We start from the raw sequence: 56,727 nt of genomic DNA, 5'->3' as shown, positions 1-56,727 counted from the left end.
TGCACAAGTTGCTCGCTCGTGAAGGGTTGCAGGGTTTTCTCACGCGTCTTGGTATTGCTGAATAACAGGCATAAAAAAACGGCAGGTTACCCTGCCGTTTTTTGTATTACACGAGCATTACTGCTGGCTTTCGCGCTCAGCAATAAAGTCCAGCGCTTTGTTGATACGCGCAACGCTACGTGATTTGCCGATGGCATGAACGGTCACGTCCAGCGCCGGAGACTGGCCTGCCCCCGTCACCGCAACGCGCAGCGGCATACCGACTTTACCCATGCCAATTTCCAGCTCATCAGCGGTAGCCTGAATCGCGTGGTGAACATTTTCCGCAGTCCATTCGGTAATGGCTTCGAGTTTGTCACGCACCACTTCCAGCGGCTGACGCGCAACCGGACGCAGGTGTTTCTTGGCCGCGTCGGCGTCGAACGCGTCAAACTCTTCATAGAAGTAACGGCAGCTTTCAGCAATTTCTTTCAGCGTTTTGCAACGCTCGCCAAGCAGCTTCACCAGATCCGCCAGTTCAGGGCCCGTACGGGTATCGATGTTTGCCTGTTCAATGTGCCATTGCAGATAAGTCGCTACATATTCTGGCTGCATGGTATTGATGTAGTGATGGTTCAGCCACAGCAGTTTGTCAGTGTTGAACGCGCTGGCTGATTTGCTGACCGAGTTCAGAGAGAACAGCTCGATCATCTCTTCGCGGCTGAAGATCTCCTGGTCACCATGAGCCCAGCCCAGACGCACCAGGTAGTTCAGCAGCGCTTCCGGCAGATAGCCGTCATCACGGTACTGCATCACACTCACCGCGCCATGACGTTTGGACAGCTTTTTACCGTCGTCACCGTTGATCATTGATACGTGCGCATATACCGGTACAGGTGCGTTCAGCGCTTTCAGAATGTTGATCTGACGCGGGGTGTTATTGATATGGTCTTCACCACGGATCACGTGAGTGATTTCCATATCCCAGTCGTCCACAACTACGCAGAAGTTATAGGTTGGCGATCCGTCAGTACGACGAATGATGAGGTCATCCAGCTCCTGGTTGCTGAATTCGATCGGACCACGGATCTGGTCATCAAAGATAACAGAGCCATCCTGCGGGTTAGCAAAACGCACTACGCAAGGCTCGTCAGCAGCATGCTCGCTGTGGTCATGGCGGCAACGACCGTCATAACGCGGTTTTTCGCCTTTTGCCATTTGCTCTTCGCGCAGCGCATCCAGACGCTCCCTGGAGCAGTAACACTTATAGGCCGTGCCTGCCACCAGCATCTCGTCAATTACGGCGTTATAGCGGTCAAAACGTTTGGTCTGGAAGTATGGGCCTTCGTCCCACGCCAGATTCAGCCAGTTCATCCCATCCATAATGGCTTCAATTGCTTCCGGCGTTGAGCGCTCCAGATCGGTGTCTTCAATACGCAGCACAAACTCACCGTTGTTGTGACGTGCGAAAAGCCAGGAGTAGAGAGCGGTACGTGCACCACCGACATGCAGATAGCCTGTCGGGCTCGGCGCGAAGCGAGTTTTGATTTTCATGAAATGGCCTTACGTTATAAAGATGCCGGTAATCGGCAAATTCCGGGAAGAAAACAATGGGCAATATTCTATCACTGTGGGCCGATTCCTCAATGTCGATCACTTTATCCGGTTCGAGATTGCTGTTTTTGTTTATAAATCATGCGCCACAGTCCGTTTTGCGATCGTTTTGACTAATTTTACGACGAACGAATAAAAACTTTAGAAAATGCGTTGACTCATTTTCAACTCTCCCTATAATGCGACTCCACACAGCGGGGGTGATTAGCTCAGTTGGTAGAGCATCTCCTTTACACGGAGGGGGTCGGCGGTTCGAGCCCGTCATCACCCACCATCTACTTAGGTAGACTCGCAGTGTAGATAAGAATTGAGATTGGGCGATTAGCTCAGTTGGTAGAGCATCTCCTTTACACGGAGGGGGTCGGCGGTTCGAGCCCGTCATCGCCCACCATTCTCACCTTATCGCAGCAGTTCCGAAATGGGCGATTAGCTCAGTTGGTAGAGCATCTCCTTTACACGGAGGGGGTCGGCGGTTCGAGCCCGTCATCGCCCACCATTTCGGGTCGTTAGCTCAGTTGGTAGAGCAGTTGACTTTTAATCAATTGGTCGCAGGTTCGAATCCTGCACGACCCACCAATGTAAAAAAGCGCCCTAAAGGCGCTTTTTTGCTATCTGCGACATAGCACATCCCCATTGCAGCCAGACCGCTTGTTTTACTCAAGCTCACGCCTTCTTTGCCGATACCTCTATTTTATGGCGAAAAGGATCTCAATATGACAACTCTTAAGCCCGTTTCTCTGTCGGCGATGGAAATCGGCAGCGTAGATAACAGCTCCGGCGGAAACGACATTGCTTCTCAAATCACCCGTCTGACCAAACAGATAACGAAAGTCACTCAGCAGCTCAAAGAAGTGGCCATGGGTGATGCCACAGCAGAAGAAAAGCAAAAGCAGCAAGAATTACTCGAATCTCAGCTGGCTATGTTGCAGGCACAGCTGGCGCAATTGCAGCGTCAGCAGGCCGAAGAGGCGATGCCAAAGCAGGAAAAAGGTGAGGCAGTCGCGGAAGGCATCAATAAGCCCTCCGCAGAACATCAGATTAATATCTACGTCTGATTATTGGTTTCGTTAAAAAGCGGATCACGTGTGCGGGCCTCCATCAAACGTTCGGCCTGCATACGCACCACATCCCAGCAGGCATGCGCCGCGCCGGAAAGAGACCTGTTTTTACGGCGTACCAGCATCAGCTGGCGTTCGACACAGGGTACGAAACGCTTCACCGTTAAACGACTCCCCTGCGGCAGTGGCAGCGCCAGCGCCGGCAGAACGCTGATGCCAATCCCCGCTTCGACCATGGGGAACAGCGTGGCAGGATGCCCGATCTCCTGCACAATGGTTGCCTTAACACCCTGCGCGGTCAGTGCGGCATCTATCAGCGGGCGGCTGCCTGATGCATAATCCTGTAACACCAGGTTTGCCCCCTGCAAGGCCTGCCAGGCCACCTGCGGCAGCGATGCCAGAGGATCATCATCGCGGCAGAGCAATAAAAAGGGCTCCGAGAGTACCACTTCACATTCCAGGTCGCTTACCGCTCCGGGATCAATAACGATGCCAAAATCCACATCCCCCTGACGGATACTCTCAAGTACCCACTGCTGCGGCCTGTCATGCAAAACAAAATCAATATCCGGATAGCGGTGATTACTTTCAGCGATGCACTGGGGAATAAGATGCGCCGAAATCGTCTGGCTCGCCGCCACTCTCACGGTGCCGGAAAGCTGTTGTCCGAGCCGGCCGACATCCCTGAGCGTACTGTTCAGTTCATCCAGCAGCCTCTCCAGACGCATTGCCAGCTGCTGTCCCGCTTCGGTGAGCACCACTTCTCGCGTCGTGCGGTCGAGCAGCTTCACGCCCGTTTGCGTTTCAAGCTCCTTAACGCTATGGCTCACCGCCGACTGGCTGAGGCCAATGATCTCCCCTGCCCGGCTAAAGCTGCGGGCCTGCGCGACGGTGACGAAAACGCGAAGCTGACGTAACGAATAATTCATCTGTTTAATTCATGAATGGATGCAATAAATCAATTTTATTTCTCAAAGGGAAGAAAGCACAATAGCGGCATCTGTTTTCAGGAGTGATTATGAAACTTTTTCGTATCCTTGATCCGTTTACGCTGACCCTGATTGGTGTCGTCTTGCTGGCCTCGTTCTTCCCGGCGCGGGGCAGTTTCGTTCCGGTTATTGAAGGACTGACCACGGCAGCTATTGCCCTGCTGTTCTTTATGCATGGCGCCAAACTCTCCCGGGAAGCCATTATTGCAGGCGGTAGCCACTGGCGACTGCATCTGTGGGTAATGTGCAGCACTTTTATCCTCTTCCCGGTTCTGGGCGTTCTGTTCGCCTGGTGGGCGCCGGTGAATGTCGATCCGGCGCTGTATACCGGTTTCCTTTATCTGTGCATTTTGCCGGCCACCGTGCAGTCTGCAATTGCCTTTACCTCGCTGGCGGGCGGTAACGTCGCGGCGGCGGTTTGTTCTGCTTCCGCTTCCAGCCTGCTCGGGATCTTTGTTTCACCGCTGCTGGTCGGTCTGCTGATGAACATGCACGGGGCGGAAGGCAATCTGGAGCAGGTGGGTAAAATTTGTCTGCAACTGCTGCTGCCGTTTGTGCTCGGACACTTATCCCGTCCCTGGATTGGGGAGTTTGTGGCGAAACATAAAAAATGGATCGGGAAAACGGACCAAAGCTCCATTCTGCTGGTGGTTTACACGGCCTTCAGCGAAGCCGTGGTGAACGGCATCTGGCACAGGGTGGGTGCTGGATCGCTGCTGTTTATTGTGGTGGTAAGCATCGTTCTGCTGGCCATTGTCATCGCGGTTAACGTCTTTGTGGCCCGCAAATGCGGCTTCAACAAGGCCGATGAAATCACCATTGTATTTTGCGGATCGAAAAAGAGCCTCGCCAACGGGATCCCGATGGCCAATATCCTGTTCCCGACGTCCGTCATTGGGATGATGGTGTTGCCGCTGATGATTTTCCATCAGATCCAGCTGATGGTGTGTGCGGTACTGGCGCGGCGTTACAAGGCGCAGACTGAAAAGCTGGCGCAGGAAGAGACCCACGCCGCGAAAGTTTAAGGACGTTTCAGGGGCTGAACCAGCTGGGTCAGCCCCTCTGTTTTGATCAGTAACGTGATAGCCATCAGCTCGCCCAGACGCCCGGCGGGGAACTCATCCTTACGGGCAAACCACAGCAGATACTCTTCCGGTAAATCAATCAGCCTGCGACCCTTATATTTACCGAACGGCATCTCTGTATTGGCGATCTCAACGAGCTGCTCTTTTTCCACGTCACTCTCCTAACAGGCGCATCATTTCCGCTTCGTCGATTACCTCGATGCCAAGCTCCTGCGCTTTTGCCAGCTTCGAACCGGCCGCTTCCCCGGCAATCACCAGGTCGGTTTTCTTCGATACGCTGCCCGCCACTTTTGCCCCCAGCGCCACCAGGCGCGCTTTCGCGTCATCGCGTGAAAGCTGACTTAGGCTGCCGGTCAGCACCACCGTTTTACCGGCAAACGGACTGTCGATCTCTTCGGCATTAACCACTACCGGTGCGGGCCAGTGAATGCCCTGTTCCAGTAATTTACCGATCACTTCACGGTTGCTCTCTTCGGCGAAGAAGTTGAAAACGTGGGTGGCGACCACAATGCCGACATCAGGGACTTTCTGTAGCTCGTCGATGGTGGCTTTCTCCAGCGCGTCCAGCGTGCCGAAATACGCCGCCAGCCCTGCCGCCGTCGCCTCTCCGACTTCACGAATGCCGAGCGCGTAAAGGAAACGGGCAAAGGTGGTGTTTTTGGCCGCCTCGAGCGCGTTAACAATGTTCTGGGCAGATTTCGGTCCCATACGATCAAGACCGGTCAGCTTACCTGCCGTCAGGGTAAAGAGGTCCGCAGGCGTATGGACGTACTCTTTCTCAACTAACTGGTCGATAATCTTGTCACCCATTCCGTCCACGTCCATCGCCCGGCGGGAGACGAAGTGCTTCAGGGACTCTTTACGCTGCGCGCCGCAGATTAACCCGCCCGTACAGCGCGTTACCGCTTCACCTTCCACGCGCTCAACGTCAGAACCACATACCGGACAGTGGGCTGGAAACTCTATGGCACGGGTGTCGGCAGGACGTTCAGACTCCACAACGTTAACCACCTGTGGGATCACATCACCCGCGCGGCGAATCACCACTTTGTCACCAATTCGCAGCCCCAGACGCGCAATTTCATCGGCGTTATGCAGCGTGGCGTTACTTACCAGCACGCCAGCCACCTGCACAGGCTCCAGACGCGCCACAGGCGTAATGGCCCCCGTACGTCCGACCTGAAACTCCACGTCGCGAACGAAGGTCATCTGCTCTTGCGCCGGAAACTTAAAGGCCACCGCCCAGCGTGGCGCACGGGCCACAAATCCCAACTGTTCCTGCAACACCAGCGAATTAACCTTGATCACCACGCCGTCAATATCAAACCCGAGCGTGGGACGAGCTTCTTCAACCTTGTGATAGAACGCCAGCACCGCCTCCGGAGAGTCGCAGAGCTGCACGCGGTTGCTTACCGGTAATCCCCACTCTTTGAACTGCATTAAACGACCCAGGTGGGTATCTGACAGGTCACCGCCTTCCAGGATCCCGACGCCGTAGCAGAAGAAAGTAAGCGGTCGCTTCGCGGTGATACGCGGATCGAGCTGACGCAGCGAACCTGCCGCCGCGTTACGCGGGTTAGCAAACACTTTCCCGCCGGTACGACGCGCTTCTTCGTTGATCTTCTCGAAGCCCGCCTGCGGAAGGAACACTTCCCCGCGCACTTCCAGCCGGGCGGGAATGTTATCGCCACGCAGTTTCAGCGGGATCGCACGAATAGTGCGCACATTGGTGGTGATGTCTTCCCCGGTAGTGCCGTCGCCGCGCGTTGCGGCACGCACCATCACGCCGTTCTCATAAAGAATACTGACGGCCAGACCATCCAGCTTTAGCTCGCAGCACCAGCTCAGATTGTCGACGCTCTTCAGGCGATCCTGCACGCGCTTGTTGAAAGCCAGAAAACTCTCTTCATCAAACACGTTATCCAGCGACAGCATCGGCACTTCGTGGCGCACCTGGCTGAAAGCGCCCAGCGGTTCCGCACCGACGCGCTGCGTTGGAGAATCGGGCGTAATCAGTTCGGGGTGCTGCGCTTCCAGCTCGCGCAGTTCACGCATCAGGCGGTCATACTCCGCATCCGGCACTTCCGGTGCGTCCATAACATGATAGAGATATTCATGATGGCGAAGCGTGGTTCGCAGTTCAGTAAGTTGTTGTTCGATTGAGTCCATATCGCACCATCAATGAGAAAAACCCCCGACAGGCGGGGGTTGAGGAGGAGTTGAAGTTAACGCGACGATTACGCGTTCGCTTCCTTAACTTCGCGGATGCGGTCCTGATACTCGCGCAGTTTCTGCGGCGTCATCATTCGACGCTGATCGTCGAGCACCACACCGCCCACTTCGTCGGCGATGTGCTGAGCGGACTGTAGCATCAGCTTAAAGTTTTGCAGCTCGTCACCGTAGGACGGCACCTGCATAAAGATCGTAACGCCTGGCGTGACGAAATCACCGGTCATTTCCGGGTCAAACGTGCCTGGATTGACCATATTGGCCAGGCTGAACAGCGCCGGACCGCTGCCGTCAGGACTCAGGTGGCGATGGAAAATATTCATGTCGCCGAACTTGAAGCCTGCCTGTTGGATGCTGTTAAGCAGCACATCACCGTTCAGATGGGTGCCATGATGAGCAGCCACGTTCATAATGATCACCGCTTCTTTACGCTGCGGCTTTTCAACAACCGGTTCTGGCTCTGCAACCGGCTCTGGCTCAGCGCGCGGGGCGGGCTGTGGCGCAGGCGGTTCAGGCTGCGGCTGCGGTTGTTGTACCGGCTGCGGCTGCTGAACAGGCTGTGGCTGATGCACTGGCTGTGGCTGATGCACTGGCTGTGCAGGCTGTTGGACAGGTTGCGGCTGTACAGGCTGTGGCGCAACGGGCTGCTGTTGCACAGGCTGGTGCGGCGGATGACGAACAGGTTCTTCCACTGGCGGCGGCGCTGGCTGGCGCGGCTGGGCAGAGGCATACGGTGGTTGATACTGGTGCTGCGGAGCGCGGGGGGCTTCATGCTCTCCATGCGCTGCGCCGGGCGCAGTATTGACCCGATGAACACGAACTTCACCCACGCCGTCGTCGTCAAGACCGTCGATGTCGTCTTCAACGTCATCGTCGTCACGACTGGACTTCATGCGCTTCAGTGGACGATCGCGAAACATAGAGGAACGCTCTTTACGGCTGGTCCAGAAACCATGTACCAGTAAAGCGATTATGGCGATCGCGCCAACAATGATTAATATCAGACGCAAATCCTGCATCATTATATTCTCTGTTGTTCTAACACCTTGCCACCACGGCAAACATTTACTCACTAAGAGTATTTGCCGTTTACGTCAAGTGCAAGTGTATGCAGAGCATTCACAGCATAAAGATGAACTAAATCGTGCTTTTTGCTGGTTTTTCGAACATTTCCGAACTGGTCATTGGCCCGTAACTGGATAATATAGGCGGGCAATTCCACTGGTTGTGTAAAAAGGAGTACAGCCTGGTATGGTTTCAACATCTTCTTCTGCCCCACGCAGCGGGGTCTGGTACTTTTCTCAGGGCTGGAAACTGGTCTCCCTGCCGGGCATTCGACGCTTCGTTATTTTGCCGTTACTGATCAACATTATTCTGATGGGCGGGGCCTTCTGGTGGCTGTTCACCAGACTGGAAACGTGGATCCCTTCCCTGATGAGCTATGTGCCGGACTGGTTACAGTGGCTAGACTACCTGCTCTGGCCGATTGCGGTTATCTCCGTGCTGCTGGTTTTCGGCTATTTCTTTTCGACGATAGCAAACTGGATAGCCGCGCCGTTCAACGGTCTGCTGGCCGAACAGCTTGAAGCGCGCCTGACCGGTGCGACGCCACCTGACACGGGCGTATTGGGGCTCGTGAAAGATCTCCCCCGCATCATGAAGCGTGAATGGCAGAAGTTCGCCTGGTACCTGCCGCGGGCGATTGTGCTGCTTATCCTTTATTTTGTACCCGGGATTGGCCAGACGGTCGCGCCCGTGCTGTGGTTCCTGTTCAGCGCCTGGATGCTCGCTATCCAGTACTGTGATTATCCGTTCGATAACCACAAAGTGCCGTTTAAAGAGATGCGCACTGCCCTGCGCACTCAGAAGGTTGCCAATATGCAGTTTGGCGCGCTGACCAGCCTGTTCACCATGATCCCTTTCCTGAATTTGTTCATCATGCCCGTTGCCGTATGCGGCGCGACGGCGATGTGGGTGGACTGCTACCGCGCTAAGAACGCGTTATGGAAGTAATGCAAAAATGTGTAAAAGAGGGGTGGCTTATGCCGCCCCTTATTCCATACTGATCCCCATTATTTCCTTGCAGCATATAGATATGCGATTTCCTTACTTCCCCATACCTGTTCAACAGGTATGCTGGGTCGGTATCCCAATTTCATACAGTTAAGGACAGGCCATGAGTAAGATTTATGAAGACAACTCGCTGACTATCGGTCATACGCCCCTGGTTCGACTGAACCGTATCGGTAATGGACGCATTCTGGCGAAGGTCGAATCTCGTAACCCAAGCTTCAGCGTTAAATGCCGTATCGGTGCGAATATGATTTGGGATGCTGAAAAGCGTGGCGTGCTGAAACCTGGCGTTGAGCTGGTTGAACCCACCAGCGGCAATACCGGTATCGCTCTGGCCTATGTTGCGGCGGCGCGTGGCTATAAGCTGACGCTGACTATGCCTGAAACCATGAGCATTGAGCGTCGTAAGCTGCTGAAAGCGCTGGGTGCGAACCTGGTCCTGACCGAAGGCGCGAAAGGCATGAAGGGCGCGATTCAGAAGGCCGAAGAAATCGTCGCCAGCGATCCTGCAAAATATCTGCTGCTCCAGCAGTTCAGCAACCCGGCCAACCCGGAAATTCATGAGAAAACCACCGGCCCGGAAATCTGGGAAGATACCGACGGTCAGGTTGATGTGTTTATCTCCGGCGTAGGCACCGGCGGTACGCTGACCGGGGTGTCTCGCTATATTAAAGGCACGAAAGGTAAAAAAGATCTGATTACCGTTGCCGTTGAGCCAACCGACTCGCCGGTTATCGCTCAGGCGCTGGCAGGCGAAGAGATCAAACCAGGTCCGCACAAAATCCAGGGTATCGGGGCTGGCTTTATTCCAGGCAACCTCGATCTGAAGCTGATCGATAAAGTGGTCGCCATTACCAATGAAGAAGCCATCTCTACGGCGCGTCGCCTGATGGACGAGGAAGGCATTCTGGCGGGTATCTCTTCCGGTGCGGCGGTTGCGGCAGCGCTCAAACTGCTGGAAGACGAAACCTTTACCAATAAGAACATTGTGGTTATCCTACCGTCTTCGGGTGAGCGTTACTTAAGCACAGCACTGTTTGCCGATCTCTTCACAGAGAAAGAACTGCAACAGTGATGCCAGCATGTTAAAAACGCATAAAAAAGCACCTTTTCAGGTGCTTTTTTGTGGCCTGCTTCAAAGTTTTACCCCTCCTGGCATTGCTTCACCCCGTTGGGTCTGGTATTTAAACCAGCAATTATTTTGATGCGCGAAATTAATCGGTGAACGAAATAGCGCTGCTGAATCGATTTTATGATTTGGTTCAAGTCTTGCTTTCACTGCATAATGTTTAATGACGATTGAAACGTCAGCGCTAACTATACAGGCTAAAGTTAAGTCGCCAGGCTAGACTTTAGTTCCACAACACTAAACCTATAAGTTGGGGAAATACAATGTTCCAGCAAGAAGTTACCATTACCGCTCCGAACGGTCTGCACACCCGCCCTGCTGCTCAGTTTGTTAAAGAAGCGAAAGGCTTCACTTCTGAAATCACTGTGACTTCCAACGGCAAAAGCGCTAGCGCAAAAAGCCTGTTCAAGCTGCAAACTCTGGGCCTGACTCAGGGTACCGTTGTTACCATCTCCGCTGAAGGTGAAGACGAGCAGAAAGCAGTTGAGCATCTGGTTAAGCTGATGGCTGAACTCGAGTAAGTTTACCGGGGTTCTTTTCAATATCAGTCACAAGTAAGGTAGGGTTATGATTTCAGGCATTTTAGCATCCCCGGGTATCGCTTTCGGCAAAGCATTGCTGCTGAAAGAAGACGAAATCGTCATTGACCGGAAAAAAATTTCTGCCGACAAGGTTGATCAGGAAGTTGAACGTTTTCTGAGCGGTCGTGCCAAGGCATCTGCGCAACTGGAAGCGATTAAAACTAAAGCTGGCGAAACTTTCGGTGAAGAAAAAGAAGCCATCTTCGAAGGGCACATTATGCTGCTCGAAGATGAGGAGCTGGAGCAGGAAATCATAGCCCTGATTAAAGATAAAGGCATGACAGCCGACGCGGCTGCGCATGAAGTTATCGAAGGTCAGGCATCTGCCCTGGAAGAGCTGGACGATGAATACCTGAAAGAACGTGCGGCTGACGTACGTGACATCGGTAAGCGCCTGCTGCGCAATATCCTGGGTCTGGCCATCATCGATCTGAGCGCGATTCAGGACGAAGTGATCCTGGTTGCCGCTGACCTGACCCCGTCTGAAACCGCACAGCTGAACCTGAACAAGGTGCTGGGTTTCATTACTGATGCAGGTGGACGTACTTCCCACACCTCTATCATGGCGCGTTCACTGGAGCTGCCAGCCATTGTGGGTACCGGTAGCGTTACCTCTCAGGTTAAAAACGACGACTATCTGATTCTGGATGCCGTAAACAATGTGGTTTACGTCAACCCAACTAACGATGTGATCGAGCAACTGCGCGCCGTTCAGGAGCAGGTTGCTACCGAGAAAGCGGAACTCGCTAAACTGAAAGATCTGCCAGCCATCACGCTGGACGGCCATCAGGTTGAAGTGTGCGCTAACATCGGTACCGTACGTGACGTTGACGGCGCTGAGCGCAACGGCGCGGAAGGTGTGGGTCTGTATCGTACTGAATTCCTGTTCATGGATCGCGACGCTCTGCCAACGGAAGAAGAGCAGTTTGCAGCGTACAAAGCGGTTGCGGAAGCGTGCGGCTCGCAGGCGGTTATCGTCCGTACCATGGACATCGGTGGCGACAAAGAGCTGCCGTACATGAACTTCCCGAAAGAAGAGAACCCGTTCCTGGGCTGGCGTGCCGTGCGTATCGCCATGGATCGCAAAGAGATCCTGCGTGACCAGGTTCGCGCTATTCTGCGTGCCTCCGCTTTCGGTAAACTGCGCATCATGTTCCCGATGATCATCTCTGTTGAAGAAGTGCGTGCACTGAAGAAAGAGATCGAAATCTACAAACAGGAACTGCGCGACGAAGGTAAAGCATTTGACGAAACCATTGAGATCGGCGTGATGGTGGAAACACCGGCAGCCGCGACCATTGCGCGTCATTTAGCCAAAGAAGTTGATTTCTTTAGTATCGGTACCAATGATTTAACGCAGTACACCCTGGCAGTTGACCGTGGTAATGATATGATTTCACATCTCTACCAGCCAATGTCACCGTCCGTACTGAATTTGATCAAGCAAGTTATTGATGCTTCTCATGCAGAAGGTAAATGGACTGGCATGTGTGGTGAGCTTGCAGGCGACGAACGTGCTACACTTCTGTTGCTGGGTATGGGTCTGGACGAATTCTCTATGAGCGCCATTTCCATCCCGCGCATTAAGAAGATTATCCGTAACACGAACTTCGAAGATGCGAAGGTGTTAGCAGAGCAGGCTCTTGCTCAACCGACAACGGACGAGTTAATGACGCTGGTTAACAAGTTCATTGAAGAAAAAACAATCTGCTAATCCACGAGATGCGGCCCAATTTACTGCTTAGGAGAAGATCATGGGTTTGTTCGATAAACTGAAATCTCTGGTTTCTGATGACAAGAAAGACTCCGGAACTATTGAGATTGTTGCTCCGCTCTCCGGCGAGATCGTCAACATCGAAGACGTGCCGGATGTAGTGTTTGCTGAGAAAATCGTTGGTGATGGCATTGCTATCAAACCAACTGGCAACAAAATGGTTGCTCCAGTTGACGGCACCATCGGTAAAATTTTTGAAACCAACCATGCGTTCTCTATCGAATCCGATAGCGGTATCGAACTGTTCGTTCACTTCGGTATCGACACCGTTGAACTGAAAGGCGAAGGCTTTAAACGTATCGCGGAAGAAGGCCAGCGTGTTAAAGTTGGCGACCCGGTAATTGAATTCGATCTGCCACTGCTGGAAGAAAAAGCGAAGTCTACCCTGACTCCGGTTGTTATCTCCAACATGGACGAAATCAAAGAACTGATCAAACTGTCTGGCAGCGTTACCGTGGGTGAAACCCCGGTTATCCGCATCAAGAAGTAATTCTTGCCGCACGGTAAAATGGCGCCTTCGGGCGCCATTTTTGTTTATGCAGGCAGGATAAGCTCGTCATAGCCTTTCGACTGCGTATAGATCATCACGTCAGTCACCCTGTCGCCCGCCATGCGAATGGCGTCGGCCACGGTTTTACCCCCGACGATACCGCTCACCAGCTCCGAACAGAACAGATCCCCCGTCCCTTTCAGGTCCGTCTCAACGCGCGGGTGTGCGCTTACGGTAACGCCCTCCTCGCTTACCAGCACGACGTGGATATTTTGCGGATCGTCAGCCACTGGCGCACTAGTGATAGCCACCCATTTCAGCGAGTTGGACAGCAGCCCCTGCGCGGCGGCAATGGCGCTCTCCGGCGTACGGCACGGTTTGCCGCTCAGCACTTCCAGTTCATACACGTTGGGCGTAATGCCCTGGGCCAGCGGGAGCAGATGCTCACGGTAAGCTTCAGGAATATCCGGCTTCACGTACATCCCGCTGTCGATATCCCCGATTACCGGGTCAACCAGCACCAGCAGATCGGGATGTTGCACTTTGATCGCCTTCAGCCACTGCGCCAGCAGCACGATCTGGCTGGCACTGCCCATATACCCTGTTGTCACCGCTTTTAACTCGCGTAAAATCTCACGCTCTTCCAGCGCCTTCAGGTAGCCGCTGAACCACTCGTCCGGGATCACCCCGCCGTAGAAGGTGTCGTAGTGTGGCGTATTGCTGAACAGCACCGTCGGCACGGCGGTAACGTTCAGCCGGTGGGTGCGAATATTCGGCACCGCGATGCTGTTTCCCACGCTGCCGTACACCACCTGCGACTGTACGGCGACAATATCGGTTTGCTGCGCCCGGGTGTTATCCCGGAATAAAATCATCTCCATGACGCTTAAATCCCCGCCCCCTGCGAATAACTCTCTTCACCAAAGACGCCGGTAGACAGGTAACGGTCGCCGCGATCGCAAATAATCGCTACGACCACCGCTCCCGGCGTGGACTCAGCCACCCGGATCGCGCCCGCTACGGCACCGCCAGAGCTGACGCCGCAGAAGATGCCTTCACGTACGGCCAGCTCACGCATGGTATTTTCCGCCTCGCGCTGATGAATATCCAGCACCTGGTCCACAAGCTGCACATTAAAGATGCCCGGCATATACTCCGCCGGCCAGCGGCGGATGCCCGGAATACTGCTCCCCTCTTCCGGTTGCAGGCCGACAATCGTCACTGGCTTATCCTGTTCACGCAGAAAGCGTGACACACCGGTGATCGTGCCCGTGGTCCCCATGCTGGAGACAAAGTGGGTGATGCGCCCGGCGGTTTGCTGCCAGATTTCCGGGCCGGTGGTGGTGTAGTGCGCGTACGGGTTGTCCGGGTTATTAAACTGGTCGAGCAGCTTGCCTTCCCCGCGCTCCGCCATCGCTAACGCTAAATCTCGCGCCCCTTCCATCCCCTGCTCTTTGCTCACCAGAATCAGCTCGGCCCCGTAGGCACGCATGGCGGCACGGCGCTCCTGGCTCATGTTATCCGGCATCAGCAGCTTCATACGATAGCCTTTCAGGGCGGCTATCATCGCCAGTGCGATACCGGTGTTACCGCTGGTGGCTTCGATCAGCACATCGCCGGGCTTTATCTCGCCGCGCTTTTCGGCCTGAACAATCATCGACAGCGCCGCCCGGTCTTTCACCGACCCCGCCGGGTTATTGCCTTCAAGTTTGACCCAGATTTCGCTGCCGTTGTCACACCCCATGCGCTGAAGTTTGACCAGAGGGGTGTTGCCGATGGTGTGTTCGAGTGTATTCACGATTTTTACTCAATAAAAAGCCCGGTAAGCATCACGCCACCGGGCGAAAAACATACTCAATAACCTATCAGGCTGACTCCGCCAGAGCAATATCCTCGCGCGTCTCGATGCGCTCGTTGCCGTGATAAATGCGCGCGTGTTGCAGCCCCACAAACAGGCGTTCCCCCCGGTGCGGCGGCTCGTCGTCACGCATAACCACGGTCAGCGGCTCGGTGTACCAGCCCAGGGGCTGTACCACTAATTGGGTGTAGTGACCTTTAGGGCTAGCTTCCAGCACCTGCACCGGAAGCGGTGAATCCAGGCTGGTACGGCGGCTGACGTCCACTTCCCACGGACGCAGGAATAGATCCACCGGCCCCTGATGCGCGGAGGTATACCCCAGCGGCCAGCGGTGCGCGCCAACGTGGAACTGACCGCCGCGAATGGTGCCCTGAAGGCGGTTTACTTCTCCCATAAACTCCAGCACAAAGCGGGTCGCCGGTTCACGCCAGAGCTGCTCTGGCTCGTCAACCTGCTCAATGTTGCCCTGACTCATTACCACCACGCGGTCGGCCACTTCCATCGCCTCTTCCTGATCGTGGGTCACGAAAACGCTGGTGAACTGGAGTTCCTCATGCAGCTGACGCAGCCAACGACGCAGCTCTTTTCGCACCTGCGCATCCAGCGCGCCAAACGGTTCGTCCAGTAGCAGGATTTGCGGTTCAACGGCTAACGCACGCGCCAGCGCCACGCGCTGCTTCTGCCCGCCGGAAAGCTGAGCCGGGAAGCGGTCCGCCAGATGTGCAAGCTGCACCATCTCCAGCAGTTTGGTCACTTTCGCTTTGATGGCGGCGGCATCTGGACGTTCACGACGCGGCAGCACGGTCAGGCCAAACGCAATGTTGTCGAATACCGTCATGTGGCGGAACAGCGCGTAATGCTGGAATACAAAGCCCACTTTACGGTCGCGGGCATGCAGGCGGCTCACGTCCGTACCGTGGAAGCGGATATGTCCGCTGGTCTGGTGCTCAAGCCCGGCGATAATACGCAGCAGCGTGGTTTTACCGGAGCCAGACGGCCCCAGCAGCGCCACCATTTGTCCGGAAGGGATATCCAGCGAGATATCATTCAGCACCTGGGTGCGACCAAAAGACTTCTTAATATTGGCAATCTCAATGCTCATGATTTCCCTCCTGATGCTGACGTTTTTCCTGATTCTCTAAACGCCACTGCACCACACTCTTCAAAAACAGGGTCAAAATGGCCATCAGCGTCAGCAACGCTGCGGCAGTAAAGGAACCGACAGTGTTGTAGTCCTGTTCCAGTAATTCAATCTGTAACGGCAGCGACAGGGTTTCGCCGCGAATCGAGCCGGATACTACCGACACCGCGCCAAACTCACCGATCGCACGGGCGTTGGTCAGCACCACGCCGTAAAGCAGTGCCCAGCGGATATTCGGCAGCGTGACGCGGCGGAACATCTGCCAGCCGGAAGCGCCGAGCAGCACCGCGGCTTCATCTTCATGGCTGCCCTGGCTGAGCATCACTGGCACCAGCTCGCGCACCACGAACGGACAGGTGACAAAGACGGTCACCAGCACCATCCCCGGCCAGGCGAACATGATTTGCAGGTCGTGTTCATCCAGCCAGCCGCCCAGCGGGCCATTGGAGCCGTAGAAGAGCAGATAAACCAGACCCGCCACCACAGGAGACACCGCAAACGGGATATCCAGCAGGGTCAGCAGCAGCTGACGCCCCGGGAAGTTAAAGCGCGTTACCAGCCAGGCCAGCAATACGCCAAACAAAAGATTCACCGGGACAGTGATCAGGGCAATCATCACCGTCAGCCAGATGGCGTGGAGCATGTCCGGATCGGCCAGATTTTGCAGCGCGGGCATAATCCCTTTGCTGAAGGCCTGTACGAAGATGTACACCATCGGCACGACGAGAATGAATGCGGAGACCAGCACGCCGGTACCAATCAGAAACCATTTGCCCCAGTTGATGCGGGGCGCGTCATAGCGCTTCAATTGCGTAACTTCCGCCATCAGTGACCTACCACACGTCGACCAAAGCGACTTTGCAGAGTGTTAATCGAAAACAGTAGCAGCAGCGACGCGGCAAGGATCACCGAGGCAATCGCGCTCGCGGCCGGATAATCAAACTCCTGCAAACGGACAAAAATCATCAGCGAGGTCACTTCGGTTTTCCACGCGATGTTCCCGGCGATAAAAATGACCGCGCCAAATTCACCGAGGCTGCGGGTAAAGGAGAGCGCCACCCCCGCCAGCAAGGCCGGAGAAAGTTCCGGCAGAACAACCTTACGGAAACTCTGCCAGCGCGTGGCGCCCAGGGTTTCCGCGGCCTCTTCGTATTCAGGTCCTAACTCTTCCAGCACCGGCTGCACGGTACGCACCACAAACGGGATGCTGGTAAAGGCCATCGCCACCGCGATACCGAGCCAGGTATAGGTCACTTTGATATCAAACTTCGCCAGCCACTCACCGTAAAAGCCGTTCACGGAAAACAGCGACGCCAGCGTCAAACCGGCCACTGCCGTCGGCAGGGCAAAGGGCAGATCCATCAACGCGTCGAGCAGCGTGCGGCCCGGGAAGCGATAGCGGGTTAAGATCCACGCCATCAGCAGGCCAAACACGCCGTTAAAAATCGAGGCCACGAACGCAGACAGCAGCGTGACCTTATAGGCCGCCACCACCTGAGGATTGGTGACCACTTCCCAGTACTGGGACCAGCTCATCTCAGAGAGCTGCATCACCAGAGCGCTGAGCGGTAACAATAAAATCAGACAGACGAACAGCAGGCTGGTCCCGAGGCTTAAGGTAAAACCCGGCAGCACACGTCTTGTTGATCCTGCAAACATTACTTACGCCCCGCCGCCAGCAATTTGTCTAACTCACCGCCGCTGGCAAAATGCGTTTTCATCACCTCAGGCCAGGCACCGAAATGGTCTTCCACGCGGAACAGCTCGGTCTGCGGGAATTTGTCTTTCAGCTTGTTCATCACGTCCGGATTATTAACGCGGTAGTAATAGTCAGTAATCACCGTCTGCGCCTGCGGGCTGTACAGATAGTTGAGATAGGCTTTTGCCGCTTTATCAGTGCCGTTGGCTTTGACGTTTTTATCCACCCACGCCACCGGGAACTCGGCCAGAATGTTGGTTTTCGGGATAACCACTTCGAAGCCCTGCGCTTCGTACTGTTTACGAATATTGTTCACTTCGGATTCAAAGCTGATCAGCACGTCGCCCAGCCCGCGCTCGGCGAAAGTGGTGGTTGCGCCCCGGCCGCCGGTATCAAACACCTCGACGTTTTTCAGGAACTGGGTCATAAACTGTTCGGTTTTCGCTTTATCGTTACCGTCAGCTTTGTCCGCCGCGCCCCACGCCGCCAGATAGGTGTAACGTGCGTTGCCGGAGGTTTTCGGATTCGGGAAGATCAGCTTGACGTCAGAACGCACCAGGTCGTTCCAGTCGTGTATGTTTTTCGGGTTGCCCTTGCGCACCAGGAAGCCCATGGTGGAGTAGAACGGCGAACTGTTGTTCGGCAGGCGGCTTTGCCAGTCCGCCGGGATCAGCTTGCCTTTGTCGTGCAGGATCTGCACATCCGTGACCTGGTTGTAGGTCACCACATCGGCTTTCAGCCCCTGCAAAATGGCCAGCGCCTGCTTGGATGAGCCAGCGTGCGACTGTTTGATGGTCAGCTTGTCGCCGTTGTTCTCTTTCGCCCACTGCTGTTCAAATGCGGGATTAAGGGCGGCAAACAGCTCGCGCGAAACATCATAAGAACTGTTCAGCAACTCGGTTGCCTGCGCCTGCGCCACCAGCAGTAAACCTGCCAGTGCCAGCGATCCTTTTTTCAGTACAGTAACGGCCATTGCGCACCCTTATAAATGTGATGACTATCTTATAGTCATAATATTTATAACGGAGTCTAAAGGAGTAACGGTTTTATATACCGTTTGGTGATTTAGAAGCAGAAAAGGGAATAAGGGTGCGAGAGAAATTGCCGGGTGGCGCTAACGCTTACCCGGCCTACGAATGGAGAGCGATTTACAGCGCCAGCAGGCGCTCAACGGACGGCGCAAAGTAGTAGCCGCCAGTCACCGGACGGGTGAAGCGCAGCATGGCGTCACGCTTGCCGTCGGTATCGCCAAACATGCTCAGCAGCTGCTGTTCAATGTTGTAGAGGCGCGCGCAGTAAGCGCAGAAGTAAAGGCCGTGCGTACCGCTCGCGGTGCCGTACGGCAGGCTCTGGCGAACAATCTTCAGCCCCTTACCGTCTTCTTTAAGGTCAACGCGGGACAGGTGGGACGTGACCGGACGCGCATCGCCGTCAATCTCTTCATTGGCATCTTTGGTACGGCCAATCATCATCTCCTGGTCATGCACGCTCATGCGGTTGAGCTGCCTGAGGTTATGCTCCCAGCGCTGGACGAACACGTAGCTGCCGCCCGCGTCAACGCCATCCTTGATTACAGCCACCTCGCGGCGCGTCTCTTCCCCGGCCGGGTTTTCGGTGCCGTCGACGAAGCCGCTCAAATCGCGCTCTTCCACCCAGCGGAAACCGTGGATCTCTTCCTGCACGTCGATGCTGTCACCAAAGGCCTCAATCGCTGCCTGAGCGATGGAGAAGTTCACGTCGTGGCGCAGGGAGAGGATATGGATCAGGACGTCATACTGGGTGGCAGGCGCAAGACCTTTGCCATAAGGAATAAAATCTTTCAGCTCTTCTGCGCCTTCGCCGCCGCTCAGCTGACGCCAGACGGTATTGCCAAAGGCAACCACCGCGCCCAGATGGGCTTCGGGGAATTTGGCCTGGAAGGTGGCCAGTTTATCAAGGAAAACTTTGCTGGCCGCGCGCAGGGCATCCACATCCCCTTTGACGTTGGCTTCAATCCAAATCGCCGCGCGGCAATGTTCTGGCAAAATGCCACTCTGAACCTGAGACATCGCTCCTCCTGAAAAAAAGATGCCACGACTGCGTGGCATTGATGGCGGCTATTATACCTGGATTTCAGCGAGGCGGCTTGCTCAGGCGCAAATTACTGCTTCCAGATAATTTTGCTCACTTTCCACTTTTTCAGGGTGTCGTCAGACGGCATTAACCCTTCCGGACCGTTCCAGGTGCCGCTGAATACATAGCTAATGTGCTGGCTGCCGTCGGCCTTACACTCGACCGCCACGCTCTCCTCCGACGGCACACTGGCGCAGTGGCCAAACGCTTTCTGGTAGAGCTCGCCAAACGGCGTACCTACCTTCACGCCACCTGAGGTCGGGATCTCTTCATCCATCACCGCAATGCGGTTGACCGTAGCTTTATCGCCGTTGATGACCATCGCCACATTGTCGTCTTTCAACGCTTCGAAATAGCGCACGATGTTGCCGTTCTCGGTTTTCATGCCGCTGCGCAGGCGATAATCACTGCCGATGGCATCCTGAATGGCATCCTGATCCAGCGCCGTCGAGGCGGTAATTTTGCCCACGCCCTGCTCGGTCACTTCCGTTGAGGATCCAAACCAGTTCCACGGATAGGCCGCAGACCAGTTGATGGATGAGAGCGTGGAACAGCCGGTTAACGCCAGCGGGAGAGCGCATAAAAGTAAACGCAGCGATTTCATTGAGACGTCCTTACGTAGTAAATCAACGCTTGTTGGAGTGCAGTATCGGCAAAAAGTGCCGTTTTAATCTGGCTCTTGCGTAAAACAGGCGCGTAAACGGGGATTCGTGACCAGCCACAGCAGCGCGACAATATCCGCCACCACCAGCGCAATCCCGATACCTGATAGCGGCTCGCCGTACAGCCAGAGCACGGGCTGCCAGACCAGGAGCACAACCTGCGCCAGAATCAATAGCCAGCGAAGTGCGCGCCAGAAGCGCGGGAGGAACTGCCGCCGTCCGCTGCACAGGAACGCCAGCACCGCCGGTACACCGGGCAGTAACCCCAGCCAGAACGCATCGTGATCGGGATAAAAGAGATTCAGTAGCGTATCGCCCTGCCCGCGCGACGCGCCAGCCATCACGAACAGCACCCAGGTGCGGGCCTGCAACAGCAGAACGCACCAGAACAAAAAAGGCAGACGCAGACGACCGTGAACATCATAGTCGCCAGGGTGGAACTCAGTACTCTTCATCTTCGATCAGGCGCTTACCCAGCGTCAGTACATCCGCATGCTCGTAGCCCAGACGTTCATACATGCCCAGCACCACGTCGTTATCTTCCCGGACCATAATCTGGATTTTCGGGCAGCCACGGGCGATCAGCTTCTTTTCCAGACGGTTAAGCAGCGCGTTGGCGATGCCGCGCGCGCGGTATTCCGGGTGCACGCCCAGATAGTAGGCCGAGCCGCGGTGGCCGTCGTACCCGCCCATCACCGTCCCGACTACTTCGCCGTTGACCTCAGCGACCAGAAACAGACTGACGTCGTGATTCACCTTCCGTTCGATGTCCATCTCCGGATCGTTCCACGGACGCAGCAGATCGCAGCGCTCCCAAAGGGTGATCACCTCTTCGAAATCTTCCTGGCGAAAAACGCGTATCTCCATGGTATTAACCGCCTTTTCGGGTTTAAAAACAGTGATTATGGCGTGAACAAGGCATTTAGCCAATAACCGGGGAAAAACTCGCCAAAATTTGGCATAATGTCACTTTGTCACGTATTGAAATGAAAAGTAAAACAATTCTCAATAAGGAATGTCGTCACGCAAAACGCGATACGATATAACACCAGGACCCCAATTTTTACAATTCAGGCCGCATGAGCACATTCAAACCATTAAAAGCACTCACATCGCGTCGTCAGGTTCTCAAAGCGGGGCTGGCGGCCTTAACGTTATCGGGTATCGCAAAGCAGGCTCAGGCAAAAGAAGAGAGCACGCTTAAAACCAGTAACGGACACAGCAAGCCGAAAACCAAAAAAGCCGGCGCAAAGCGTCTGGTCATGCTCGATCCAGGCCACGGCGGGATCGACACCGGCGCCATTGGCCGAAACGGTTCGAAAGAAAAACACGTCGTGCTGGCAATTGCAAAAAATGTGCGCGCAATTTTACGCAGCAACGGTATTGACGCCCGCCTGACGCGCACGGGCGACACGTTTATCCCGCTGTACGATCGCGTGGAGATTGCCCACAAGCACGGCGCAGACCTGTTTATGTCCATTCACGCGGATGGCTTCACAAACCCTTCCGCCGCAGGCGCCTCGGTGTTCGCTCTCTCCAACCGTGGCGCCAGTAGCGCCATGGCGAAATACCTCTCCGATCGTGAAAACCGGGCGGATGAAGTGGCCGGGAAAAAAGCTACCGACAAAGACCATCTGTTACAGCAGGTTCTGTTTGATCTCGTGCAGACCGATACCATCAAAAACAGCCTGACGCTCGGCTCGCATATCCTTAAACGGATTAAGCCCGTGCACCGTCTGCACAGCAAAAGCACCGAGCAGGCCGCGTTTGTGGTGCTGAAGTCCCCGTCCATACCGTCCGTGCTGGTGGAAACCTCGTTCATTACCAACCCGGAAGAAGAGCGTTTACTCGGCACTAAGGCGTTTCGTCAGAAGATCGCGAACGCCATCGCCTCCGGGGTCATCAGTTATTTCAACTGGTTCGATAATCAAAAAGCGCACTCCAGGAAACGTTGATGAAACCGAATGCACAGCTGGTCAAAACTTTCCTGATGCAGCTACAGGACGCGATTTGCCAGAAACTTTCCGCCGCAGACGGCGGTGAATTTCAGGAAGACGCCTGGCAGCGCGAAGCGGGCGGCGGCGGGCGCAGCCGCGTGCTGCGTAACGGCGGTATTTTTGAACAGGCCGGGGTCAACTTCTCCCACGTCCACGGTGATGCAATGCCAGCGTCCGCCACGGCGCATCGGCCTGAACTGGCGGGCCGCAGCTTCGAGGCGATGGGCGTCTCGCTGGTGGTGCATCCGCATAACCCGTTTGTGCCAACCAGCCACGCCAACGTGCGCTTTTTCATCGCGGAAAAACCGGGGGCCGATCCGGTCTGGTGGTTTGGTGGCGGTTTCGACTTAACGCCTTACTATGGCTTCGAAGAGGACGCCGTGCACTGGCACACCACCGCGCGCGACCTCTGCCTGCCGTTTGGCGAAGACGTTTACCCGAAATACAAAAAGTGGTGCGATGACTATTTCTATCTGAAGCACCGCGACGAGCAGCGCGGCATCGGCGGACTGTTCTTTGACGATCTCAACACCCCGGATTTTGATACCGCATTCAGCTTTATGCGCGCGGTGGGTGAAGGCTTTACCGATGCCTATCTGCCGATTGTCGAACGCCGCAAAAACACCGACTACGGCGTGCGCGAGCGTGAGTTCCAGCTTTACCGCCGCGGGCGCTACGTGGAGTTTAACCTGGTATGGGATCGCGGGACGCTGTTTGGCCTGCAAACCGGTGGGCGCACGGAGTCCATTCTGATGTCGATGCCGCCGCTGGTGCGCTGGGAATACAGCTACGCGCCAAAAGAAGGCAGCCCGGAGGCTGCCTTAAGTGAGTTTATTCGGGTTCGGGACTGGGTGTAACCCTTACCCCTCACCCCGGCCCTCTCCCCAAAGGGGCGAGGGTGAAAAGACGGCTCGGAGCTGTCCCCTCTCCCCTCAGGGGAGAGGGTTAGGGTGAGGGGTGGGGTTAATTACAGCGGCTGCGTCTGTGCCTCAACCACCGCCAGCGCCACCATGTTGACGATACGACGCACGGAGGCAATCGGCGTTAACACATGCACCGGTTTTGACACCCCCATCAGCACTGGCCCTACGGTCACCCCTTCAGAACTCGACACACGCAGCAGGTTATAGCTGATACGCGCCGCTTCTACGTTCGGCATAATCAGCACGTTCGCCGAGCCTTTCAGCGGGCTGTCCGGCATGCGTTCATTACGGATGCTCTCCACCAGCGCGGCGTCGCCGTGCATCTCGCCGTCGATCATCAGCTCCGGCGCACGCTCGCGCACCAGGTCCAGCGTCTGGCGCATTTTGCACGCCGCCGCGGATTTGGATGACCCGAAGTTAGAGTGCGACAGCAGCGCCACTTTCGGCTCGATACCAAAGCGGCGCACGGTTTCCGCCGCCATCACGGTGATTTCCGCCAGTTCCTCCGGGGAAGGATCGTCGTTGACGTAGGTATCGGCGATAAAGGTGTTACCGCTTGGCAGCAGCAGCGCGTTCATTGCGCCGGCAGTATGGGCGCCCTCGCGATAGCCGAAGATCTCCTGCACCACGCTGAAATGCTCATGGTACTCGCCGATGGTGCCGCAGATCAGCGCATCCGCCTCACCGCGATGAACCATGATCGCGCCGATCACCGTGGTATTGCTGATCACCGCCCGCTGCGCCTGCTCCTGGGTGATCCCGCGACGCTTCATGATCGAATAGTATTCGTTCCAGTACTCTTTGAAGCGCGGATCGGATTCGTTATTGACGATCTCAAAGTCGACGCCCGGCTTAATTTGCAGGCCCAGCTTCTGAATACGCATCTCGATCACGCTCGGACGACCAATCAGGATCGGTTTCGCCAGCCCTAAGGTGATCAGCTCCTGCGTGGCATGCAGCACGCGCGCCTCTTCCCCTTCCGCCAGCACCACGCGCTTCGCGTCAGCGCGCGCCTGGGAGAAGATCGGCTTCATAAACAGGTTGGTTTTGTAAACGAACTCGGTGAGTTTATCGACGTAGGCATCGAAATCTTCAATCGGCCGCGTCGCCACGCCGGAGTCCATCGCCGCTTTAGCCACCGCTGGCGCGATCTTCACGATCAGACGCGGGTCAAATGGTTTAGGGATAATGTAGTCGGGGCCGAAGCTCAGATCCTGATCGCCGTAGGCGGAGGCCACCACTTCGCTCTGCTCGGCGTGCGCCAGCTCTGCGATAGCATGAACGGCGGCGAGCTTCATCTCTTCGTTGATTGCCGTAGCGCCGACGTCCAGCGCACCGCGGAAGATGAACGGGAAGCAGAGCACGTTGTTCACCTGGTTCGGGTAGTCCGAACGTCCGGTGCAGATGATCGCGTCTTCACGCACCGCCTTCGCCAGCGGCGGCAGAATTTCAGGCTCCGGGTTCGCCAGGGCCAGGATCATTGGCGCGCGCGCCATCTTCTGCACCATCTCCTGGGTCAGCACTTTCGGGCCTGAACAGCCGAGGAAAATGTCGGCACCTTCAATGACGTCTTCTAGCGTGCGCTTGCCGTCGTCTTCCACCGCATAGGCCGCCTTGGTTTCCGCCATGTCTGGCTCGCGGTCTTTGTAGATCACGCCCTTGGAGTCGCAGACCACAATATTGTGCTTCTGCATGCCCAGCGCCACCAACAGGTTCATACAGGCGATGGCCGCGGCGCCTGCGCCGGAGACCACCATGCGCACGTCGGAGAGATTTTTCTCTACCACGCGCAGGCCGTTCAGAATGGCGGCGGTACTGATAATCGCCGTGCCGTGCTGGTCGTCATGGAACACGGGAATATTCATACGCTCGCGCAGCTTCTGCTCGATATAGAAACATTCCGGCGCTTTGATGTCTTCCAGGTTGATGCCGCCGAAGGTCGGCTCCAGCGCCGCCACCACGTTGATGAATTTATCCGGATCCAGTTCGTCCACTTCGATATCGAAGACGTCGATACCGGCAAATTTCTTAAACAGAACGCCCTTCCCTTCCATCACCGGCTTACCGGCCAGCGCACCGATGTTCCCTAACCCCAGCACCGCCGTACCGTTAGAGATAACGGCCACCAGGTTGCCACGGGCGGTGTATTTGTACGCTGCCAGCGGATCTTTTTCGATTTCCAGGCACGGAGCAGCCACGCCTGGCGAGTAGGCCAGCGCCAGATCGCGCTGGGTCGCCAGCGGTTTGGTCGGGGATACCTGGATTTTACCCGGAACAGGAAACTCGTGAAAATCGAGAGCGCTTTGTTTTAACTGATCATCCATCTTGTTATTCCTTTCACGTTTCGGTCAAAAAGGGTGATGTTGACGTTCCTATGCACACCCTGGTGTGCCGCATAGTATCGCCGCAGGCAGGCTCCTAAACTTTGAAGGCTGCCAAACTCTCACCATTGCAGAATAAAAATTGTTATCAATTTATAACAACCATGTTACCCGTCTCAGACAGCAATGCCTCCCCCGTCTGCTATGCTTTTTTGTTAAGTCCATCATGATTTTCTCAGAAGTGTGAACTAACGCACTCGACTAACTCTTTTATTTCCAAGGAGTAATTATGAACCAGCTAGACGGCATCAAACAATTTACCACCGTGGTTGCAGACAGCGGCGACATCGAGTCGATTCGTCACTACCAGCCGGAAGACGCGACCACCAACCCCTCGCTGCTGCTCAAGGCGGCCGGTCTTGCGCACTTTAGTCATCTGATTGATGACGCCCTTACCTATGGCAAACAGCGCGGGCAAACGCAGGAGCAGCAGGTCGCCGAGGCCAGCGACAAGCTGGCGGTCAATATCGGTGCGGAAATTCTTAAAAGCATACCGGGACGCGTCTCCACCGAAGTGGACGCCCGCCTCTCGTTTGACCAGGAAAAGAGCATCAACAAGGCTCGCCGCCTGGTGGAACTCTACCAGGAGCAGGGGATCGATAAGTCACGCATCCTGATCAAGCTTGCGTCTACCTGGGAAGGCATCCGCGCGGCGGAAGTGCTGGAGAAAGAGGGGATCCACTGCAACCTGACGCTGCTGTTCTCCTTCGCCCAGGCGCGTGCCTGCGCCGAAGCGGGCGTGTTCCTGATTTCACCGTTTGTCGGACGTATCTACGACTGGTATCAGGCGAAACAGCCAATGGATCCGTACGTGGTGGAAGAAGATCCTGGCGTAAAATCGGTGCGTAATATCTACGATTATTACAAGCAGCACCGCTACGAAACCATCGTGATGGGGGCCAGCTTCCGCCGCACCGAGCAGATCCTGGCGCTCGCGGGCTGCGACCGGCTGACCATCTCCCCTGACCTGCTGAAAAAGCTTCAGGAGAGTGAAGAGACGGTGATCCGCAAGCTTGTGCCGACCTCTACCGTTCTGCCAAAACCAAAACCCATGACCGAAGCGGAATTCCGCTGGGAGCACAATCAGGACCCAATGGCCGTGGAAAAACTGGCGGACGGCATCCGTCAGTTCGCCGTCGACCAGCGCAAACTCGAAGATCTTCTCGCTGCCAAACTTTAACCTTGCCACGGAGTGAACTATGTCCCGTAAAGAGCTCGCCAACGCCATTCGCGCCCTCAGCATGGATGCCGTACAAAAAGCCAATTCCGGCCACCCTGGCGCCCCCATGGGTATGGCTGATATTGCCGAAGTGCTGTGGAACGACTTCCTCAAGCACAACCCGACCGATCCGACCTGGTACGATCGCGACCGTTTTATTCTCTCCAACGGTCACGCCTCGATGCTGCTCTACAGCCTGCTGCACCTCTCCGGCTACGACCTGCCGCTTGAGGAGTTAAAAAACTTCCGCCAGCTGCACTCCAAAACGCCGGGCCACCCGGAGATCGGCTATACGCCGGGTGTTGAAACCACTACCGGCCCGCTGGGCCAGGGGCTGGCGAATGCCGTCGGCCTGGCGATTGCAGAGCGTACGCTGGCCGCGCAGTTCAACCAGCCCGACCACGAGATTGTCGATCACTACACCTATGTCTTTATGGGTGATGGCTGCCTGATGGAGGGGATCTCCCACGAGGTCTGCTCGCTGGCGGGCACCCTGGGCCTGGGCAAGCTGATTGGCTTCTACGATCACAACGGTATCTCCATTGACGGGGAAACCGAGGGCTGGTTTACCGACGACACGGCAAAACGCTTTGAAGCCTATCACTGGCACGTGGTGCACGAGATCGACGGTCACGATCCTGAGGCGGTGAAAAAAGCGATTCAGGAAGCGCAGAGCGTGAAGGACAAACCGTCCCTGATCATCTGCCGCACCACCATCGGCTTCGGCTCGCCGAACAAAGCGGGCAAAGAAGAGGCGCACGGTGCGGCGCTGGGTGAAGAGGAAGTGGCGCTGACCCGCCAGAAACTGGGCTGGAAACACCCGGCCTTTGAGATCCCAAAAGAGATCTACAAGGCCTGGGATGCTCGCGAAACAGGTGAAAAAGCGCAGCAGGCCTGGAACGAGAAGTTTGCCGCTTACAAAAAAGCGTATCCGGATCTGGCGGCTGAGTTTACCCGCCGCATGAGCGGCGGCCTGCCGGAAGACTGGGAAGAGAAAACCCAGGCGCTGATTGAAAACCTGCAATCCAACCCGGCGAAAATTGCCACCCGTAAGGCATCACAAAACACCCTGAACGGAATTGGCCCAATCCTGCCCGAACTGCTGGGCGGATCGGCGGATCTGGCGCCAAGTAACCTTACCATCTGGTCCGGCTCTAAATCTCTGAAGGAGGACATTGCCGGGAACTACATCCACTACGGCGTGCGCGAGTTCGGGATGACCGCCATTGCCAACGGCATCGCCCACCATGGCGGCTTCGTGCCGTACACCGCTACCTTCCTGATGTTTGTCGAATATGCCCGTAACGCGGCGCGTATGGCGGCTCTGATGAAGGCGCGGCAAATCATGGTGTACACCCACGACTCCATCGGACTGGGTGAAGATGGGCCGACGCACCAGGCGGTAGAGCAGCTGGCGAGCCTGCGCCTGACGCCAAACTTCAGTACCTGGCGTCCGTGCGATCAGGTTGAAGCGGCAGTGGGCTGGAAGCTGGCCGTAGAGCGTCATAACGGACCCACGGCGCTGATCCTGTCGCGCCAGAACCTGGCGCAGATCGAGCGCACGCCGGAGCAGGTGAAAAATATCGCCCGCGGCGGGTACATCCTGAAAGACAGCGGCGGCAAGCCAGACGTGATCCTGATTGCCACCGGTTCAGAGGTGGAAATCACGGTAAAAGCGGCGGAGAAACTAACCGCCGAGGGTCACGCGGTGCGCGTGGTTTCCCTGCCTTCAACGGATATCTTTGATGCCCAGGATGAGGCGTACCGCGAATCGGTGCTGCCTTCAAACGTCGCGGCGCGCGTGGCGGTTGAAGCTGGCATTGCCGACTACTGGTACAAATATGTGGGTCTGAAAGGGGCGATTGTCGGCATGAAGGGTTACGGTGAATCCGCCCCGGCCGATAAGCTGTTCCCGTACTTCGGCTTTACCGTTGAGAACGTAGTGGAGAAGGCGCTGAGCGTGCTATAGTGCGATCTGCGTTGCCGGGTGGCGGCTGCGCCTGACCCGGCCTACAAATCGGCAAAACCCTACCTTGTGATCCACAGCGTGGGCCAGGCATCTGGCCCATTCCAGTTATCACAGCTTGGCTCTTCCGCGTAGCGTACCAGACGGAAGCGCTGGCCGTTAAAACGCCAGCGGGTCTGGATCCCACAGTCGCCAATCCCGCGTCCCAGCGCCAGCGTGGTCAGCTCGCGCGTTTTTTCATCGAAGCTGGCATTCATCAGCTCCATGTCGCTACTCTGGCTGGAAGGGGTAAACGGCAGACGCAATCTCACGCTCCTGGCCGCAAACGGTTTTTTACGCGACACCAGCCACGCCAGGTCGACGGTGTTGTACGCCCCCGCCTCACAGCTGATGATCATCAGCGCTTTGTCATCGGTCAGCGCGGTCACGCGCACCTCACGCCGGTTCGGATCGAGAGAGCACTGGCTGTGGTTCATGCGCCAGTTACCGTAATCCAGCAGATCGTTCAATTCGTTATGCGTCAGCGGCGTTGGCGTGGGGTTCACCACCGCCACCTTTTTTAATGCCGGCGCAGGCGGCACGCTCAGCGGTGGACTATCCCCTTTTTTAATCCATGCCGTTTCACTTCCGACGCGTTTTTGCTGGGCATCGATAAACAGCAGCGCCGCTTTCAGCCCGGCCAGAGAGATTGTCTGCTTCCCCCCGCGCAGAGTCAGCGCCTGACCTTCCTGAATGGTTTTCAGAAACGTGGTGATGGTGCCCGTATCGTCTGTTTTAAGATGCCAGGGGGTTAACTGCCAGTGTTGCGACGTGAGTTTAAGCGGCACATTGTCGAGCAGCAGGCGCGGGGCGATGTCAGGCTCTTTCACCGGAGGCGCCGAAAGCCCACCGAGATCAATGCGCAGGCTGGCGTCCGTTTTTGCCCCCGCACTGCGGCTCAGCGTCATGACCAGACCGCGATGCTCGCCAGTGTTGCGCGCTACGCAGAAGTTCTGGTTATTGCAGGTCACCTGCCAGTCAGAAAAAGACTGCTGCGCAGGCGCAGCCCACACCCGAGGTGCGGGAAGCACGCAAATGAAGAAGAGAAGAAAAACGCAGTAGCGCATGAACGGCACAGCCCCGGAAACGAATAGGTCAATCTGGGGCGTATCTTCGTGCCCTGGGCGGGCTGGCTCAATCGGATTTATCGGATAGATTTATCTGAAATACAACTTATCGCGCTACCGCCGCCGCATTCATCAGCCCGCTGGTTTGCAGATATTGCAACAGGATCACCGCTTTACCGTCGCGGATCTCGCCGCGTTTCACCATGTCGACAGCCTGCGCGAAAGGCATTTCCAGCACTTCAATGTCTTCATCGTCCACGCCGCCGCCCCGGTGCGTGCGCTGGGCATCGGTATATTCCGCAATGAAGAAGTGGATCAGCTCGGTAACCCCGCCAGGGGACATAAACAGCTCAAAGACTTTCTGCACCGCCCCCACTTCAAAGCCCGTCTCCTCAATGGCTTCTTTGCGGATACACACTTCCGGCTCATCGTCATCCAGCAGACCTGCACAGGTTTCAATCAGACGTCCGTCCGCGTTGCCATTGACCCATGTCGCGATGCGAAACTGGCGGATCAGCACCACGCTTTGCTTTTCACGGTTATACAGCAGAATGGTTGCACCATTGCCCCGGTCGTAGACTTCGCGTTTATGGCGAATGACGTCCCCGTTCTTACGGGTAAGATCGTAAGTGATGTTACGCAGGACAAAGTAATTTTCAGAAAGGATTTTGTCTTTAATAACGCTAATGTTCAGGGACATACGGGCTCCACGGCAAAATGAGTCTGTTTATACTACGCCGTGAAGCCCGCTTTGTCGCCCGTCTGCGTTAATGCATGTTGCGCGGCGGCACGCCAAGCCAGTCCATGATCCCCTGCGCGGCATGGCGCCCTTCCGCCATCGCGGTGACCACCAGATCCGCACCGCGTACCGCATCACCGCCAGCAAAAATCTGCGGATTCGAGGTCTGGTAGCGATAACGGCTCTCCACGGAGGCCCTGATGCGCCCCCAGTCGTCGGTGTCGACGCCCTGCGCCTGAAGCCACGGCATGGCGTGCGGATTAAACCCAAACGCCATGATCACCGCATCCGCTGGCATGACAAACTCACTGCCCGCCACCGGGACAGGACGCCGCCGCCCCTGCGCATCCGGCTCGCCCAGACGGGTGCGCAGCATCCGGATACCGTTCACCTTCCCGTCGGCATCCAGCGTGAGCTCAACCGGCTGGACATTAAATTCAAACGCCGCGCCCTCTTCTTTCGCGTTTTTAACCTCTTTCTTTGAGCCCGGCATGTTGGCCTCGTCCCGCCGATAGGCGCAGGTGACTTTCGCCGCGCCATGCCGCAGCGCGGTGCGCACGCAGTCCATCGCCGTATCGCCCCCGCCGAGCACCACCACGTTTAACCCCTGCGTGTCGATAAACGGCTCGTCTGCGGCAGGGTCAAGGCCCATCACGTTCCGCGTGTTTGCCACTAAAAACGGCAGCGCGTCGTACACGCCCGGCGCGTCTTCGTGAGGGATACCCGCTTTCATGGAACGATAGGTCCCTACGCCGATGAACAGGGCATCGTAGTCGTTTTGCAGTTGGGCCATCGATACGTCTTTTCCCACCTCGCAGTTCAGCTCGAAGCGGATGCCCATCGCGCTGAATATCTCTCTGCGCCGCGCTAACAGGGATTTATCCAGCTTGAAGGCCGGAATACCAAAGGTCAGCAATCCGCCGATTTCCGGATGGCGATCGTAGACCGTCACACCGACGCCGCTGCGCACCAGTACGTCGGCGCAGGCCAGCCCTGCCGGACCGGCACCGATGATGGCGACGCGCTTACCGACCGGTTTAACGTGGCTGACGTCCGGCGTCCAGCCCATCGCCAGCGCCCGATCCGAGATATACCGTTCGATATTCCCGATGGTTACCGCCCCTGACGCATCCCGCAGGGTGCAGGCGCCTTCACATAATCGATCCTGTGGACAGACGCGGCCGGTAATTTCCGGTAAACAGTTAGTCTGGTGAGAAAGCTCAGCCGCACCGATGATATCCCCCGCCCTGATCCGCTCAATCCACTGTGGAATATGGTTATGCAGCGGGCAGGTCCACTCGCAAATGCTGTGGTCGCCACATTTCAGGCACCGGGATGCTTCGCGCTGCGCCTGTTCCGGGCGAAACGGCAGGTAGATCTCGTTAAAATGACCTGCGCGCGCGTCGGGGCTGAGCTTTTCCGGCTCACCGCGCGCCGGGGTGTTTTGCATCTGTTGCCGTTTGGTTTGCGGAGGGACTGACTGAACCGCCTCGCTGTGCCACGGCAGCGCGTCCAGCCTTGCGCTGCGCTGTCGACGCTGTTTAACCAGCTTATCCAGCACGGCTGGGGTGGCGAGCGTAAGCACCTCTGCCGGGCAGTTTTCAACGCAGGCCGGGCCTTGCGGCCTTTCCAGGCAGAGGTCGCATTTGTGCGCCGAGGCCTTTACGCTGTCGTTTTCCAGCGGGGCGATCAGCATGTCCATCGTGCCAAACGGACAGGCCACCACGCAGGCTTTACAGCCAATGCATTTTTGTTGATTGACCTGTACGCTGTCGCTGTGTTGCGTGATGGCTCCGTTCGGGCAGCTTTGCGCGCAGGGCGCGTTTTCACAGTGGTGGCAGGTCACGGGGCTTTTTCGCAAGCCTGAGGTAAGGACCGTAATGCGGGGATGAAAATGGCGCTCGCTCAGCGCGTGCTGCTCCCCGTTGTGCGCCATCACACAGGCAACTTCGCAGGTGCGACAACCGATACACTGTTGAGCGTTGGCCATAATAAAACGATTCATAACAACACCTGTTTTTGGTTCAATAACCTTATTCTTTCTATTGTTATCGTATTTACCCACAGTGGCATGGCGACGCAATGTTCAAATGCCCTGGAAGGCGAACTATTTCCAGTGAACCTGTGGCAGATCAATTTAATTCAGGAAGCCGATGAGTGACCGTTAAACGCCCCGTATCGGGAAGCCTGGCCCGGGCTTTCTTTTCGATGATTGTCTTGTCCGTTCTGATCAGCGCCATTGCGCTGGTTACACTCGCCAGCAGCCAGCGCGACGCCGAGGCGATTAACATTGCCGGTTCGCTGCGTATGCAGAGCTACCGCCTGGGCTACGAGTTGCAGCGCGCCAGCCCGTCGCTGGCGGAGCACCGTGCGTTCTGGCAGAAAACGCTGAGCGCGCCTGCGTTGCAGAAGCTAAACCGCTGGTACGTGCCAGAGGACGTCAAACAGCGTTACCAGCAGTTGCACCTTGGCTGGCAGGAGATGGACACGCGAATCGCCAGCGGCGATACCGGGTGGTATCAGAGCCACATTGAGGATTTTGTGGGCCGGATAGATGCCTTTGTGCTGGCGCTACAGCACTACACCGAACATAAAATTCAGCTGGTGATTTTCATGTCGCTGACGGGCGGCCTGGGCATCCTGCTGCTGGCGGTGGTGACCCTGCGGCGCATCCGCCGTCAGGTTGTGCTGCCGCTGAATAATCTGGTGGCAGCGAGCGAACGTATCGAACAGGGGCAGTTCGACACCCCCGCACCGGATATTATGCTTCCCAACGAGCTGGGCCAGCTTTCCCGCGCCTTCAACCATATGTCGGCGGAATTACACACCCTGTACCGTTCCCTGGAGCACTCCGTTGCCGAAAAAACCCGCCACCTGAATGAAGCGCATCAGCAGCTTGAAATGCTGTTCAAATGCTCACAGGCGTTGAATACCGGGCAGATAGACAGCCACTGCTTCCGGCATATTTTGCAGATTGTACATGACTATACGCAGATGAATTACCTGCAATTGCGCACCAGTGACGACTGGCAGCTTTACGAAGGACAGGAGTCCCCGGGCGAGAAAATGCACAATTTACCGGTATTAATGCAGGACACCCTGTACGGCGAACTGCGCTGGCAAAGCGCGACCGGGGATGTTCCGCTGCCGCTCATGGAAAGCGTGGCGACGATGCTGGGCCGGGGGCTCTATTTCAATCAGGCGCAGAAACATTATCAGCAGTTGCTGCTGATGGAAGAGCGCGCCACCATCGCGCGCGAGTTGCATGATTCGCTGGCGCAGGTGCTCTCCTATTTGCGTATTCAGCTTACGCTGCTGAAGCATGCCGTGCCGGGCGACAATGCCCCGGCGCAGGCCATCATTACGGACTTCTCCCGCGAGCTGAATAACGCCTGGCATCAGCTACGCGAGCTGCTCACCACCTTCCGCCTGACGCTCAATCACGCCAATCTTCCTGCCGCGCTACAGGAGTCTCTTGACGGGTTGCAAAGCCAGACCAGCGCGAAGTTGGTGCTCGACTGCCGTCTCTCATCGCTGGCGCTGGACGCGCAAAAACAGGTGCACCTCTTACAGATTGTGCGTGAGGCAGTGCTGAATGCGATTAAACATGCCGACGCGAGCGAGATTGTGGTCAGCTGCGTCACCACCGCGGACGGCACTCACACAGTCACGATCCGCGACAACGGTATTGGTATCGGCGACGCCAGTGAACCGCCGGGACATTACGGGCTGAATATCATGCGCGAACGCGCGGGACGGCTCGGCGGGACATTACACTTTTCTCAGCCGCCACAGGGTGGGACACAGGTCAGCGTAACGTTCCGGACGCCTGCGGCGCAGGCTGAAAAATAGTGGGAAAGAAGGCGCGCTGAAAAAAGCGCATGATAATTTACATTATCTCCTTTATTTCTCCACGTTTGACCTGGGCCTTACCGCTAAAGTTAGGCGGGCAATAAACAATAATGACGTGCAGCAAAACGAGGTCACACTTTAATGGCGAATTTTTTCATCGATCGCCCCATTTTTGCCTGGGTGCTTGCAATCCTGTTGTGTCTGACGGGTGTCCTGGCGATTACTTCCCTTCCTGTTGAGCAATACCCCGACCTCGCGCCCCCCAACGTGCGTATCACGGCGAACTATCCTGGCGCCTCGGCACAGACGCTGGAAAATACCGTCACGCAGGTTATCGAGCAGAACATGACGGGTCTTGATAACCTGATGTACATGTCCTCGCAGAGCAGTGCCACGGGCCAGGCGACGGTAACCCTGAGCTTTACGGCGGGCACGGATCCGGATGAAGCGGTGCAGCAGGTGCAAAACCAGCTGCAATCGGCCCTGCGTAAACTGCCTCAGGCGGTGCAGAACCAGGGGGTGACCGTGCGTAAAACCGGTGACACCAATATTTTGACCATCGCGTTTGTTTCAACCGATGGCTCGATGGATAAGCAGGACATCGCGGACTACGTCGCCAGTAATATTCAGGACCCGCTCAGCCGTATCAACGGCGTGGGTGATATCGACGCCTACGGCTCGCAGTACTCCATGCGTATCTGGCTGGATCCCAACAAGCTGAACAGCGTGCAGATGACCGCTAAAGATGTCACCGACGCTATCGAATCGCAGAACGCCCAGATTGCCGTGGGGCAGCTCGGCGGTACGCCGTCCGTGGACAACCAGGCGCTTAACGCCACCATCAACTCCCAGTCGCTGCTCCAGACACCTGACCAGTTCCGCAATATTACTCTGCGCGTGAATCAGGACGGTTCGGAAGTGCGTCTGGGGGATGTCGCCACCGTGGAAATGGGGGCGGAAAAATATGACTACCTGAGTCGCTTTAACGGCAATGCCGCGTCCGGACTGGGGGTAAAACTGGCCTCCGGCGCCAACGAAATGGCGACCGCGCAGCGGGTGTTAGAGCGTCTGGATGAACTGTCGCATTACTTCCCGCACGGACTGGAGTACAAAGTCGCCTACGAAACCACCTCATTCGTAAAAGCCTCCATCGAAGATGTGGTGAAAACCCTGCTCGAAGCTATCGCGCTGGTGTTCCTCGTGATGTACCTGTTCCTGCAAAACTTCCGCGCCACGCTGATCCCCACCATTGCGGTGCCGGTGGTGCTGCTGGGAACCTTTGCGGTGCTGTATGCCTTCGGTTACAGCATCAACACCCTGACCATGTTCGCCATGGTGCTGGCCATCGGCCTGCTGGTGGATGATGCCATCGTGGTGGTGGAAAACGTCGAGCGCATTATGAGCGAGGAAGGGCTTTCGCCCCGCGAGGCCACGCGCAAATCGATGGGACAAATTCAGGGCGCGCTGGTCGGTATCGCCATGGTGCTGTCGGCGGTATTTATCCCGATGGCATTTTTTGGCGGCACCACGGGCGCGATTTATCGCCAGTTCTCGATCACCATCGTCTCTGCAATGGTGCTCTCCGTACTCGTGGCAATGATCCTTACCCCTGCCCTGTGCGCGACGCTGCTCAAACCGCTGCATAAGGGCGAACACCACGGTCAAAAAGGCTTCTTCGGCTGGTTTAACCGCATGTTTAACCGCAATGCGGCGCGCTATGAAGCGGGCGTGGGTAAAGTACTGCACCGCAGCGTGCGCTGGATGGTGGTTTATGTCCTGCTGCTCGGCGGCATGGTCTTCCTGTTCCTGCGGCTGCCAACCTCGTTCCTGCCGCTGGAAGATCGCGGCATGTTTATTACCTCCGTACAGTTACCGAGCGGCTCGACCCAGCAGCAGACCCTGAAAGTGGTGCAGAAGGTTGAGAACTACTTCCATACTCAGGAGAAAGATAACGTGGTCTCCGTCTTCTCCACCGTCGGCTCTGGCCCCGGCGGTAACGGGCAGAACGTGGCGCGTATGTTTGTGCGCCTGAAAGACTGGGACCAGCGCGACAGCGATACCGGCTCCTCCTTTGCCATCATTGAGCGTGCAACCAAAGCGTTCAACAAAATCAAGGAAGCGCGCGTTTTCGCCAGCAGCCCGCCCGCCATCAGCGGCCTGGGCAGCTCAGCCGGGTTTGATATGGAGCTTCAGGATCACGCGGGTGCCGGGCATGACGCGTTGATGGCTGCTCGCGATAAACTGCTCGAGCTGGCCGGGAAAGATCCGCAGCTTACCCGCGTTCGTCATAACGGTCTGGATGACAGCCCTCAGCTACAGGTGGATATTGACCAGCGTAAAGCGCAGGCGCTGGGCGTCTCCATCGACGACATTAACGACACCCTGCAAACGGCATGGGGCTCAAGCTACGTAAATGACTTTATGGATCGCGGCCGCGTGAAGAAGGTCTACGTTCAGTCTGCCGCCAAATACCGCATGCTGCCGGACGATATCAACCGCTGGTATGTGCGCAATAACACCGGCGGCATGGTGCCGTTCTCGGCGTTTGCGACGTCACGCTGGGAGACCGGTTCGCCGCGTCTGGAGCGTTACAACGGCTATTCGGCGCTGGAGATTGTCGGTGAAGCCGCGCCGGGCGTCAGTACCGGTACCGCAATGGACATTATGGAAAAACTGGTTCAGCAGTTACCGACCGGCTTTGGCCTGGAGTGGACGGCGATGTCCTACCAGGAACGGCTTTCCGGCGCTCAGGCGCCTGCCCTGTATGCTCTTTCGCTGCTGGTGGTATTCCTCTGCCTGGCGGCGCTGTATGAAAGCTGGTCAGTGCCGTTCTCGGTGATGCTGGTGGTGCCTCTCGGGGTCATCGGCGCGCTGCTGGCAACCTGGATGCGCGGCCTGGAAAATGATGTCTATTTCCAGGTCGGACTCCTCACCGTGATCGGATTGTCGGCAAAAAACGCCATTCTGATCGTCGAATTTGCCAATGAGATGAATGCCAAAGGTCACGAACTGATGGCCGCCACGCTGCACGCCTGTCGTCAGCGCCTGCGTCCGATCCTGATGACCTCTCTGGCGTTTGTGTTTGGCGTCCTGCCGATGGCCACCAGCTCCGGCGCAGGCTCCAGCAGCCAGCACGCAGTGGGTACGGGCGTTATGGGGGGAATGATATCCGCGACGATACTGGCTATCTATTTCGTACCGCTGTTCTTTGTGCTGATACGTCGTCGTTTCCCGCTGAAGGATAAGCCGGAATAACCCGTTGAAATAAAAAAAGGCGGCTTTACAGGCCGCCTTTTTATTGTGTGATTCTTTCACACTATGGTTATTTTAGTTAATTAAGTGCTCTTGCATTTCTTACCGGAAATTCATTTACGAAGCATGCCTTCGATAAAATCTTTCCAGTTCCCCAGTTCACGTTCAATCATAACAACCTCTCTTATTATTATGCGCATTCTACGAAAACGTATCATCATTGTGAAGCCACTTTAACCGATTGCTGTGATTGAGCCCCGCTGTACTGGTAGGTTTAGGATTACTATGAGCGTTGCCGGGTAAATTTTATGTGACCTACAGCAATATTTTGAAATAGTCGGAAAAATGACAGCATTTTTAATTTCCCCCTGAGTGTATTGGCAATTTAAACAGGGTGGACAACTATGCTTAAAAGATGAAAGACTATTCAGCTTACAGCTGTTCGTTGAATTATGGAGAATTGTAAATCCCGAAAAATTCCGAATGTGTTATATTCCACTTAAGGATATATCTTCGAAAATATTGAACATTAAATCCACAAAAGAACAAAAGGATTCACTATGGTTGTGATGTACGGCATTAAGAATTGCGACACGATTAAAAAAGCCCGCCGCTGGCTGGAAGCACACAACATCGACTATCGCTTCCACGATTACCGTGCCGACGGGCTTGACCCCGCGTTTCTCCATTCCGCCATCAACGAACTGGGATGGGAAGCGCTGCTGAATACCCGCGGGACCACCTGGCGAAAACTGGATGAATCTCTCCGGGCCACGATCAACGACGCCGACAGCGCAGCCAAATTGATGCTTGAAATGCCGGCAATCATCAAACGCCCATTGCTCTGCAAGCCAGGTCAGCCTATGCTGCTGGGTTTCAGTGAAACCCTTTATTCAGATTTATTCGTTGAGGTGTAGTCTATGTCATGCCCGGTCATTGAGCTGACTCAGCAGCTTATTCGCCGTCCTTCCCTTAGCCCGGACGACGCAGGTTGTCAGGCATTAATGATTGAGCGCCTGCGTGCCATCGGTTTTACCGTGGAGCACATGGATTTTGGCGATACGCAGAACTTCTGGGCATGGCGTGGTCAGGGGGAGACGCTGGCGTTTGCCGGACATACTGACGTAGTTCCCGCGGGCGACGCAGACCGCTGGATCAACCCGCCTTTTGAGCCGACCATCCGCGACGGCATGCTTTTCGGACGCGGCGCTGCGGACATGAAAGGTTCCCTGGCTGCGATGGTCGTGGCGGCAGAGCGTTTCGTCGCCCAGCATCCGAACCATAAAAACCGTCTTGCGTTTTTGATTACCTCCGATGAAGAAGCCAGCGCCCACAACGGCACCGTGAAGGTCGTTGAGGCGCTGATGGCGCGCAATGAACGTCTGGACTACTGTCTGGTGGGCGAACCGTCCAGCACCGAAGTGGTGGGCGATGTGGTGAAAAATGGCCGCCGTGGATCCCTGACCTGCAATTTGACTATTCATGGCGTGCAGGGCCACGTTGCCTATCCGCACCTGGCGGATAACCCGGTACACCGCGCCGCGCCGATGCTGAACGAACTGGTGAGCATTGAATGGGATAAAGGCAATGAATTTTTCCCGCCAACCAGCATGCAGATAGCCAACATCAAGGCTGGCACCGGCAGCAACAACGTCATTCCCGGCGATCTCTTCGTCCAGTTTAACTTCCGCTTCAGCACCGAACTGACTGACGAGATGATCAAAGCGCGAGTGATTGCGCTGCTCGAGAAATATCAGCTGCGCTATACCCTCGACTGGTGGCTGTCTGGCCAGCCGTTCCTGACGCAGCGCGGTAAACTGGTGGATGCGGTAGTGAACGCCATTGCGCACTATAATGAAATTAAGCCACAACTGCTGACAACGGGCGGCACGTCTGACGGACGCTTTATCGCCCGCATGGGCGCACAGGTTGTCGAACTGGGTCCGGTTAACGCGACGATTCACAAAATCAATGAATGCGTGAACGCTGCCGATTTACAACTGCTGGCCCGCATGTATCAACGTATTATGGAGCAACTCGTCGCCTGACGGGTGCTTAAAGAGGATTAGCGAATGGACTGGCTTTCAAAGTACTGGTGGATTCTGGTGTTGGTATTTCTGGTAGGCGTGCTGCTTAACGTGATTAAAGATCTCAAGCGCGTTGACCACAAAAAGTTCCTTGCCAACAAACCGGATCTTCCGCCGCACCGTGATTTTAACGACAAGTGGGACGATGAAGACGACTGGCCGAAGAAGGACCAGAAGAAGTAATTGTACACACCCCTCACCCCCGGCCCCTCTCCCCAGAGGGACGAGGGGGGTTTTGTTCCCTCTCCCTTTGGGGAGAGGGTTAGGGTGAGGGGAAATGTTTAAATATACTCGACGATATCATCGTCATTCGGCTTCGCGCCGCTGAGCGCTTCATCAAAGTAGTGCTTCGGTACGGTATAACGCAGATGATCGAGCGCGAACTGCATGCTGCGATCGTCAATGGCATGCCCCAGATCGTCTACGATATCCAGCGTCACATCTCCGCCCTCGCGCATCAGCGTCTCCTGGGCGGCTACTGCATGCGAAAGCTCAATTACCCGGTCTTCACCCCCATGAATGAGATGGATCGTGGTCTGCGTGGTCGCGCTTTGCGGTAACGTCGCAAAACGCCCGTTAAAGGCAATCACGCGGGACACCAGTCCGGGCTGCGCTTTTACGCTTTCCAGCGACATGATTGAACCCTGAGAGAAGCCAATCAGCGCCGTTGCGTCGGCGCCTACGCCGCTCTGCTGCTGCCAGTAACGCACGGTATCGATAAAGGCTGGCATAACGGCATCAATACGCGCCTGACGATTCTCCTCCGTCACGCCCTCGACGGAAAACCACTGCCGACCGTCCGGACCGCACGGCTCCACGCCGCCGATGCTGACGATCAGCGCGTGTGGGAAAACGGGTGCAAACCAGCTGCCAATCTGTCCCATATTGACGGCATTGTCGCCCACGCCATGAAACAGAAGCAGGAGCTGTTTAGCAGGCGTATCCGGGCTTTGCACAACAAAATGGTCATGTTTCATGGCGATCTCCTTAATTGATAAGCAGGATTTTACGCCTCTGCGGGGTAATGACCATGCCACTTTACTGAAGAAGTCATTGAAAAAATTGCCATTGCAAAATGTCGGCTTTCAGCTGCTGGCTACGGGAGTAATCAAGCCTTTCAAGCGCGCGTGCGGTTTCCTCGCGTAGCTTCGCCAGCAACGCTTTGCGCCCGAAATCGTGCGTATTCCCTTCCATTTTCCCGCGCAGCGCCGGGAGTGGGATGTCCACGGCTAACACCAATCGCGTTAGCGCCGCAACCGAGGTTGAAAACGCCCGGTGAGCAAAGGCAAACCCCGCCAGCTCCAGCCAGTCATCACTATTAAGGGTAGCTTCCCATGCATCCGTCACCGGGATCTTTTCGCCATTCCAGGCCGACAGGACGCGCATATCACGACATAAACGCTGATGCGCCTGTTCGCAGAGCTGATGCCCCGCCTCGCTCAGCGGCAGCAACGCCATCGCCGTATAGCACCCGCTGCTGGCTTCCCGGTGGCTGCCCATCCGCACCAGCACAAACCCGCACTGCCGCCAGAAACGCCACAGCTCGTCGGTATAGCCAAAGCTGACCGAGAGATAATCTTCTCCGCTGGCACTGCGGATCAGCCGCTGGCCGATGCCTTCCCGCTGGCGATGGGGATGAACCGCAATGCGGCTGACGCGTCGGCCTTTCAGCGTCGCCGCGAGCGGCGAACCGCCGTGCGCCGCCAGCGACTGCGCCACCAGATTTCCACGCGGCCGACGAAACCCCGCCCATACTGCGCGGCTAAGTTCAGGGGGTAATCCCCCCTCCTCCACCAGCCAGAGCGCGCCCGCGATCTCCGCGCCCGCCTGAGCAACAGCAAAGTGCTGGCCGGGGGCGTCCATCATCCGGCGTAAATCGAGGGGGGACGTTCGGTAGTGCGCGGCACACAGCAGTTCATACACGCCTGCCCCGCGCGCCGGATCGTTCTCCCATATCCCGGGCTCCAGCGACGTTAAACGTACCTCCCCTGCCGGTTTGCGATCGATAAGCGCATCGTCGAACAGCAGCGCGTTCGCCACTATCCGCTCAAGGGGGCATCCGGCAGCCCAGCGAACTGGCGTGGATAAGGTATAACGCCGCAGCCCGCTGAACCGGGCGCAGAACTTCAGCAGGAATCCCCTGCCCGTGCCTTCATAACCCTGCACCGTGGTGGTCAGCAACACGCGGGGAAAGCGCGACACCAGCTTCTCCAGCAGCGGGCCGGGGATGGCGGCTGCCTCATCGACAATCAGCCAGTCAGCTTCTGTGGTGGAGGCCAGCAGCGCATCCGGGGCCATAAAGTGAAAATGTTCCCCGGCGAAACGCGCGATGACATCCGTCGCCCCTTTTGCCGGTGCCGTCACTACTGCACTCCCCTGAATGCCGCTCAGCAACATGCCCGCCAGGGCGGACTTTCCCCGTCCGCGCGGCGCCGTCACGGCGGCCACGCCCGCAGGCATGGTCAGAAGAGCGTCGAGGATTTCAGCCTGCTCGCGCTGCGGTTCACCGCTGGCGGGCTGCCAGGCGGGTAAATCTGGCGCAACGGGAAGGCACAGAGGACGATGTTGATGCCAGACGATGGCATCTGAATCGGCGGCAAGCATCCGGCAAAAGTGGTGAACAAAGTGCGGGGTGGCGATCGGCTCTGCGCTGTCGCTCCAGCGCAGAGAATCCCTGTCGGGCCTGTCGGCCCAGACGGAGAACGGCGGCACCAGCAGCACCAGAAGGCTTCCGGCGCGCAGGGTCCCGCTGAGGGCGGCGAAGGCCGAGACGTCAAACCCGTCTCGCGCGTCAAAAACGGCGTGCAGGTATTCACGTCCCAGCAGGCCGCTGATGGCCTTAGAGGGGTTTTCCTCCAGCCACAGCCAGTCTCCTGGAAACGTATCGCGCAGATGGGTCGCCTGGCTCAACGTCCACGCTTCATCGCCGCTGAGCACCACCAGCCGGCGGTGCCCGGTACGCTGAAGCTGGTTAACCAGCTGTTCAAACCCCAACATCACATAGCTTTGCCGAAGGTATTACACTGCGACGGGTTGCCGCTGTCGAAGCCACGCTTAAACCAGCTGTAGCGCTGCTCTGAGGTGCCATGGGTAAAGCTGTCCGGCACAACGCGCCCCTGGCTCTGCTGCTGCAAGCGATCGTCACCAATCGCCTGTGCGGCATTCAGGGCCTCTTCCAGATCGCCTGTTTCCAGCACGCCCTGCTGCTGCATGCTGTGTCCCCAGACGCCAGCGAAGCAGTCGGCCTGAAGCTCCATGCGTACGGACAGACGATTCACCTCCGCCTGAGACGCATTCTGCTGCATCTGACGCACTTTAGGCTCAATGCCGAGGAGCTTCTGCACATGGTGGCCGACTTCATGCGCGATCACGTAGCCCTGGGCAAAATCGCCGTCGGCGCCCAGCTTGCTTTTCATGTCGTCATAGAAGGAGAGATCGATATAGACGGTGCTGTCCGCCGGGCAGTAGAACGGCCCCATAACGGACTGCCCGGTGCCGCAGCCGGCGCGGGTTGCGCCCCGGTACATCACCAGTTTTGGCGGCTGATAAGTCCGCCCCATTTTCTCGAACTGCTGACCCCAGGTATCTTCGGTCGTCGCGAGAATAACGGAAGTAAATTTCGCCGCTTCATCTTCATTCGGGCTGATGGAGCGCTGAGAATACTGCTGCTGTTGCCCGGTTTCACCGGTCATCAAACCGGTCAGGTCGACACCGTAGTAGCCCGCCACCAGCACGACGACCAGCAGAATAATGCCGCCCTTGCCGCTGGGTAACCGGAAACCTGGCCCGCCCATAGACGGACCACCGCCACCGCTGCTGCGTCTGTCTTCTACGTTGTCACTTTCACGACGCCCTTGCCAGCGCATAAACACCTCGAACTATTCCATTTATAATAGCTATGATCGTAGGCGGTTAATGAAAGGATTACCATAGTAAACAAGGATAAGACGCCAAAGGATGCCCACATCCTTTGGCAAATGCGCAGTTTAGTCGAGCTTAACGCCTAAACGGTGAGCAACCGCTTCGTACGCTTCGACCACGCCACCCAGACTCTGGCGGAAACGGTCTTTGTCCATTTTATCCAGCGTCTCTTTGTCCCACAGGCGGCTGCCGTCCGGAGAGAATTCGTCGCCCAGCACCACTTCGCCTTTGTACAGACCGAACTCCAGCTTGAAGTCGACCAGGATCAGGCCCGCGTCATCAAACAGCTTTTTCAGCACGTCGTTGGCTTTGTAGGTCAGTTCCTGCATGCGCGCCAGGTTCTCTTTGCTTACCCAGCCGAAGGTTTCACAGTAGGATTCGTTGACCATCGGGTCATGCATGGCGTCGTTTTTCAGGAACAGATCGAACAGCGGTGGATTCAGTTCGATACCTTCTTCGATGCCCAGACGCTTCACCAGGGAGCCTGCGGCACGGTTACGGATCACGCACTCAACCGGCACCATATCCAGTTTTTTTACCAGACATTCCGTATCGGACAACAACGCTTCCATCTGAGTCGGGATACCGGCTTCGGCCAGTTTGGTCATAATGAAGTGGTTGAACTTGTTGTTCACCATGCCCTTACGATCGAACTGCTCAATGCGTGCGCCGTCTCCTGCTGACGTATCATTGCGGAATTCGAGCACCAACAGATCCGGGTTTTCCGTGCTGTATACGGTTTTCGCTTTGCCACGATACAACTCAGCTTGCTTCTGCATCTTCATTACTCCTGGTGTGATGATTTGTATTCAAAACTGGCCATATTATGCCACGCACACGTTTGCGTAGCACGAAAATAAAAAGGGCTGGATTAACCAGCCCTCACTATTATTTGCTGAATGCGGCCTGGAAGGCAGCGACCAGCGCATCGTTCTGCGCCTGGGTCAGCGTGTATCCTTTCGGATCGATAAATTGCAGGCTGCTGCGGTTATCGAGGTCGCCGACCTGGATTTTGTAGTCACCGGAAGGCAGCTGTGGATCGCTTGCCCCCAACTCCTGCCAGGCGCTATCAGACAGCGGCTTATAGGTCGCTGTGATGCTGCCCGTTGAACGGGTGCTGTCGGTCACCTTCATGCCCACTTTTTCAAGCGTTGCTGGCAGACGCTGCCAGGTCTGGTTAAACGGCGCACGCACCACCAGCATCGGCAGACCGGTATCGTCTGCACCGCTCTGCACGTCAAAGGTTGAGCCGTTACGGTTCTGCGCGGCGTTTGCGGCATCGGTAGCGTTCTTATCCAGACCCGCTGCAATCACGTTCAGCATTTCAGTGCTGTAGCGCTGCATGGCGGACGGATCGGCAACCGGTTTACCTGCCTGCTCAAGATTCAACAGCTTAACGGTAACCGCCTGCTGATAACCCTGCGGCTTAACGGAGACTTGATAACGACCACGGTACTGCTGGTCTTCATCGAGACGGTTCCACTCAATCCAGTCGGTGGTTAAAGCTTGGCTGGCGTCGTCGCGTTTATCAATCGTATAGTTTTTCGACTGAATGACGCTTACAACCTGCGGCCACAGCGTTGTACCGCGTGCGCTTTCCACCAGCAGAGAAGCTGTATCACCGGTGAACTGCGTGCGCGCGCCGCTCACGAGCGCCAGAGGCTGAGCTGGCGGACGAATATCGAGCGCTTTACCCACCAGGCCGCTGCCGTTGGTAACCGGAATATTATAATCACCGTTCTGGATCGGCAGGATCATGCCGGCAGGCGCGTGAAGTTCAGCAAGCGGCGGCGCATCCAGATAGGATTCATCACCGCTCACCTGGCGCTTGTAGCGCGAGTCTGAACTACAGGCAGCGAGGAGCATAACAAGCGAAACACCCGCAACCTTCGCCAGGCGCGACTTCTGTACTGAATAAGCCATCAAATCTCCCTAAACTTTACAGCAAACCGGCATGCTTCAGCGCGCCAGCGACAATTTCACGACCGTGGTCGGTAATCGGTGTCATTGGCAAACGCAGCGTGTCGGTTGCTACAAGCCCCAACTCCTTACATGCCCATTTCACTGGGATCGGATTGGGTTCGACAAATAATTTATTGTGCAACGGCATCAGACGCTGATTAATCACGCGAGCTTCATCAAAGTGACCGGCTGCGGCCAGTTTGCACATGTCAGCCATATCGCGCGCCGCCACGTTCGCCGTCACGGAAATCACGCCGTTACCACCGAGCTGCATAAAGTCCAGCGCGGTCGCATCATCACCGCTCAACAGGATAAAGTCGTCTGAAACCAGCTCTTTGATCTGATGAACGCGGCTTAAGTTCCCTGTCGCCTCTTTAATCCCGATAATATTTTTTACTTTCGAGAGACGGCCAACGGTTTCCGGCAGCATATCGCAACCGGTACGGGACGGCACATTATACAGAATTTGTGGCAAGTCAGTATGTTCAGCGATGGCTTTGAAATGCTGGAACAAACCTTCCTGAGTAGGACGGTTGTAATAAGGGGTCACCGTCAGACAGCCGACAATGCCGCTGTCGTTAAAACGTTGGGTCAGACTGATAGCTTCTGCGGTTGCGTTTGCGCCCGTCCCCGCGATGACCGGAATACGCCCGTCCGCCAGTTCCAGGGTCAGCATCACAACGTCGCCGTGCTCTTCGTGGCTCAGCGTAGCGGATTCACCGGTAGTCCCTACCGAAACGATCGCCGAGGTTCCATTGGCGACATGGTAATCAATGAGCTTCTTCATGCTTGACCGGCAGACATTACCTTTTTCATCCATCGGTGTAACAAGCGCGACAATACTTCCCGTGAACATGAGCCATCCTCTGTGCGAACAAGAGCCTCAATGTTACGTTTGGAACTGTAATAAAAGCAAGCGACCTGAGGCTCTCAGGCGGTTGTATGCATGTTTTTTTTATGCTTTCCTTAGGAAGACTTAACCACGCAAAGGAAGAACAGGTTTGACAACCTCATCACAACATTACCTGGTTATCACTGCGCTGGGTGCTGACAGGCCGGGTATCGTGAATACCATCACTCGCCACGTGAGCAGCTGCGGCTGCAACATCGAAGACAGCCGGCTGGCTATGCTTGGCGAAGAGTTCACGTTCATCATGCTGCTTTCCGGAACATGGAATGCCATTACCCTCATCGAATCTACCCTGCCGCTGAAAGGCGCAGAGCTGGATTTACTGATTGTGATGAAGCGCACCACCGCGCGCCCGCGTCCGGCTCTGCCTGCCACGGTCTGGGTACAGGTTGAAGTGCCTGATTCACCTCATCTGATTGAACGTTTTACGGCGCTGTTTGACAGCCATCAGATGAACATTGCCGAACTGGTTTCCCGCACGCAGCCGGGCGATGAAAACGCAATCCCGACGCTGTTTATTCAAATTACCGCACACAGCCCTGCCTCGCAGGATGCGTCAAATATCGAGCAAGCGTTCAAAGCCCTCTGTACAGAATTACACGCGCAAGGCAGTATAAGCGTCGTCGATTATTCGCAGCACGAACAGGATGGAGTTGAGTAATGAACCCACTGAAAGCCGGTGATATCGCACCGAAATTTAGCTTACCGGATCAAGACGGCGAGCAAGTAAATTTGACCGACTTCCAGGGACAGCGTGTTCTGGTCTATTTCTACCCGAAAGCCATGACCCCGGGCTGTACCGTACAGGCCTGCGGTCTACGCGACAACATGGATGAGTTGAAAAAGGTCGGTGTGGAAGTGCTGGGCATCAGCACCGATAAGCCAGAGAAGCTGTCACGTTTTGCGGAAAAAGAGCTGCTGAACTTCACGCTGCTTTCCGATGAAGACCACCAGGTTTGCGAGCAGTTTGGCGTCTGGGGTGAGAAGTCCTTTATGGGCAAAACGTACGACGGTATTCACCGTATCAGCTTCCTGATTGGCGCTGACGGTAGAGTTGAGCACGTGTTTGATGATTTCAAAACCAGCAACCACCACGACGTGGTGTTGAAGTGGCTGAAAGAAAGTGCCTGAAAGTGAGTGTCGGGTGGCGGCTTCGCCTTACCCGACCTACAAGAATAAGTAGGCCGGGTAAGCGCAGCGCCACCCGGCAAAACTACTTCTCCTCCACCGCCGGCACATCCGGCCACGCGTGGACCACGGCTTTAATCAGCGTCGCCAGCGGAATGGCGAAGAACACGCCCCAGAATCCCCACAGCCCGCCGAAAATCACCACTGACAGGATAATCACCAGCGGATGCAGGTTAACGGCTTCTGAGAACAGCACCGGTACCAGCAGGTTCCCATCCAGTCCCTGAATAATCAGGTATACGGCGAAACAGCTCCAGAACTCCGTACCCAGACCAAACTGGAACAGCGCCACACCGACTACCGGAATGGTCACCACAAACGCGCCGATATACGGGATCAGAACCGAGAATCCGACCAGCACCGCCAGCAGCAGCGAGTAGTTCAGCCCGAAGATCACGAAGCCAATCCAGGTCGCCACGCCCACCACAATCATCTCCAGCACTTTGCCGCGAATGTAGTTGGTGATCTGCTGGTTCATCTCCTGCCAGACCTGACCGGCGAGACCGCGATTGCGCGGCAGCACGCGGCGCACCGCGTTCAGCATCTGCTCTTTATCTTTGACCAGGAAAAACACCATTAGCGGCACGAGAACAAGGTAAACCGCCAGCGTCAGCAACCCCACCAGCGAGGCCAGAGAGTATTTCACCACCGAATCACCCATGGTCATGATGCGGGCGCGCATGTTTTCGGCCATCGCATCAATAATCCCGGCGTCCATCAGCGCAGGATAGCGGCGCGGCAGCGTGGCGGCAAAATCAGACAGTTTATTCAGCATGCCGGGCATATCACGGATCAGGTAGATCCCCTGTTGCCAGGCGATGGGCATCACCACGAAGGACATCAGCAGCAGAATACCGACAAACAGCACCAGGACAATGCTGGTCGCCCAGCGGCGGGAACAGCCGATATGTTCCAGACGCGCGGTGGGCCACTCCAACAGATACGCCAGTACAATCGCCACCAGTAGCGGTGCCAGCAGGCCACTAAAGAAGAACAGGATACCGAATCCGGCAACCAGAATGACCAGCAAAGCAATGGCTTCCGGGTCGCTAAACCGACGCCGATACCACTGCATTAACATTTCGAGCATACAACCCTTCCCTGAATCGAATGGCGGGAGTGAGACGGTGAATTGTATCTAACTGTCACAAAAAAGACTTTCCTTTTTGTTTCACTGTCAGGTTTCGCAAAACCCTGATGAATGGGATTTTCTTCATCTCTTAACACGGCTACACTCGCAGAGCAGCGGAGATGAACGTTATGCGGGTTCATCGGTCAAATTAGCACATCCAAAATACAGGACAGTGGTTATGTTCAGGCAGTTGAGAAAAACACTGGTTGCGACACTGATTGCCGCCGTGACGGTGGGTCAGGTGTTGCCCGCTTTCGCTGACTCGTCCGATTCATTGCCGGACATGGGCACCACGGCAGGAAGCACGCTCTCCATCGGGCAGGAGATGCAGATGGGTGATTATTACGTACGCCAGCTGCGCGGCAGTGCTCCGCTGATTAACGACCCTTTGCTGGTGCAGTACATCAACGGTCTGGGGATGCGGCTGGTGGCGCACGCCGACTCGGTAAAAACGCCCTTCCATTTCTATTTAATCAATAACGACGAAATCAACGCCTTCGCCTTCTTTGGCGGGAACGTGGTGCTGCATTCGGCGCTGTTCCGTTATTCCGATAACGAAAGCCAGCTGGCGTCCGTCATGGCGCACGAAATTTCGCACGTCACCCAGCGCCATCTGGCGCGTGCGATGGAAGATCAGAAGCGTAACGCCCCCCTGACCTGGGTGGGCGCGCTGGGTTCCATTTTGCTGGCGATGGCCAGCCCGCAGGCCGGGATGGCGGCGCTTACCGGGACGCTGGCGGGGACGCGTCAGGGGATGATCAGCTTTACCCAGCAGAACGAGCAGGAAGCAGACCGCATCGGCATTCAGGTTTTACAGCGTTCCGGCTTTGACCCGCAGGCCATGCCGAGCTTCCTGGAAAAACTGCTCGACCAGGCACGCTACTCGTCGCGCCCGCCTGAAATTCTGTTGACCCACCCGCTGCCGGAAAGCCGACTCTCGGATGCCCGTAACCGTGCCAACCAGATGCGTCCGGTCGTGGTGCAGTCTTCGCAGGATTTCTACATGGCCAAAGTGAGAACGCTTGGCATGTACAACTCCGGACGTAATCAGCTCACCAGCGATCTGCTGGACGCGCTGGCGAAAGGCAACGTGCGCGAGAAAAACGCGGCGCAGTATGGTCAGGCGCTCCAGGCGATGGAGGCCAGCAAGTACGATGAAGCGCGTAAAGCGCTACAGCCGCTGCTGGCGTCGGCGCCTGACAATCCGTGGTATCTTGACCTCGCCACCGATATCGATCTGGGGCAGAAAAAAGCGACCGATGCGATCAATCGTCTGAAAGGGGCGAAAGACATTCGCAACAATCCGGTATTGCAGCTTAACCTGGCGAACGCCTACCTACAGGGCGGCCAGCCCGGCGAGGCGGTGACCATTCTGAACCGCTACACCTTTAACAATAAAGATGACCAGAACGGCTGGGAACTGCTCGCCCAGGCCCAGGGGCAACTGGGTAACCGCGATCAGGAGCTGGCCGCGCGTGCGGAAGGCCTGGCGCTGGCGGGTCGCCTCGATCAGGCCATTTCCCTGTTGAGCAGCGCCAGCTCACAGGTGAAGCTTGGCAGCCTGCAACAGGCCCGCTACGATGCGCGAATCGACCAGCTGCGCGGCCTGCAACAACGCTTTAAGCCGTACGAGAAGATGTAATAAAGGAGAAGTCATGACAGACGCGGTAAAAATTTACCATAACCCTCGCTGCTCCAAGAGCCGCGAGACGCTGAATCTGCTGAAGTCTAACGGCATCGATCCGGAAGTGGTGTTGTATCTGGAGACGCCGCCGGATGCGCAGACGATCCGCCAGCTGCTGAAGATGCTTAACATGGGCAGCGCACGCGACCTGATGCGTCAGAAAGAAGATCTGTATAAGTCGCTTAATCTGAACGATACCAGTCTCACTGAAGATCGGCTGATTCAGGCGATGGTCGACAATCCTAAGCTGATTGAGCGCCCGATTGTCGTGGCGAACGGCAAGGCGCGTATCGGCCGTCCACCGGAAGACGTGCTCGGGATCGTCTAATCGTTACGCCGCAGCGCTTCCAGAAACGCCTGCGGCGTACGCTCTCCCAGCTTTTTCTGCGCTTTTCCCCGGTTGTAAAACTCACACAGTTGGATCAACAGCGCTCCCGCCGGTTCACTGTTCACCCGCGGAATGATCTCACGTAACGGCACGGTGGCCTGAAGGGCAAGATAATACTGTGAATGCACTTTTACGGTGACGTTATGCTCCGGCAAGTTCACTGCCAGCCCAAAAGTCTCAACAGATTGAATATCAGCCGGACAGGCAGCCAGCACCTCGTTCGTCCAGCGGGTCAGCAACTGCGGCGAGACACCGGCATAAAGCCGGGCGTAGCACCAGCCGCTAACGGGTTCACGCGCCCAGAGCAGGTGTTGCTCCCCACCGTCGTCCATATGCAGCGATAGCGGCTGATGATGCAGAAGTAGCTTCTGCGGCATGATACCGGCCTTCAGCGCCTTTTTGCCCTGCAACGACGCCCCCTTTTGTCTTACCGAAGCCGGTTTGAGGTAGCGGTTCAGGGTCGCGCGGGAAACGGCGATCCCGAGTCCGTCATTCACCAGCAGCAGCAGTTCATCCAGCGGTGCACCGGTGATATCACGCAGAGCATTTATCAGTGCTGCCTGCTCTTGTCTCAACGCTTTATGTATCACTTTTGGCGTGGTGTGGTTATCCGAAACCTGGTCGCGGTTGCGCCAGCGCCTGACGGTGGTGACCGAGATACCCAACTCAACGGCAAGCTCTCTGTCGCTTTTATCTGACTGCTGAAGATAACGACGGATACGCGGTGTGGTGGTGGCGTTGGCATGCAGTTTGATTTCCATCGCGTCTCTCTCCGCAACTAATCTTATGAGATTTATATCAGAGCAGCGAATGCTTTGTGACCGATTTCACCTTTCGCTCGCCGCGCTTCACTGATAATCCACAGACATAACATAAACAACACCTCTCAATCTTGTACGGAGTTCACAATGAACAATGTTCTGGGATTTCTTGAAGCAAAACTGATGCCGCTGGCGGCGAAAACGGCCCAGCAGCGTCATCTTGGGGCCATTCGTGGGGCCTACGTTTCATTCATGCCGTTTATCATCGTCGGCTCCATCCTGCTGGTGATCTCCTCCTTCCCGAATCAGGCCTATCAGCAGTTTATGTCTCAGGCCTTTGGTGAGAGCTGGAGTGCGATTATAGAGATCCCGTTTAACGCGGTGTTCTCAACCATGTCGCTGTTTATCAGCTTCCTGGTGGCCTACCGCCTGGCTGAGCATTATGGCGAGGACCGCATCTCCTGCGGCATCCTGGCGCTGGTCGCGTTTCTGATCCTGACGCCCTTTATCAAAGTGGCGGAAAACGGCGGCATTACCGTGATGCCGGTGGAGTGGATTGGCAGCAAAGGGCTGTTCGTGGCGATGATCGGTTCCCTGCTGTGGACGGAACTGTTCTGCTGGCTGAAGCGCAAAAAGCTGGTCATCAAAATGCCGGACGGCGTGCCTCCTGCGGTGCAGGAGTCGTTCGCGGCCCTGATCCCGGCCCTGCTGGTGATGATTCTGGTGCTGCTTATCCGCATCATCTTTGAAAACACCCACTACCACACCATCCACCAGTTTATTTATGAAGTGGTTGCCACCCCGGTGCGCCACTACGGCACCTCTTATTTCGGGGCGCTGATGACCGTATTCAGCATCACCATTCTGTGGTCAGTGGGCATTAACTCAGGTTCGATGATCAACGGGATTATTCGTCCGCTGTGGATGGAGAACCAGACCGACAACATCGCCGCGATTCAGGCGGGAACGACGCCGCCGCACATCATCACCGAACAGTTTTTTGACATGATCTGGATGGGCGGCGCGGGCGCCACGCTGTCGCTGGTGATTGCGATGCTGATTTTCGCCCGCAGCAAAAACATGCGCGAAGTGGCGCGCCTCGGTGCGGGTGCCTCGGTGTTTAACATCAACGAACCGATTCTCTTTGGCCTGCCGGTGATCATGAACCCAATCATGCTCATCCCGTTCAATCTGGTGCCGCTGGTGCTGGTCACCGTGCAGTATGCGGCGATGAAAATTGGTGCGGTCGCCGTCACCACCGGGGTGTTTATCCCCTGGACGCTGCCGCCGGTTATTAGCGGCTTTATCGTCACCGGGCACCTGAGCGGCAGCGTGATGCAGCTGATCAACCTGCTGATTGGCGCCATGCTGTACCTGCCTTTCATGCGTATCCTGGATAAACAGTACCGCGCGGCGGAAATAGCCAGCGTTACGCAAACCGACACCACCCTTGCAAAACAGGAGTAAAGCATGTGGGGAATTATCGCAACCTGGCGAATGGCGCTTGAAGGCGTCACGGAATCTGCGTCTGCGCTGGCTGCGGGCAAACCGGTCGCTGCGGCGGTAGTGGATGCCGTCGCCGCCGTCGAGGACTTTCCGCTGTATAAATCCGTCGGCTACGGCGGGCTGCCGACAGAGAACGGCGAGGTGGAGCTGGACGCGGCCTATATGGACGGCGACACGCTGGCGTTCGGCGCCGTGGGCAATCTGGTGGATATCGCCAACCCGGTGCGCGTGGCGCACGCGCTCAGCCGCCAGCGCTATAACAGCCTGCTGGTCGGCCAGGGCGCGCGCGAATGGGCGCTGAGTCAGGGCTTTGCCGATAAAACCATGCTCACGGATCGCGCCATGCAACACTACCGTAAGCGCTGCCGCGAAACGCTGGATAAGGGGTTAAGCCCCTACGACGGACATGACACCGTCGGCATCATCGGCCTCGATAAACAGGGCTCGATGAGCGTCGCCACTTCCACCAGCGGCCTGTTTATGAAAAAACGCGGTCGCCTCGGTGACTCACCCATCATCGGCTCCGGCTTTTACTGCGACAGCGAAACCGGCGCGGCCACCGCCACGGGCGTCGGTGAAGATCTGTTGAAGGGCTGTACCAGCTACGAAATCGTTCGCCGGATGGCGCAAGGCATGACGCCGCAGCAGGCGGCGGATTCGGTCGTGTTCGAACTGGAAGACAAACTGATGTCGCGCTTCGGTCGCGCGGGCGATCTCTCCGTGGTGTGCATGAACAGCAAAGGAGAATTTGGCGCCGCGACCAACATCAAAACCTTCTCGTTCGTGGTGGCGACGGCTCGCCAGCCCCTCACCGTTTTCCGTACTGAACGCCTGCGGGAGAAAACGCACTATCACGCGGTAGATGAGGAGTGGATGCAGGCCTATGCCGCGCGGATCCGCGCACCGATTGAGGAGTTATGATGATCACGTACCAGTTTATCAACGCACTTTCAGACGCGAAGCCGCAGAGCCATTTGATTGCGCGCGCTGACAGTTCCCTGTTACCGGATAGCGCTCTTATCGCTGAAATGCGCCAGCAGAGCACCGTCGCGGACGCGCGCTTTGGCTGCGCGCCGTTTGCCCGCATCACTCTGTTGCCGGATGCGCTCTGGCATGACGCCCTGACCGAAGGGTTGATCACGGCCCTGCGACCGCTGCTTACCGCCCCCGCCAGCGCCGAACTCGTGCTGGACGTGACGGATATCGACGATGTGGTGCTGGCGCAGGTACTGCGTTTTCTCTTTAATCAGGCGCACAGGCTCAGTGACCTGAAGCTGAAGAAGACGGACGAAGCGCTGCGCCTTACCTGCATCACTGCCCTCTGCCTGCCGGAACAGCAGGCGAAGCTGGAGACGACCTTCCGCCAGCAGCAGGCCATTGCGCTCGGCATGGTTGCGGCACGACGTCTGGCGGATATGCCATCCGACCGCTGTACGCCGCAGTTTGTGGTGGAAGAGGCGCAAAAACTGTGTGCCGCCAGCCCTGCTCTGCGCTGCGAGGTGTTGGATGAAAAGCAAATTGTTGAGCAGGGGCTGGGGCTACTGCACGCCGTTGGCAAAGGGGCGACCTGCCCGCCTCGCCTGCTGGCTATTCACTATAACGGCGTGTCTGATGGCCCGGTGCGCTGCTACGTGGGAAAAGGCATTACCTTTGACACCGGCGGCCTGTGGCTGAAGGAAGGCGCGGGCATGTACACCATGAAATATGACATGTGCGGCGCGGCTAACGTGCTCGGGCTGATGCTGACCGTTGCGGAGCTGAAATTACCCGTGCGCATCATGGGCGTGCTGGCGCTGGCGGAAAACGCCATCGGCCCCGACGCCATGCAGCCCGGCACGGTGGCAACAGCCTGCAACGGCATTACGGTGGAAATCAACAACACCGATGCCGAGGGCCGGCTGGTGCTGGCAGACGCTATCGCCTGGGCGAGTCAGCGCCATCCGCAGGCGCATTATATTATTGATATGGCGACCTTAACCGGAGCGGTGGTGAAAGCGCTGGGGTATGAGCTGAGCGGGCTGATGACCCAGGATGAGCCGTTGCGTCAGGCACTGACGCTCGCGGGCAAACGGAGCGGCGACGAGGTGTGGTCCCTGCCGCTGGATGCGAGGCTGAGAAAGCAAACCGACAGCGCGATTGCCGATCTGTGCAACACGCCGACCAACAATGCGGCGATCAGCGCCTCGGCGGCGTGGCTGCTGCACCATTTCTGCCCGCCGACTATTCCGTGGGCGCATCTGGATATCAGCGGGACGGCGCTGTGGCGAGAAAACGGACGGAGCGTGGCGTCGGGAAGACCGATTCCGCTGCTGGTGGAGCACTTGTTGGGGGATCTTTAGCCGGGTGGCGGCTGCGCCTTACCCGGCCTGCAAGGTATGACGGGTTTTCGTAGGCCCGGTAAGCGCAGCGCCACCGGGCAAAAAGCTCAAAGCTTAAGAATATCTTTCACAAACGGAATGGTCAGCTTGCGCTGGGCGGTGATGGAGGCGCGATCGAGCTGATCGAGCGTATCAAAGAGCGTGCGCATCTCCCGATCCAGACGCTTGAGCAGGAAGCGCCCTACGTCTTCCGGCAGTTCAAATCCGCGCAGTCTGGCGCGCAACTGAAGTGCCTGGAGTTTGTCTTCATCCGACAGCGGTTGCAGCTTGTAGATTTGCCCCCAGTCCAGACGAGAGGCCAGATCCGGCAGCCCCAGATTGAGCTGGCGCGGCGGACGATCGCCGGTGATCAGCAGCCGGGTTTTGCCCGACTCCAGAATGCGGTTGTAGAGGTTAAAGATCGCCATTTCCCACGGTTCGTCCCCCGCCACGCATTCGATATTATCGATGCAGACCAGGGAGAGATGTTCCATGCCCTCCAGCACCTCAGGCACAAACCAGGTGCGTTTATCCAGCGGCACATAGCCTACCGCGTCACCGCGCGCCGAAAGCTCCGCACAGGCGGCATGCAGCAGGTGGCTGCGTCCCGCGCCTTCGCGTGACCAGATATAGATGTATCCGCTGTGTTCCTGGCGCAGCACGTTTTGCAGTGCAGCCAGTAAAGAGGGGTTATCACCCGGCCAGAAACTCGCGAAAGTTTCATCGTCAGGGAGATAAAGTGGCAGAGAGAGCTGTGCCGGTCCGTTCAGAAATACCTCAACCAGAGATCTTACATAAAATCGGAATGGAGTTTAACACGGAACCTGCAAGGAGAGAACCGGGCGATCCTTCGCCCGGCATGACGATCAATGTGGCGCTTTTTCGCTGTCGTCCGCGTCCAGCACCACCTCTTCCGGGCGGAT

General features: G+C 56.5%; 54 protein-coding genes and 4 tRNA genes (2 of these 58 running past the window's edge). 28 read left to right on the top strand and 30 right to left on the bottom strand.

Annotation, left to right across the window (positions count from 1 at the left end; translation table 11 throughout):
- Positions 1-65: the end of a YfeC-like transcriptional regulator gene (locus ACOTXD_RS03865; protein WP_017383469.1), read on the top strand. Its footprint begins 322 nt before the window's first position; the window shows 65 of its 387 coding nt (coding positions 323-387); its start codon lies beyond the left edge, outside the window; it ends in the stop codon at positions 63-65.
- Between the two features lie 52 nt (positions 66-117).
- On the opposite strand, the gene gltX is transcribed toward ACOTXD_RS03865, so the two are convergent.
- Entirely contained in the window at positions 118-1,533 is a 1,416-nt protein-coding gene (gltX, locus tag ACOTXD_RS03860) for a glutamate--tRNA ligase (protein ID WP_003861336.1), read from the bottom strand.
- Positions 1,534-1,791: 258 nt separating this feature from the next.
- Between gltX and ACOTXD_RS03855 the strand changes: the two genes are divergently transcribed.
- From ACOTXD_RS03855 to ACOTXD_RS03835, 5 genes are all read left to right on the top strand, one after another.
- Positions 1,792-1,867, top strand: a tRNA-Val gene (locus ACOTXD_RS03855).
- Between the two features lie 41 nt (positions 1,868-1,908).
- A tRNA-Val gene (locus ACOTXD_RS03850) sits at positions 1,909-1,984 on the top strand.
- Between the two features lie 29 nt (positions 1,985-2,013).
- Positions 2,014-2,089 (top strand) — tRNA-Val (locus tag ACOTXD_RS03845).
- A 4-nt stretch (positions 2,090-2,093) separates the two neighbouring features.
- Positions 2,094-2,169: transfer RNA gene (locus ACOTXD_RS03840), tRNA-Lys, on the top strand.
- A gap of 137 nt (positions 2,170-2,306) precedes the next feature.
- Positions 2,307-2,648 carry a FlxA-like family protein gene (locus ACOTXD_RS03835; RefSeq protein ID WP_003861333.1) on the top strand — a complete coding sequence of 114 codons (342 nt, stop codon included), beginning with the start codon at positions 2,307-2,309 and terminating at the stop codon, positions 2,646-2,648.
- Here the strand turns inward: ACOTXD_RS03835 and ACOTXD_RS03830 are convergent.
- Positions 2,639-3,580: a LysR family transcriptional regulator gene (locus ACOTXD_RS03830; RefSeq protein ID WP_003861331.1), complete on the bottom strand. Its 942-nt coding sequence runs from the start codon at positions 3,578-3,580 to the stop codon at positions 2,639-2,641. The two genes, ACOTXD_RS03835 and ACOTXD_RS03830, sit on opposite strands and share 10 nt — an antisense overlap.
- Before the next feature lie 89 nt (positions 3,581-3,669).
- Here ACOTXD_RS03830 and ACOTXD_RS03825 point away from each other — a divergent pair, with 89 nt between their 5' ends.
- Positions 3,670-4,665, top strand: a complete 996-nt coding sequence (locus tag ACOTXD_RS03825) for a bile acid:sodium symporter family protein (RefSeq protein ID WP_003861330.1) — start codon at positions 3,670-3,672, stop codon at positions 4,663-4,665.
- Here ACOTXD_RS03825 and ACOTXD_RS03820 read toward each other — a convergent pair.
- The 3 genes from ACOTXD_RS03820 to zipA all read right to left on the bottom strand — a co-directional run bounded on the left by ACOTXD_RS03820 (position 4,662) and on the right by zipA (position 7,976).
- Positions 4,662-4,877, bottom strand: coding sequence for a DUF3820 family protein (locus ACOTXD_RS03820; RefSeq protein ID WP_003861328.1), 216 nt, complete (start codon positions 4,875-4,877; stop codon positions 4,662-4,664). The genes ACOTXD_RS03825 and ACOTXD_RS03820 overlap by 4 nt on opposite strands.
- A gap of 1 nt (position 4,878) precedes the next feature.
- Positions 4,879-6,894, bottom strand: a complete 2,016-nt coding sequence (gene ligA / locus ACOTXD_RS03815) for an NAD-dependent DNA ligase LigA (RefSeq protein ID WP_126501123.1) — start codon at positions 6,892-6,894, stop codon at positions 4,879-4,881.
- A gap of 68 nt (positions 6,895-6,962) precedes the next feature.
- On the bottom strand, positions 6,963-7,976 hold the full coding sequence (gene zipA, locus ACOTXD_RS03810) for a cell division protein ZipA (protein WP_047055413.1): 1,014 nt from the start codon (positions 7,974-7,976) through the stop codon (positions 6,963-6,965).
- Between the two features lie 229 nt (positions 7,977-8,205).
- On the opposite strand from zipA, the gene cysZ reads away from it, so the two are divergent.
- The 5 genes from cysZ to crr all read left to right on the top strand — a co-directional run bounded on the left by cysZ (position 8,206) and on the right by crr (position 13,001).
- A complete protein-coding gene (gene cysZ / locus ACOTXD_RS03805) occupies positions 8,206-8,967 on the top strand; it encodes a sulfate transporter CysZ (protein ID WP_045343934.1) in 762 nt (253 codons plus the stop codon).
- A gap of 163 nt (positions 8,968-9,130) precedes the next feature.
- Positions 9,131-10,102 carry a cysteine synthase A gene (cysK, locus tag ACOTXD_RS03800; RefSeq protein ID WP_006811453.1) on the top strand — a complete coding sequence of 324 codons (972 nt, stop codon included), beginning with the start codon at positions 9,131-9,133 and terminating at the stop codon, positions 10,100-10,102.
- Positions 10,103-10,419: 317 nt separating this feature from the next.
- Entirely contained in the window at positions 10,420-10,677 is a 258-nt protein-coding gene (gene ptsH, locus ACOTXD_RS03795) for a phosphocarrier protein Hpr (protein WP_000487600.1), read from the top strand.
- A 46-nt stretch (positions 10,678-10,723) separates the two neighbouring features.
- Entirely contained in the window at positions 10,724-12,451 is a 1,728-nt protein-coding gene (ptsI, locus tag ACOTXD_RS03790; protein WP_003861318.1) for a phosphoenolpyruvate-protein phosphotransferase PtsI, read from the top strand.
- A 40-nt stretch (positions 12,452-12,491) separates the two neighbouring features.
- A complete protein-coding gene (gene crr, locus ACOTXD_RS03785; protein WP_003861316.1) occupies positions 12,492-13,001 on the top strand; it encodes a PTS glucose transporter subunit IIA in 510 nt (169 codons plus the stop codon).
- Positions 13,002-13,045: 44 nt separating this feature from the next.
- Here the strand turns inward: crr and pdxK are convergent, their stop codons facing one another.
- From pdxK to ACOTXD_RS03735, 10 genes are all read right to left on the bottom strand, one after another.
- Positions 13,046-13,882 (bottom strand): pyridoxine/pyridoxal/pyridoxamine kinase, encoded by an 837-nt coding sequence (gene pdxK, locus ACOTXD_RS03780; RefSeq protein ID WP_003861313.1) that lies wholly within the window; start codon positions 13,880-13,882, stop codon positions 13,046-13,048.
- A gap of 5 nt (positions 13,883-13,887) precedes the next feature.
- A complete protein-coding gene (cysM, locus tag ACOTXD_RS03775; protein ID WP_045337257.1) occupies positions 13,888-14,799 on the bottom strand; it encodes a cysteine synthase CysM in 912 nt (303 codons plus the stop codon).
- 67 nt (positions 14,800-14,866) lie between these two features.
- Positions 14,867-15,961: a sulfate/thiosulfate ABC transporter ATP-binding protein CysA gene (gene cysA, locus ACOTXD_RS03770; protein ID WP_032659702.1), complete on the bottom strand. Its 1,095-nt coding sequence runs from the start codon at positions 15,959-15,961 to the stop codon at positions 14,867-14,869.
- Positions 15,951-16,826: a sulfate/thiosulfate ABC transporter permease CysW gene (gene cysW, locus ACOTXD_RS03765; RefSeq protein ID WP_023325019.1), complete on the bottom strand. Its 876-nt coding sequence runs from the start codon at positions 16,824-16,826 to the stop codon at positions 15,951-15,953. Before cysW ends, cysA begins: the two co-directional genes overlap by 11 nt.
- On the bottom strand, positions 16,826-17,659 hold the full coding sequence (cysT, locus tag ACOTXD_RS03760; protein ID WP_045330438.1) for a sulfate/thiosulfate ABC transporter permease CysT: 834 nt from the start codon (positions 17,657-17,659) through the stop codon (positions 16,826-16,828). Before cysT ends, cysW begins: the two co-directional genes overlap by 1 nt.
- Positions 17,659-18,672, bottom strand: coding sequence for a sulfate ABC transporter substrate-binding protein (locus ACOTXD_RS03755; RefSeq protein WP_045894686.1), 1,014 nt, complete (start codon positions 18,670-18,672; stop codon positions 17,659-17,661). The genes cysT and ACOTXD_RS03755 overlap by 1 nt, the downstream gene beginning before the upstream one ends.
- A gap of 175 nt (positions 18,673-18,847) precedes the next feature.
- Positions 18,848-19,747 carry a Dyp-type peroxidase gene (locus ACOTXD_RS03750; protein ID WP_061856660.1) on the bottom strand — a complete coding sequence of 300 codons (900 nt, stop codon included), beginning with the start codon at positions 19,745-19,747 and terminating at the stop codon, positions 18,848-18,850.
- 92 nt (positions 19,748-19,839) lie between these two features.
- Positions 19,840-20,415, bottom strand: coding sequence for an RpoE-regulated lipoprotein (locus ACOTXD_RS03745; RefSeq protein WP_421766370.1), 576 nt, complete (start codon positions 20,413-20,415; stop codon positions 19,840-19,842).
- A 63-nt stretch (positions 20,416-20,478) separates the two neighbouring features.
- Positions 20,479-20,928, bottom strand: a complete 450-nt coding sequence (locus ACOTXD_RS03740; protein WP_023325021.1) for a DUF2919 domain-containing protein — start codon at positions 20,926-20,928, stop codon at positions 20,479-20,481.
- Positions 20,915-21,340 (bottom strand): GNAT family acetyltransferase, encoded by a 426-nt coding sequence (locus ACOTXD_RS03735; RefSeq protein WP_003861292.1) that lies wholly within the window; start codon positions 21,338-21,340, stop codon positions 20,915-20,917. Before ACOTXD_RS03735 ends, ACOTXD_RS03740 begins: the two co-directional genes overlap by 14 nt.
- A gap of 212 nt (positions 21,341-21,552) precedes the next feature.
- On the opposite strand from ACOTXD_RS03735, the gene amiA reads away from it, so the two are divergent.
- Both amiA and hemF read left to right on the top strand, forming a co-directional pair.
- Positions 21,553-22,428: an N-acetylmuramoyl-L-alanine amidase AmiA gene (gene amiA, locus ACOTXD_RS03730; RefSeq protein WP_023306670.1), complete on the top strand. Its 876-nt coding sequence runs from the start codon at positions 21,553-21,555 to the stop codon at positions 22,426-22,428.
- Entirely contained in the window at positions 22,428-23,327 is a 900-nt protein-coding gene (gene hemF / locus ACOTXD_RS03725) for an oxygen-dependent coproporphyrinogen oxidase (RefSeq protein WP_023325023.1), read from the top strand. Before amiA ends, hemF begins: the two co-directional genes overlap by 1 nt.
- A gap of 110 nt (positions 23,328-23,437) precedes the next feature.
- Here the strand turns inward: hemF and maeB are convergent, their stop codons facing one another.
- Positions 23,438-25,717 carry an NADP-dependent oxaloacetate-decarboxylating malate dehydrogenase gene (gene maeB, locus ACOTXD_RS03720; RefSeq protein WP_061856661.1) on the bottom strand — a complete coding sequence of 760 codons (2,280 nt, stop codon included), beginning with the start codon at positions 25,715-25,717 and terminating at the stop codon, positions 23,438-23,440.
- Positions 25,718-26,003: 286 nt separating this feature from the next.
- On the opposite strand from maeB, the gene tal reads away from it, so the two are divergent.
- A complete protein-coding gene (gene tal / locus ACOTXD_RS03715) occupies positions 26,004-26,954 on the top strand; it encodes a transaldolase (protein WP_061856662.1) in 951 nt (316 codons plus the stop codon).
- 19 nt (positions 26,955-26,973) lie between these two features.
- Positions 26,974-28,962: a transketolase gene (gene tkt, locus ACOTXD_RS03710; RefSeq protein WP_045337251.1), complete on the top strand. Its 1,989-nt coding sequence runs from the start codon at positions 26,974-26,976 to the stop codon at positions 28,960-28,962.
- Positions 28,963-29,021: 59 nt separating this feature from the next.
- Here the strand turns inward: tkt and ACOTXD_RS03705 are convergent, their stop codons facing one another.
- The 3 genes from ACOTXD_RS03705 to aegA form a co-directional block, all read right to left on the bottom strand.
- Positions 29,022-30,065 carry a DUF1176 domain-containing protein gene (locus ACOTXD_RS03705; RefSeq protein WP_061856663.1) on the bottom strand — a complete coding sequence of 348 codons (1,044 nt, stop codon included), beginning with the start codon at positions 30,063-30,065 and terminating at the stop codon, positions 29,022-29,024.
- 106 nt (positions 30,066-30,171) lie between these two features.
- Complete coding sequence (gene nudK / locus ACOTXD_RS03700; RefSeq protein WP_045328422.1) at positions 30,172-30,765, bottom strand: GDP-mannose pyrophosphatase NudK; 594 nt, start codon at positions 30,763-30,765, stop codon at positions 30,172-30,174.
- 67 nt (positions 30,766-30,832) lie between these two features.
- The gene (aegA, locus tag ACOTXD_RS03695; RefSeq protein ID WP_073970476.1) at positions 30,833-32,809 is read right to left on the bottom strand and encodes a formate-dependent uric acid utilization protein AegA; all 1,977 of its coding nucleotides are present in this window, start codon (positions 32,807-32,809) and stop codon (positions 30,833-30,835) included.
- Positions 32,810-32,961: 152 nt separating this feature from the next.
- On the opposite strand from aegA, the gene narQ reads away from it, so the two are divergent.
- Together narQ and acrD are read left to right on the top strand one after the other, a co-directional pair.
- Positions 32,962-34,656, top strand: coding sequence for a nitrate/nitrite two-component system sensor histidine kinase NarQ (gene narQ, locus ACOTXD_RS03690; RefSeq protein WP_023314626.1), 1,695 nt, complete (start codon positions 32,962-32,964; stop codon positions 34,654-34,656).
- 141 nt (positions 34,657-34,797) lie between these two features.
- The gene (gene acrD, locus ACOTXD_RS03685; RefSeq protein WP_003863561.1) at positions 34,798-37,911 is read left to right on the top strand and encodes a multidrug efflux RND transporter permease AcrD; all 3,114 of its coding nucleotides are present in this window, start codon (positions 34,798-34,800) and stop codon (positions 37,909-37,911) included.
- A gap of 110 nt (positions 37,912-38,021) precedes the next feature.
- Here acrD and ypfM read toward each other — a convergent pair whose 3' ends face one another.
- On the bottom strand, positions 38,022-38,081 hold the full coding sequence (gene ypfM / locus ACOTXD_RS03680) for a protein YpfM (RefSeq protein ID WP_015572204.1): 60 nt from the start codon (positions 38,079-38,081) through the stop codon (positions 38,022-38,024).
- 387 nt (positions 38,082-38,468) lie between these two features.
- On the opposite strand from ypfM, the gene ACOTXD_RS03675 reads away from it, so the two are divergent.
- The 3 genes from ACOTXD_RS03675 to ACOTXD_RS03665 are packed head-to-tail and all read left to right on the top strand — an operon-like array spanning position 38,469 to position 40,178.
- Positions 38,469-38,825: an ArsC family reductase gene (locus ACOTXD_RS03675; protein WP_015572203.1), complete on the top strand. Its 357-nt coding sequence runs from the start codon at positions 38,469-38,471 to the stop codon at positions 38,823-38,825.
- 3 nt (positions 38,826-38,828) lie between these two features.
- The gene (gene dapE, locus ACOTXD_RS03670; protein ID WP_003863566.1) at positions 38,829-39,956 is read left to right on the top strand and encodes a succinyl-diaminopimelate desuccinylase; all 1,128 of its coding nucleotides are present in this window, start codon (positions 38,829-38,831) and stop codon (positions 39,954-39,956) included.
- Between the two features lie 24 nt (positions 39,957-39,980).
- Entirely contained in the window at positions 39,981-40,178 is a 198-nt protein-coding gene (locus ACOTXD_RS03665; RefSeq protein ID WP_000383991.1) for a YpfN family protein, read from the top strand.
- A gap of 98 nt (positions 40,179-40,276) precedes the next feature.
- Here the strand turns inward: ACOTXD_RS03665 and ypfH are convergent, their stop codons facing one another.
- From ypfH to dapA, 6 genes are all read right to left on the bottom strand, one after another.
- A complete protein-coding gene (ypfH, locus tag ACOTXD_RS03660) occupies positions 40,277-40,972 on the bottom strand; it encodes an esterase (protein WP_061856666.1) in 696 nt (231 codons plus the stop codon).
- A gap of 73 nt (positions 40,973-41,045) precedes the next feature.
- Entirely contained in the window at positions 41,046-42,992 is a 1,947-nt protein-coding gene (locus ACOTXD_RS03655) for a tRNA(Met) cytidine acetyltransferase TmcA (protein ID WP_061856667.1), read from the bottom strand.
- Positions 42,992-43,861 (bottom strand): neutral zinc metallopeptidase, encoded by an 870-nt coding sequence (locus tag ACOTXD_RS03650; RefSeq protein ID WP_126501120.1) that lies wholly within the window; start codon positions 43,859-43,861, stop codon positions 42,992-42,994. The genes ACOTXD_RS03655 and ACOTXD_RS03650 overlap by 1 nt, the downstream gene beginning before the upstream one ends.
- 120 nt (positions 43,862-43,981) lie before the next feature.
- The gene (gene purC / locus ACOTXD_RS03645) at positions 43,982-44,695 is read right to left on the bottom strand and encodes a phosphoribosylaminoimidazolesuccinocarboxamide synthase (RefSeq protein WP_001171626.1); all 714 of its coding nucleotides are present in this window, start codon (positions 44,693-44,695) and stop codon (positions 43,982-43,984) included.
- Between the two features lie 109 nt (positions 44,696-44,804).
- Positions 44,805-45,839 carry an outer membrane protein assembly factor BamC gene (bamC, locus tag ACOTXD_RS03640; RefSeq protein WP_061856668.1) on the bottom strand — a complete coding sequence of 345 codons (1,035 nt, stop codon included), beginning with the start codon at positions 45,837-45,839 and terminating at the stop codon, positions 44,805-44,807.
- A gap of 16 nt (positions 45,840-45,855) precedes the next feature.
- A complete protein-coding gene (gene dapA, locus ACOTXD_RS03635) occupies positions 45,856-46,734 on the bottom strand; it encodes a 4-hydroxy-tetrahydrodipicolinate synthase (RefSeq protein ID WP_003860542.1) in 879 nt (292 codons plus the stop codon).
- Positions 46,735-46,879: 145 nt separating this feature from the next.
- On the opposite strand from dapA, the gene ACOTXD_RS03630 reads away from it, so the two are divergent.
- Positions 46,880-47,449, top strand: a complete 570-nt coding sequence (locus tag ACOTXD_RS03630) for a glycine cleavage system transcriptional repressor (RefSeq protein WP_000213743.1) — start codon at positions 46,880-46,882, stop codon at positions 47,447-47,449.
- Entirely contained in the window at positions 47,449-47,919 is a 471-nt protein-coding gene (bcp, locus tag ACOTXD_RS03625) for a thioredoxin-dependent thiol peroxidase (RefSeq protein WP_003860544.1), read from the top strand. Before ACOTXD_RS03630 ends, bcp begins: the two co-directional genes overlap by 1 nt.
- Before the next feature lie 82 nt (positions 47,920-48,001).
- On the opposite strand, the gene ACOTXD_RS03620 is transcribed toward bcp, so the two are convergent.
- Entirely contained in the window at positions 48,002-49,066 is a 1,065-nt protein-coding gene (locus ACOTXD_RS03620) for an AI-2E family transporter (RefSeq protein WP_003860546.1), read from the bottom strand.
- A 220-nt stretch (positions 49,067-49,286) separates the two neighbouring features.
- On the opposite strand from ACOTXD_RS03620, the gene bepA reads away from it, so the two are divergent.
- Positions 49,287-50,750, top strand: a complete 1,464-nt coding sequence (bepA, locus tag ACOTXD_RS03615) for a beta-barrel assembly-enhancing protease (protein ID WP_003860547.1) — start codon at positions 49,287-49,289, stop codon at positions 50,748-50,750.
- A gap of 13 nt (positions 50,751-50,763) precedes the next feature.
- The gene (gene arsC, locus ACOTXD_RS03610) at positions 50,764-51,120 is read left to right on the top strand and encodes an arsenate reductase (glutaredoxin) (protein ID WP_003860549.1); all 357 of its coding nucleotides are present in this window, start codon (positions 50,764-50,766) and stop codon (positions 51,118-51,120) included.
- Here arsC and ACOTXD_RS03605 read toward each other — a convergent pair.
- Complete coding sequence (locus ACOTXD_RS03605; protein WP_003860550.1) at positions 51,117-51,941, bottom strand: hypothetical protein; 825 nt, start codon at positions 51,939-51,941, stop codon at positions 51,117-51,119. The two genes, arsC and ACOTXD_RS03605, sit on opposite strands and share 4 nt — an antisense overlap.
- A 147-nt stretch (positions 51,942-52,088) precedes the next feature.
- On the opposite strand from ACOTXD_RS03605, the gene celB reads away from it, so the two are divergent.
- From celB to ACOTXD_RS03590, 3 genes are read left to right on the top strand one after another with little or no spacing between them, the layout of a single operon-like run.
- Positions 52,089-53,408, top strand: a complete 1,320-nt coding sequence (celB, locus tag ACOTXD_RS03600; RefSeq protein WP_023325032.1) for a PTS cellobiose transporter subunit IIC — start codon at positions 52,089-52,091, stop codon at positions 53,406-53,408.
- A gap of 3 nt (positions 53,409-53,411) precedes the next feature.
- A complete protein-coding gene (locus ACOTXD_RS03595) occupies positions 53,412-54,368 on the top strand; it encodes a N(4)-(beta-N-acetylglucosaminyl)-L-asparaginase (protein ID WP_061856671.1) in 957 nt (318 codons plus the stop codon).
- A complete protein-coding gene (locus ACOTXD_RS03590) occupies positions 54,368-55,786 on the top strand; it encodes a leucyl aminopeptidase family protein (protein WP_045343153.1) in 1,419 nt (472 codons plus the stop codon). The genes ACOTXD_RS03595 and ACOTXD_RS03590 overlap by 1 nt, the downstream gene beginning before the upstream one ends.
- An 86-nt stretch (positions 55,787-55,872) precedes the next feature.
- On the opposite strand, the gene ACOTXD_RS03585 is transcribed toward ACOTXD_RS03590, so the two are convergent.
- Both ACOTXD_RS03585 and uraA read right to left on the bottom strand, forming a co-directional pair.
- On the bottom strand, positions 55,873-56,574 hold the full coding sequence (locus ACOTXD_RS03585) for a DnaA inactivator Hda (protein ID WP_211482948.1): 702 nt from the start codon (positions 56,572-56,574) through the stop codon (positions 55,873-55,875).
- 96 nt (positions 56,575-56,670) lie between these two features.
- Positions 56,671-56,727 carry the 3' end of a uracil permease gene (gene uraA, locus ACOTXD_RS03580; protein WP_003860558.1) on the bottom strand. The gene runs 1,233 nt beyond the window's last position, so only the last 57 of its 1,290 coding nucleotides appear in the window; its start codon lies off the right edge, out of view; its stop codon occupies positions 56,671-56,673.

The organism is Enterobacter cloacae complex sp. CDL013 (genome assembly GCF_049238805.1).
GTDB classification, from domain to species: Bacteria; Pseudomonadota; Gammaproteobacteria; order Enterobacterales; family Enterobacteriaceae; genus Enterobacter; species Enterobacter hormaechei_C.
This window is presented reverse-complemented; position numbering and strand designations above follow the sequence as displayed.

Bases quoted from the DNA above. Each gene is read 5' to 3' on its own strand.
- cysK (WP_006811453.1), top strand. From the start codon at position 9,131: ATGAGTAAGATTTATGAAGACAACTCGCTGACTATCGGTCATACGCCC.
- hemF (WP_023325023.1), top strand. From the start codon at position 22,428: ATGAAACCGAATGCACAGCTGGTCAAAACTTTCCTGATGCAGCTACAG.
- ACOTXD_RS03740 (WP_023325021.1), bottom strand. From the start codon at position 20,928: ATGAAGAGTACTGAGTTCCACCCTGGCGACTATGATGTTCACGGTCGT.
- bamC (WP_061856668.1), bottom strand. From the start codon at position 45,839: ATGGCTTATTCAGTACAGAAGTCGCGCCTGGCGAAGGTTGCGGGTGTT.
- maeB (WP_061856661.1), bottom strand. From the start codon at position 25,717: ATGGATGATCAGTTAAAACAAAGCGCTCTCGATTTTCACGAGTTTCCT.
- celB (WP_023325032.1), top strand. From the start codon at position 52,089: ATGAACAATGTTCTGGGATTTCTTGAAGCAAAACTGATGCCGCTGGCG.
- ligA (WP_126501123.1), bottom strand. From the start codon at position 6,894: ATGGACTCAATCGAACAACAACTTACTGAACTGCGAACCACGCTTCGC.
- ACOTXD_RS03655 (WP_061856667.1), bottom strand. From the start codon at position 42,992: ATGTTGGGGTTTGAACAGCTGGTTAACCAGCTTCAGCGTACCGGGCAC.
- ACOTXD_RS03830 (WP_003861331.1), bottom strand. From the start codon at position 3,580: ATGAATTATTCGTTACGTCAGCTTCGCGTTTTCGTCACCGTCGCGCAG.
- arsC (WP_003860549.1), top strand. From the start codon at position 50,764: ATGACAGACGCGGTAAAAATTTACCATAACCCTCGCTGCTCCAAGAGC.
- crr (WP_003861316.1), top strand. From the start codon at position 12,492: ATGGGTTTGTTCGATAAACTGAAATCTCTGGTTTCTGATGACAAGAAA.
- ACOTXD_RS03665 (WP_000383991.1), top strand. From the start codon at position 39,981: ATGGACTGGCTTTCAAAGTACTGGTGGATTCTGGTGTTGGTATTTCTG.
- gltX (WP_003861336.1), bottom strand. From the start codon at position 1,533: ATGAAAATCAAAACTCGCTTCGCGCCGAGCCCGACAGGCTATCTGCAT.
- cysA (WP_032659702.1), bottom strand. From the start codon at position 15,961: ATGAGCATTGAGATTGCCAATATTAAGAAGTCTTTTGGTCGCACCCAG.
- ypfH (WP_061856666.1), bottom strand. From the start codon at position 40,972: ATGAAACATGACCATTTTGTTGTGCAAAGCCCGGATACGCCTGCTAAA.
- ACOTXD_RS03620 (WP_003860546.1), bottom strand. From the start codon at position 49,066: ATGCTCGAAATGTTAATGCAGTGGTATCGGCGTCGGTTTAGCGACCCG.
- pdxK (WP_003861313.1), bottom strand. From the start codon at position 13,882: ATGGAGATGATTTTATTCCGGGATAACACCCGGGCGCAGCAAACCGAT.
- cysW (WP_023325019.1), bottom strand. From the start codon at position 16,826: ATGGCGGAAGTTACGCAATTGAAGCGCTATGACGCGCCCCGCATCAAC.
- ACOTXD_RS03750 (WP_061856660.1), bottom strand. From the start codon at position 19,747: ATGTCTCAGGTTCAGAGTGGCATTTTGCCAGAACATTGCCGCGCGGCG.
- ACOTXD_RS03650 (WP_126501120.1), bottom strand. From the start codon at position 43,861: ATGCGCTGGCAAGGGCGTCGTGAAAGTGACAACGTAGAAGACAGACGC.
- aegA (WP_073970476.1), bottom strand. From the start codon at position 32,809: ATGAATCGTTTTATTATGGCCAACGCTCAACAGTGTATCGGTTGTCGC.
- tkt (WP_045337251.1), top strand. From the start codon at position 26,974: ATGTCCCGTAAAGAGCTCGCCAACGCCATTCGCGCCCTCAGCATGGAT.
- cysT (WP_045330438.1), bottom strand. From the start codon at position 17,659: ATGTTTGCAGGATCAACAAGACGTGTGCTGCCGGGTTTTACCTTAAGC.
- ptsH (WP_000487600.1), top strand. From the start codon at position 10,420: ATGTTCCAGCAAGAAGTTACCATTACCGCTCCGAACGGTCTGCACACC.
- bepA (WP_003860547.1), top strand. From the start codon at position 49,287: ATGTTCAGGCAGTTGAGAAAAACACTGGTTGCGACACTGATTGCCGCC.
- zipA (WP_047055413.1), bottom strand. From the start codon at position 7,976: ATGATGCAGGATTTGCGTCTGATATTAATCATTGTTGGCGCGATCGCC.
- ACOTXD_RS03605 (WP_003860550.1), bottom strand. From the start codon at position 51,941: ATGGAAATCAAACTGCATGCCAACGCCACCACCACACCGCGTATCCGT.
- acrD (WP_003863561.1), top strand. From the start codon at position 34,798: ATGGCGAATTTTTTCATCGATCGCCCCATTTTTGCCTGGGTGCTTGCA.
- dapE (WP_003863566.1), top strand. From the start codon at position 38,829: ATGTCATGCCCGGTCATTGAGCTGACTCAGCAGCTTATTCGCCGTCCT.
- ACOTXD_RS03590 (WP_045343153.1), top strand. From the start codon at position 54,368: ATGATCACGTACCAGTTTATCAACGCACTTTCAGACGCGAAGCCGCAG.
- ACOTXD_RS03595 (WP_061856671.1), top strand. From the start codon at position 53,412: ATGTGGGGAATTATCGCAACCTGGCGAATGGCGCTTGAAGGCGTCACG.
- ACOTXD_RS03825 (WP_003861330.1), top strand. From the start codon at position 3,670: ATGAAACTTTTTCGTATCCTTGATCCGTTTACGCTGACCCTGATTGGT.
- ACOTXD_RS03755 (WP_045894686.1), bottom strand. From the start codon at position 18,672: ATGGCCGTTACTGTACTGAAAAAAGGATCGCTGGCACTGGCAGGTTTA.
- purC (WP_001171626.1), bottom strand. From the start codon at position 44,695: ATGCAGAAGCAAGCTGAGTTGTATCGTGGCAAAGCGAAAACCGTATAC.
- ptsI (WP_003861318.1), top strand. From the start codon at position 10,724: ATGATTTCAGGCATTTTAGCATCCCCGGGTATCGCTTTCGGCAAAGCA.
- bcp (WP_003860544.1), top strand. From the start codon at position 47,449: ATGAACCCACTGAAAGCCGGTGATATCGCACCGAAATTTAGCTTACCG.
- ACOTXD_RS03705 (WP_061856663.1), bottom strand. From the start codon at position 30,065: ATGCGCTACTGCGTTTTTCTTCTCTTCTTCATTTGCGTGCTTCCCGCA.
- ACOTXD_RS03675 (WP_015572203.1), top strand. From the start codon at position 38,469: ATGGTTGTGATGTACGGCATTAAGAATTGCGACACGATTAAAAAAGCC.
- tal (WP_061856662.1), top strand. From the start codon at position 26,004: ATGAACCAGCTAGACGGCATCAAACAATTTACCACCGTGGTTGCAGAC.
- ACOTXD_RS03735 (WP_003861292.1), bottom strand. From the start codon at position 21,340: ATGGAGATACGCGTTTTTCGCCAGGAAGATTTCGAAGAGGTGATCACC.
- cysZ (WP_045343934.1), top strand. From the start codon at position 8,206: ATGGTTTCAACATCTTCTTCTGCCCCACGCAGCGGGGTCTGGTACTTT.
- ACOTXD_RS03745 (WP_421766370.1), bottom strand. From the start codon at position 20,415: ATGAAATCGCTGCGTTTACTTTTATGCGCTCTCCCGCTGGCGTTAACC.
- dapA (WP_003860542.1), bottom strand. From the start codon at position 46,734: ATGTTCACGGGAAGTATTGTCGCGCTTGTTACACCGATGGATGAAAAA.
- ACOTXD_RS03835 (WP_003861333.1), top strand. From the start codon at position 2,307: ATGACAACTCTTAAGCCCGTTTCTCTGTCGGCGATGGAAATCGGCAGC.
- nudK (WP_045328422.1), bottom strand. From the start codon at position 30,765: ATGTCCCTGAACATTAGCGTTATTAAAGACAAAATCCTTTCTGAAAAT.
- amiA (WP_023306670.1), top strand. From the start codon at position 21,553: ATGAGCACATTCAAACCATTAAAAGCACTCACATCGCGTCGTCAGGTT.